The sequence below is a fragment of the Streptomyces sp. NPDC006259 genome (assembly GCF_042870975.1).
Taxonomy (GTDB): domain Bacteria; phylum Actinomycetota; class Actinomycetes; order Streptomycetales; family Streptomycetaceae; genus Streptomyces.
The window spans coordinates 552,973-607,912 of sequence record NZ_JBIAHY010000002.1; the positions used below are offsets into that span (position 1 = coordinate 552,973).

The 54,940-nt window shown below is 73.0% G+C and carries 54 protein-coding genes and 1 pseudogene (2 of these 55 running past the window's edge); 27 read left to right on the forward strand and 28 right to left on the reverse strand.

Going from position 1 to position 54,940, the window contains the following annotated elements; genetic code table 11:
• The 3 genes in view from ACFYO5_RS08450 to ACFYO5_RS08460 are tightly spaced (each overlapping or abutting the next) and all read right to left on the reverse strand, a layout consistent with a single transcriptional unit that may run on beyond the window.
• Positions 1-697, reverse strand: partial view of a carbohydrate ABC transporter permease gene (locus tag ACFYO5_RS08450; protein ID WP_388705729.1) — the 5' portion only. Its footprint begins 209 nt before the window's first position; 697 of the gene's 906 nt are visible here — the first part of the coding sequence; the start codon lies at positions 695-697; its stop codon lies off the left edge, out of view.
• On the reverse strand, positions 694-1,668 hold the full coding sequence (locus tag ACFYO5_RS08455) for a carbohydrate ABC transporter permease (RefSeq protein ID WP_388705732.1): 975 nt from the start codon (positions 1,666-1,668) through the stop codon (positions 694-696). The genes ACFYO5_RS08450 and ACFYO5_RS08455 overlap by 4 nt, the downstream gene beginning before the upstream one ends.
• Entirely contained in the window at positions 1,665-2,993 is a 1,329-nt protein-coding gene (locus ACFYO5_RS08460; protein WP_388705735.1) for an ABC transporter substrate-binding protein, read from the reverse strand. The genes ACFYO5_RS08455 and ACFYO5_RS08460 overlap by 4 nt, the downstream gene beginning before the upstream one ends.
• 228 nt (positions 2,994-3,221) lie before the next feature.
• On the opposite strand from ACFYO5_RS08460, the gene ACFYO5_RS08465 reads away from it, so the two are divergent.
• The 10 genes from ACFYO5_RS08465 (at position 3,222) to ACFYO5_RS08510 (ending at position 13,541) form a co-directional block, all read left to right on the forward strand.
• A complete protein-coding gene (locus ACFYO5_RS08465) occupies positions 3,222-5,243 on the forward strand; it encodes a beta-galactosidase (RefSeq protein WP_388705739.1) in 2,022 nt (673 codons plus the stop codon).
• Positions 5,244-5,347: 104 nt separating this feature from the next.
• Positions 5,348-6,907, forward strand: a complete 1,560-nt coding sequence (locus ACFYO5_RS08470; RefSeq protein WP_388705741.1) for an arabinogalactan endo-beta-1,4-galactanase — start codon at positions 5,348-5,350, stop codon at positions 6,905-6,907.
• 213 nt (positions 6,908-7,120) lie between these two features.
• Positions 7,121-7,408 (forward strand): ArsR family transcriptional regulator, encoded by a 288-nt coding sequence (locus tag ACFYO5_RS08475; protein WP_356563994.1) that lies wholly within the window; start codon positions 7,121-7,123, stop codon positions 7,406-7,408.
• Between the two features lie 131 nt (positions 7,409-7,539).
• On the forward strand, positions 7,540-7,995 hold the full coding sequence (crcB, locus tag ACFYO5_RS08480) for a fluoride efflux transporter CrcB (protein WP_388705745.1): 456 nt from the start codon (positions 7,540-7,542) through the stop codon (positions 7,993-7,995).
• Positions 7,992-8,372: a DUF190 domain-containing protein gene (locus ACFYO5_RS08485; RefSeq protein WP_356563998.1), complete on the forward strand. Its 381-nt coding sequence runs from the start codon at positions 7,992-7,994 to the stop codon at positions 8,370-8,372. Before crcB (ACFYO5_RS08480) ends, ACFYO5_RS08485 begins: the two co-directional genes overlap by 4 nt.
• On the forward strand, positions 8,369-8,743 hold the full coding sequence (gene crcB / locus ACFYO5_RS08490) for a fluoride efflux transporter CrcB (RefSeq protein WP_388705748.1): 375 nt from the start codon (positions 8,369-8,371) through the stop codon (positions 8,741-8,743). Before ACFYO5_RS08485 ends, crcB (ACFYO5_RS08490) begins: the two co-directional genes overlap by 4 nt.
• A 69-nt stretch (positions 8,744-8,812) precedes the next feature.
• The gene (locus ACFYO5_RS08495; protein WP_388705750.1) at positions 8,813-9,649 is read left to right on the forward strand and encodes an undecaprenyl-diphosphate phosphatase; all 837 of its coding nucleotides are present in this window, start codon (positions 8,813-8,815) and stop codon (positions 9,647-9,649) included.
• Positions 9,650-9,920: 271 nt separating this feature from the next.
• Entirely contained in the window at positions 9,921-10,598 is a 678-nt protein-coding gene (locus tag ACFYO5_RS08500; RefSeq protein ID WP_356564003.1) for a FadR/GntR family transcriptional regulator, read from the forward strand.
• 171 nt (positions 10,599-10,769) lie between these two features.
• Positions 10,770-11,783, forward strand: coding sequence for an asparaginase (locus ACFYO5_RS08505; protein ID WP_388707146.1), 1,014 nt, complete (start codon positions 10,770-10,772; stop codon positions 11,781-11,783).
• An 819-nt stretch (positions 11,784-12,602) separates the two neighbouring features.
• Positions 12,603-13,541, forward strand: a complete 939-nt coding sequence (locus ACFYO5_RS08510; RefSeq protein ID WP_356564007.1) for a glutaminase — start codon at positions 12,603-12,605, stop codon at positions 13,539-13,541.
• Between the two features lie 79 nt (positions 13,542-13,620).
• Here the strand turns inward: ACFYO5_RS08510 and ACFYO5_RS08515 are convergent, their stop codons facing one another.
• The gene (locus ACFYO5_RS08515) at positions 13,621-14,853 is read right to left on the reverse strand and encodes a D-alanyl-D-alanine carboxypeptidase family protein (RefSeq protein ID WP_388705753.1); all 1,233 of its coding nucleotides are present in this window, start codon (positions 14,851-14,853) and stop codon (positions 13,621-13,623) included.
• A gap of 253 nt (positions 14,854-15,106) precedes the next feature.
• Positions 15,107-16,249 carry a transcription termination factor Rho gene (rho, locus tag ACFYO5_RS08520; protein ID WP_388705755.1) on the reverse strand — a complete coding sequence of 381 codons (1,143 nt, stop codon included), beginning with the start codon at positions 16,247-16,249 and terminating at the stop codon, positions 15,107-15,109.
• A gap of 447 nt (positions 16,250-16,696) precedes the next feature.
• Between rho and ACFYO5_RS08525 the strand changes: the two genes are divergently transcribed.
• Positions 16,697-17,596 (forward strand): hypothetical protein, encoded by a 900-nt coding sequence (locus tag ACFYO5_RS08525; protein ID WP_388705758.1) that lies wholly within the window; start codon positions 16,697-16,699, stop codon positions 17,594-17,596.
• Positions 17,597-17,659: 63 nt separating this feature from the next.
• Here ACFYO5_RS08525 and ACFYO5_RS08530 read toward each other — a convergent pair whose 3' ends face one another.
• A complete protein-coding gene (locus tag ACFYO5_RS08530; protein WP_356564014.1) occupies positions 17,660-18,058 on the reverse strand; it encodes a nuclear transport factor 2 family protein in 399 nt (132 codons plus the stop codon).
• A gap of 70 nt (positions 18,059-18,128) precedes the next feature.
• Between ACFYO5_RS08530 and ACFYO5_RS08535 the strand changes: the two genes are divergently transcribed.
• Together ACFYO5_RS08535 and ACFYO5_RS08540 are read left to right on the forward strand one after the other, a co-directional pair.
• Entirely contained in the window at positions 18,129-18,692 is a 564-nt protein-coding gene (locus ACFYO5_RS08535) for a PadR family transcriptional regulator (RefSeq protein WP_388705760.1), read from the forward strand.
• 5 nt (positions 18,693-18,697) lie between these two features.
• Positions 18,698-19,423 carry a class I SAM-dependent methyltransferase gene (locus tag ACFYO5_RS08540; RefSeq protein ID WP_388705763.1) on the forward strand — a complete coding sequence of 242 codons (726 nt, stop codon included), beginning with the start codon at positions 18,698-18,700 and terminating at the stop codon, positions 19,421-19,423.
• Between the two features lie 21 nt (positions 19,424-19,444).
• Here ACFYO5_RS08540 and ACFYO5_RS08545 read toward each other — a convergent pair whose 3' ends face one another.
• From ACFYO5_RS08545 to ACFYO5_RS08570, 6 genes are all read right to left on the reverse strand, one after another.
• Complete coding sequence (locus ACFYO5_RS08545) at positions 19,445-20,173, reverse strand: GntR family transcriptional regulator (RefSeq protein WP_356564020.1); 729 nt, start codon at positions 20,171-20,173, stop codon at positions 19,445-19,447.
• Between the two features lie 123 nt (positions 20,174-20,296).
• Positions 20,297-21,463: a serine hydrolase domain-containing protein gene (locus tag ACFYO5_RS08550; RefSeq protein ID WP_388705767.1), complete on the reverse strand. Its 1,167-nt coding sequence runs from the start codon at positions 21,461-21,463 to the stop codon at positions 20,297-20,299.
• Between the two features lie 104 nt (positions 21,464-21,567).
• On the reverse strand, positions 21,568-22,536 hold the full coding sequence (locus tag ACFYO5_RS08555; protein WP_388705770.1) for an acetylxylan esterase: 969 nt from the start codon (positions 22,534-22,536) through the stop codon (positions 21,568-21,570).
• A gap of 111 nt (positions 22,537-22,647) precedes the next feature.
• Positions 22,648-23,232 (reverse strand): hypothetical protein, encoded by a 585-nt coding sequence (locus tag ACFYO5_RS08560; protein ID WP_388705773.1) that lies wholly within the window; start codon positions 23,230-23,232, stop codon positions 22,648-22,650.
• A gap of 161 nt (positions 23,233-23,393) precedes the next feature.
• Positions 23,394-24,149 carry a ferredoxin reductase gene (locus ACFYO5_RS08565; protein WP_388705776.1) on the reverse strand — a complete coding sequence of 252 codons (756 nt, stop codon included), beginning with the start codon at positions 24,147-24,149 and terminating at the stop codon, positions 23,394-23,396.
• Positions 24,142-24,747, reverse strand: a complete 606-nt coding sequence (locus ACFYO5_RS08570) for a sulfite oxidase-like oxidoreductase (protein WP_388705779.1) — start codon at positions 24,745-24,747, stop codon at positions 24,142-24,144. The genes ACFYO5_RS08565 and ACFYO5_RS08570 overlap by 8 nt, the downstream gene beginning before the upstream one ends.
• Positions 24,748-24,950: 203 nt before the next feature.
• On the opposite strand from ACFYO5_RS08570, the gene ACFYO5_RS08575 reads away from it, so the two are divergent.
• Both ACFYO5_RS08575 and ACFYO5_RS08580 read left to right on the forward strand, forming a co-directional pair.
• Positions 24,951-25,883 (forward strand): NADP-dependent oxidoreductase, encoded by a 933-nt coding sequence (locus ACFYO5_RS08575; protein ID WP_388705782.1) that lies wholly within the window; start codon positions 24,951-24,953, stop codon positions 25,881-25,883.
• A complete protein-coding gene (locus ACFYO5_RS08580) occupies positions 25,880-26,593 on the forward strand; it encodes a GNAT family N-acetyltransferase (protein WP_356564034.1) in 714 nt (237 codons plus the stop codon). Before ACFYO5_RS08575 ends, ACFYO5_RS08580 begins: the two co-directional genes overlap by 4 nt.
• Positions 26,594-26,621: 28 nt before the next feature.
• Here the strand turns inward: ACFYO5_RS08580 and ACFYO5_RS08585 are convergent, their stop codons facing one another.
• Positions 26,622-27,071: a MarR family winged helix-turn-helix transcriptional regulator gene (locus ACFYO5_RS08585; RefSeq protein ID WP_356564036.1), complete on the reverse strand. Its 450-nt coding sequence runs from the start codon at positions 27,069-27,071 to the stop codon at positions 26,622-26,624.
• Between the two features lie 264 nt (positions 27,072-27,335).
• Here ACFYO5_RS08585 and ACFYO5_RS08590 point away from each other — a divergent pair, with 264 nt between their 5' ends.
• A complete protein-coding gene (locus ACFYO5_RS08590; protein WP_388705786.1) occupies positions 27,336-28,151 on the forward strand; it encodes a putative protein N(5)-glutamine methyltransferase in 816 nt (271 codons plus the stop codon).
• Positions 28,152-28,600: 449 nt separating this feature from the next.
• Here ACFYO5_RS08590 and ACFYO5_RS08595 read toward each other — a convergent pair whose 3' ends face one another.
• Entirely contained in the window at positions 28,601-30,664 is a 2,064-nt protein-coding gene (locus ACFYO5_RS08595) for a SpoIIE family protein phosphatase (RefSeq protein ID WP_388705788.1), read from the reverse strand.
• Positions 30,665-30,905: 241 nt separating this feature from the next.
• On the opposite strand from ACFYO5_RS08595, the gene ACFYO5_RS08600 reads away from it, so the two are divergent.
• The 4 genes from ACFYO5_RS08600 to ACFYO5_RS08615 all read left to right on the forward strand — a co-directional run bounded on the left by ACFYO5_RS08600 (position 30,906) and on the right by ACFYO5_RS08615 (position 35,043).
• Complete coding sequence (locus tag ACFYO5_RS08600) at positions 30,906-31,787, forward strand: hypothetical protein (protein WP_388705791.1); 882 nt, start codon at positions 30,906-30,908, stop codon at positions 31,785-31,787.
• Positions 31,788-31,907: 120 nt separating this feature from the next.
• Entirely contained in the window at positions 31,908-32,276 is a 369-nt protein-coding gene (locus ACFYO5_RS08605) for a hypothetical protein (RefSeq protein ID WP_388705794.1), read from the forward strand.
• A gap of 171 nt (positions 32,277-32,447) precedes the next feature.
• Positions 32,448-34,463 carry an NADPH-dependent 2,4-dienoyl-CoA reductase gene (locus tag ACFYO5_RS08610; RefSeq protein WP_356564046.1) on the forward strand — a complete coding sequence of 672 codons (2,016 nt, stop codon included), beginning with the start codon at positions 32,448-32,450 and terminating at the stop codon, positions 34,461-34,463.
• Positions 34,464-34,494: 31 nt separating this feature from the next.
• Positions 34,495-35,043 (forward strand): PadR family transcriptional regulator, encoded by a 549-nt coding sequence (locus ACFYO5_RS08615; protein ID WP_388705797.1) that lies wholly within the window; start codon positions 34,495-34,497, stop codon positions 35,041-35,043.
• Positions 35,044-35,069: 26 nt separating this feature from the next.
• Here ACFYO5_RS08615 and ACFYO5_RS08620 read toward each other — a convergent pair whose 3' ends face one another.
• The 4 genes from ACFYO5_RS08620 to ACFYO5_RS08635 all read right to left on the reverse strand — a co-directional run bounded on the left by ACFYO5_RS08620 (position 35,070) and on the right by ACFYO5_RS08635 (position 38,233).
• The gene (locus ACFYO5_RS08620; RefSeq protein WP_388705799.1) at positions 35,070-35,549 is read right to left on the reverse strand and encodes a hypothetical protein; all 480 of its coding nucleotides are present in this window, start codon (positions 35,547-35,549) and stop codon (positions 35,070-35,072) included.
• 107 nt (positions 35,550-35,656) lie between these two features.
• Positions 35,657-36,187 carry an SRPBCC family protein gene (locus ACFYO5_RS08625; protein ID WP_388705801.1) on the reverse strand — a complete coding sequence of 177 codons (531 nt, stop codon included), beginning with the start codon at positions 36,185-36,187 and terminating at the stop codon, positions 35,657-35,659.
• Positions 36,188-36,353: 166 nt separating this feature from the next.
• Positions 36,354-36,893: a hypothetical protein gene (locus tag ACFYO5_RS08630; RefSeq protein ID WP_388705803.1), complete on the reverse strand. Its 540-nt coding sequence runs from the start codon at positions 36,891-36,893 to the stop codon at positions 36,354-36,356.
• A 383-nt stretch (positions 36,894-37,276) separates the two neighbouring features.
• Positions 37,277-38,233 carry a fibronectin type III domain-containing protein gene (locus ACFYO5_RS08635; RefSeq protein ID WP_388705806.1) on the reverse strand — a complete coding sequence of 319 codons (957 nt, stop codon included), beginning with the start codon at positions 38,231-38,233 and terminating at the stop codon, positions 37,277-37,279.
• Between the two features lie 398 nt (positions 38,234-38,631).
• On the opposite strand from ACFYO5_RS08635, the pseudogene ACFYO5_RS08640 reads away from it, so the two are divergent.
• Positions 38,632-39,336: pseudogene (locus tag ACFYO5_RS08640) on the forward strand (glycoside hydrolase family 75 protein); the annotation flags it as partial.
• A gap of 313 nt (positions 39,337-39,649) precedes the next feature.
• Here the strand turns inward: ACFYO5_RS08640 and ACFYO5_RS08645 are convergent.
• The 5 genes from ACFYO5_RS08645 to ACFYO5_RS08665 form a co-directional block, all read right to left on the reverse strand.
• Entirely contained in the window at positions 39,650-40,060 is a 411-nt protein-coding gene (locus ACFYO5_RS08645) for a PTS fructose transporter subunit IIA (protein ID WP_356564059.1), read from the reverse strand.
• 8 nt (positions 40,061-40,068) lie between these two features.
• Positions 40,069-40,668, reverse strand: a complete 600-nt coding sequence (dhaL, locus tag ACFYO5_RS08650; RefSeq protein WP_356564061.1) for a dihydroxyacetone kinase subunit DhaL — start codon at positions 40,666-40,668, stop codon at positions 40,069-40,071.
• A gap of 46 nt (positions 40,669-40,714) precedes the next feature.
• Complete coding sequence (dhaK, locus tag ACFYO5_RS08655; protein ID WP_356564063.1) at positions 40,715-41,707, reverse strand: dihydroxyacetone kinase subunit DhaK; 993 nt, start codon at positions 41,705-41,707, stop codon at positions 40,715-40,717.
• A 360-nt stretch (positions 41,708-42,067) separates the two neighbouring features.
• A complete protein-coding gene (locus ACFYO5_RS08660; protein ID WP_388705810.1) occupies positions 42,068-42,484 on the reverse strand; it encodes a cupin domain-containing protein in 417 nt (138 codons plus the stop codon).
• Between the two features lie 86 nt (positions 42,485-42,570).
• A complete protein-coding gene (locus ACFYO5_RS08665; protein ID WP_388705812.1) occupies positions 42,571-43,458 on the reverse strand; it encodes a helix-turn-helix transcriptional regulator in 888 nt (295 codons plus the stop codon).
• 384 nt (positions 43,459-43,842) lie between these two features.
• Between ACFYO5_RS08665 and ACFYO5_RS08670 the strand changes: the two genes are divergently transcribed.
• The 4 genes from ACFYO5_RS08670 to ACFYO5_RS08685 all read left to right on the forward strand — a co-directional run bounded on the left by ACFYO5_RS08670 (position 43,843) and on the right by ACFYO5_RS08685 (position 47,172).
• A complete protein-coding gene (locus ACFYO5_RS08670; protein ID WP_388705815.1) occupies positions 43,843-44,688 on the forward strand; it encodes an SDR family oxidoreductase in 846 nt (281 codons plus the stop codon).
• 269 nt (positions 44,689-44,957) lie between these two features.
• Positions 44,958-45,383, forward strand: coding sequence for a DUF6003 family protein (locus tag ACFYO5_RS08675; protein WP_356564562.1), 426 nt, complete (start codon positions 44,958-44,960; stop codon positions 45,381-45,383).
• 426 nt (positions 45,384-45,809) lie between these two features.
• A complete protein-coding gene (locus ACFYO5_RS08680; protein WP_356564564.1) occupies positions 45,810-46,229 on the forward strand; it encodes an ATP-binding protein in 420 nt (139 codons plus the stop codon).
• 418 nt (positions 46,230-46,647) lie between these two features.
• The gene (locus tag ACFYO5_RS08685; protein ID WP_388705820.1) at positions 46,648-47,172 is read left to right on the forward strand and encodes a MarR family winged helix-turn-helix transcriptional regulator; all 525 of its coding nucleotides are present in this window, start codon (positions 46,648-46,650) and stop codon (positions 47,170-47,172) included.
• A 6-nt stretch (positions 47,173-47,178) separates the two neighbouring features.
• Here ACFYO5_RS08685 and ACFYO5_RS08690 read toward each other — a convergent pair whose 3' ends face one another.
• The 3 genes from ACFYO5_RS08690 to ACFYO5_RS08700 form a co-directional block, all read right to left on the reverse strand.
• The gene (locus tag ACFYO5_RS08690) at positions 47,179-48,408 is read right to left on the reverse strand and encodes a PP2C family protein-serine/threonine phosphatase (RefSeq protein WP_388705823.1); all 1,230 of its coding nucleotides are present in this window, start codon (positions 48,406-48,408) and stop codon (positions 47,179-47,181) included.
• Positions 48,386-50,272 carry a PP2C family protein-serine/threonine phosphatase gene (locus ACFYO5_RS08695; protein ID WP_388705826.1) on the reverse strand — a complete coding sequence of 629 codons (1,887 nt, stop codon included), beginning with the start codon at positions 50,270-50,272 and terminating at the stop codon, positions 48,386-48,388. Before ACFYO5_RS08695 ends, ACFYO5_RS08690 begins: the two co-directional genes overlap by 23 nt.
• Before the next feature lie 444 nt (positions 50,273-50,716).
• Complete coding sequence (locus tag ACFYO5_RS08700) at positions 50,717-51,883, reverse strand: SpoIIE family protein phosphatase (RefSeq protein WP_356564569.1); 1,167 nt, start codon at positions 51,881-51,883, stop codon at positions 50,717-50,719.
• 200 nt (positions 51,884-52,083) lie between these two features.
• On the opposite strand from ACFYO5_RS08700, the gene ACFYO5_RS08705 reads away from it, so the two are divergent.
• Complete coding sequence (locus tag ACFYO5_RS08705; RefSeq protein WP_356564571.1) at positions 52,084-52,518, forward strand: MarR family transcriptional regulator; 435 nt, start codon at positions 52,084-52,086, stop codon at positions 52,516-52,518.
• A gap of 433 nt (positions 52,519-52,951) precedes the next feature.
• Positions 52,952-53,494, forward strand: coding sequence for an ATP-binding protein (locus ACFYO5_RS08710; protein WP_388705830.1), 543 nt, complete (start codon positions 52,952-52,954; stop codon positions 53,492-53,494).
• Here ACFYO5_RS08710 and ACFYO5_RS08715 read toward each other — a convergent pair.
• Together ACFYO5_RS08715 and ACFYO5_RS08720 are read right to left on the reverse strand one after the other, a co-directional pair.
• A complete protein-coding gene (locus tag ACFYO5_RS08715) occupies positions 53,440-54,126 on the reverse strand; it encodes a response regulator (protein ID WP_388705833.1) in 687 nt (228 codons plus the stop codon). The genes ACFYO5_RS08710 and ACFYO5_RS08715 overlap by 55 nt on opposite strands.
• On the reverse strand, positions 54,098-54,940 hold the 3' portion of the coding sequence (locus ACFYO5_RS08720; RefSeq protein ID WP_388705836.1) for a sensor histidine kinase. Its footprint extends 462 nt past the window's final position; the window shows 843 of its 1,305 coding nt (coding positions 463-1,305); the start codon falls outside the window, past its right edge; the stop codon is at positions 54,098-54,100. Before ACFYO5_RS08720 ends, ACFYO5_RS08715 begins: the two co-directional genes overlap by 29 nt.

Here is a 54,940-nt window from a genome sequence, read left to right on the forward strand (position 1 = left end):
GGAAGTTGTTCCACACGGCGACGAACTGGAAGAGGAACACCGTCACCAGACCGGGGATCATCATCGGCAGCGCGATCCGGGTGAAGATCCGCCACTCGCCGGCCCCGTCCATCCGGCCGGCCTCCACCACGTCACCCGGCACGGCCGCGGCCGCGTAGATGCGCGAGAGGTAGACGCCGTAGGGGGAGAGGACCTGCGGCAGCAGCACGGACCAGTAGGAGTCCGTGAGATCGGCCTTGGCCAGCAGCAGGTACTGCGGGATGGCCAGGATGATCGGCGGCATCAGCACGCCCGCCAGCAGGACGTTGAACATCGTCTCGCGACCGCGGAAGCGGTACGTCGCCAGCGCGTACCCGCTGAACGCGGACACGCACGTCGACAGCAGGGCGCCGACACCGGCGTACAGGGCGGAGTTGCCCATCCACTTCCAGTAGACGCCGTCGCGGTAGGCGTTGAGGTCCTTGACGTTGTCGGTGAAGCCGCTGCCCGGCAGGAACGTGAACGTGGAGAACAGTTCGCTGCCCGACTTGGTGGAGGCGATCACCACCCACGCCACCGGCAGCAGGCAGTACAGCGCGCCCAGCAGCAGCGTGACCGTCGGGACCAGGGCGATGCGGCGGCGCAGCGGCGGACGGCTCCGGTCGGCACCGGTCGCGCCGGCCGCCGACGGGGCCTTGTGGACGGCGAGAGAACTCACTGGGCTGCTCCCTGCTTGTGACGACGGTTCGCGGCCCGCAGGAAGCCGAAGGACAGCAGCAGCGTGGCGATGGCGATGATCACGGCCTGGGCGGCCGCCGAGTAGATGTCACCGGTGCCGAACGCGTCCCGGTACACCTTCATCAGCGGACTCCACGTCGTGGACACGGAGTTGGTGAGCGGTTTGAGGGTCGTCGGCTCGTTGAACACCTGGAGCGTGGCGATGATCGAGAAGAAGAACGTCAGCACCAGCGAGGGCGCCACCATCGGGATCTTGATCCTCAGCGCGATCTGCAGCGGGGTGGCGCCGTCCAGCTTGGCCGCCTCGTACACCTCGACCGGGATGGCCTGGAGCGAGGTGTAGATGACGATCATGTTGAAGCCGGTGCCGCCCCACACCGCGATGTTCGACAGGGCGAGGTAGAGCGGGCCGCCGTCCAGCAGGTCCGGCTGGGGCAGGCCCAGCCGGTCGAGCACGAAGTAGAACGGGCTGACGTCCGGCAGGTACAGGAAGCCCCACAGCAGCGCCGCCACGACGCCGGGGATGGCGTACGGCAGGAAGATCGCCAGGCGGGTGAACGGGGCCAGCCGCACCTTGTCGGAGTCGAGCATCAGCGCGAACACCAGGGCGAGGCCCAGCATGACCGGCACGACGATGCAGCCGTAGCCGAGGACGCGCAGGGCGCCGTCCAGCAACTCACTGTCGGTGAAGGCGTCGGTGTAGTTCTCCAGGCCGGCCCAGACCTCCTTGCGGGCGCCGGAGCCCAGGCCGAGCCCGGACACCTTCACCTTGTGGAAGCTCAGCCAGAACGCGTAGCCGATGGGCAGCGCGAAGAACAGGGCGAAGAGGACCGTGGCGGGGAGGAGGAAGAAGTACGGGGCGCTCCGCACCCGTCTGAGGGGAGTGGCGTGAGACGGGAGGGCGGACGGGGCCCCCTCGGCCCCGTACGACTTCCGGCGTGCGCTTGTCACTCGGAGACCTCGAAGCCCTGCTTCTTCAGGTCGGCGACCGTGTCCGCCTGCATCTTGTCCAGGGCGGCGGAGAAGTCCGACCTGTTCTTCGCGGCGGCGCCGAAGGCGTCCTTGAAGGTCGTGTAGGCGACGTTCACGTTCGGGCCCCAGGCGGAGGGCGCCGTGGTCTTCGCGATCTTGGCGGCGGTGGTGTAGAAGTCCGCCTGGTTCGCGAAGTACTCCGGCGGGTTGATGAAGGCGCCGCTGAGCTGGGCGGAGCTGGAGGCCGGGTAGATGCCGCTCTCCTTGGCCAGCGCGTTGAGCGCGTCGCCGTCGGTGTTCAGCCAGGCGGCGAACTTGGCGGCGGCGTCCTTGTTCCCGGAGTCCGTCGTGACGGCGGTGGAGGAACCGCCCCAGCTGCCGGTGACGTCGTCGGTCTGCGACCACTGGGGGAGCGGGGCCATGGCCCACTTGCCCTTGGTGTCCGGGGCGGCGGTGGTCAGGGTGCCCGGCGCCCACACGGCGCTGACCCAGGCGATCTGCTTGCCGGTGTTGAGCGCCTTGTTCCAGGAGGGGGTGTACATCGGCTGGTTGTCGATGGCGCCCTCCTTGACGAGGCCACCCCAGAAGTCGGCGACCTTCCTGGTGGCCGCGTCGGCGATGCCGACCTGCCACTTGTCGCCGGAGGTGGTCCACCACTTGGCGCCGGCCTGCTGGGCGAGGCCCGCGAAGAGACCGGAGTCGTTGGCCGAGAACGTGGTCAGGTCCGTCTCGGGGGACTTCTTCTTCAGCGCGCGGGCGGTCTCCGCGAACTGCTCCCAGGTGGTCGGGACGGTCAGGCCGTACTTCTTGAACAGGTCCTCGCGGTAGTAGAACATCATCGGGCCGATGTCCTGCGGCACCGCGTAGACCGCGTCCGTGCCCAGCGTCGTCTGCTGCCAGACACCGTCGGCGAACTTCGCCTTGGCGTCGCCCACGTTCTTCGCTATGTCCGCCAGCGCGTCATTGCTGACGAGCGTCGGCAGCGCCTGGTACTCGGCCTGCACCAGGTCGGGGGCCTTGCCCGCCTTGTGCGCGGTGAGGATCTTGGTGACCAGCGTGTCGCCGGACGCCTGCTTCTTCACCGTGACCGTGATCCGGTCCTTCTTGCCCGGCCCCTTGTTCCACAGGTCCACGACCTTGTCCATGCCGGGCGTCCAGGTCCAGTACGTGAGCGAGACCGGTCCCGACTGGGCCTCGCTGTCGTCGTCGGACGAGCCGCATGCGGCGAGCGCCGTGGCGCCGAGCGTGACGGCGACGGCGGAGGCCGCGACCTTGAAGAGCCGCCGACGCTGGATGTTGGGCATGGATTTCTCCCCTGACCTGGGTTCCCGCCTGTTGCGGGAACCTGCCATGCATCACATGAACCGGTGTCCTCGCCCGTCGCGAGGGCCTGCCATGCTTCTGTGAGCGTTCACAGTAGAGAAACATCCCGGACACTTGTCAATGGTTGTTGCTGTGCGGTTATGTTGGCCCCGCACGGCCGAGAACGTGTGTGCACGTTCCCAAATGATCGATTAAACGGGAGACAATCCATGCCGGAGACCACCCCCAAGGGCCTCACCGGGCTCGCCTTCGGTGGGGACTACAACCCCGAGCAGTGGCCGGAAGACGTCTGGCAGGAGGACGTCCGGCTGATGCGCGAGGCCGGCGTCACCATGGTGAGTGTCGGGATCTTCTCCTGGGCGCTCCTGGAGCCGGCCCCGGGGGTCCACGACTTCGGCTGGCTCGACCGGATCATCGGCCTGCTGCACGAGAACGGCATCCGCGTCGACCTGGCCACGCCCACCGCGGCCCCGCCCGTCTGGTTCTACCGCGAGCACCCGGAGGCGCTGCCCGTCACCGCCGACGGCGTCCGCTACGAGTTCGGCTCCCGCGCGGCGATCTGCCACAGCAACGCCGACTACCGCGCGGCCGCCGCCGGCATCGCCACACGGCTCGCCGAGCGCTACGGCGACCACCCGGCGCTCGCGATGTGGCACGTCCACAACGAGTACGGCGTGCCTGTCTCGGCCTGCTACTGCGACTCCTGCGCCGCCCACTTCCGCCGCTGGCTGGAGACCACCTACGGCACGGTCGACGCGGTGAACGAGGCGTGGGGCACCGCCTTCTGGGGCCAGCGCTACGCGGCCTTCGACGACATCAACCCGCCGCGCACCACCCCGACCGTCGGCAACCCCGGCCAGGCGCTCGACTACCGGCGCTTCGCCGACGCCACGATGCGCGAGAACTTCGTCATGGAGCGCGACATCCTGCACCGCCTCGCGCCCGGTGTCCCGGTCACCACGAACTTCATGACCGCGCTCAGCCAGTGCGACTCGGTCGACTACTGGGCGTGGGGCCGCGAGGTCGACATCGTCACCAACGACCACTACCTGATCACGGACGGCCGCCGCACCCACGTCAACCTGGCGATGGCCGCCGACCTCACCCGCTCCGTCGCCGGCGGCGCCCCCTGGATCCTCCTGGAACACTCCACCTCGGGCGTCAACTGGCAGCCCCGCAACCCGGCCAAGGCCCCCGGTCAGATGGCCCGCAACTCCCTCGGGCACGTGGCCCGCGGCTCCGAGGGCGCCATGTTCTTCCAGTGGCGGCAGTCCCGGCGCGGCGCCGAGAAGTTCCACTCCTCGATGGTCCCGCACGGCGGCACCGGCACGCGCGTGTGGCGCGAGGTCGTCGAACTCGGCGCCTCCCTCGACTCCCTGAACCAGGTCCGGGGCACCCGCACCGAGGCCGACGTCGCCGTCCTGTGGGACTGGCACTCCTGGTGGGCGCAGAACCTCGCCTGGCGCCCCAGCGAGGACCACGACCCGCGCGAGCGCGCCGACACCTTCTACGAGGCCCTCTACGACCGCCACCTCACCGTCGACTTCGCCCACCCCGAGGCCGACCTCTCGCCGTACCCGCTGGTCGTGGTGCCCGCCCTGTACCTGATGACGGAGGCGGCCGGGAACAACCTGAAGGCGTACGTCGAGAACGGCGGCACGCTCGTCGTGTCGTACTTCTCCGGCATCGTCGACGCGTCCGACGCCGTCCACGAGGGCGCCTACCCGGGCGCGCTGCGGGACGTCCTCGGCCTCACCGTCGAGGAGTTCTCCCCGCTGCTCCAGGGCGAGCGGGTCCGGATCACCGGACCCGACGGCTCCGAGCTGAGCGGCGACGTGTGGACGGAGTTCGTCGAGCCGCGCGGCGCCGAGACCGTCTGGACGTACGCCGACGGCCTCACCGCCGGCCGCCCGGCCGTCACCCGGCACCGCCTCGGCGAGGGCACCGCCTGGTACGTCTCCACCCGGCTGGGCGCCGAGGGCCTGGACGCCCTGCTGGGCCGGGCCGCCGAGGACGCCCGCGTCGCCCCGCGCGCCGACCTGCCCCGGGACGTCGAGGTCGTGCGCCGCTCCGGCGAGACCGGCAGCTACCTGTTCGCCATCAACCACACCGCCACCGACGCCAAGGTGCCGCTGGACACGTCCGGCACCGAACTGCTGACGGGCGAACGCGCCGCCGGCCGCCTCGCGGTCCCGGCGGGAGCCGTGCGGGTCGTCCGACTCGACGGCTGAGCCGATCTCCCCCTCCGCCCGTGGAGCCGCGAGCCGCGGGCGGAGGGGGTCCCTCATCCCGAGGGAGACCCATCCCCATCACGTCGAAGGGACGACGGACGAAGATGTTCCATCCCAGACGCACTCTCCGAGCCCTGCTGCTCCCGCTCACCGCGGGGCTCGCGCTCACCGCCCTGCCGGCGCAGACCGCCCAGGCGGCCGCCACGCTCACCAACGCCGGCTTCGAGGCCGACGGCGCCGGGGCGGCCGCCCCCAGCGGCTGGTCCGAGTACGGCGACACCGGCGCCTCGTTCGCCGAGTCCGGCGGGCACGGCGGCAGTTACCGCCTCTCCCACTGGGCGTCCGCCGCCTACAAGGTGGAGACGTACCAGTACCTGTCGGGGCTGACCAACGGCAGCTACAAGCTCACCGCCTGGGTGCGCTCCGGTGGCGGCCAGAAGTCGGCCTACATAGCCTTGAAGAACTGCGGGGGCGCCGAGCAGCGCACCAACCTGCCCGTCTCGGCGAGCGGATGGGTCCGTGTCGTCGTCCCGGTCAACGTGACGAACAACCAGTGCACGATCAGCGTCAACAGTGACGCGAACGCGGGCAACTGGATCAATGTCGACGACCTGACCTTCACGTCCGGCACGACCGGACTGTCGATCAAGGGGGCCGACATCTCCTCCCTCGCCAAGAGCGAGGCCAAGGGCGGTGTCTACAAGTCCGCTTCGGGTGCCACCGGCGACCCGGTCACCATCCTGAAGAACGCCGGCATGAACTACGCCCGCCTGAAGGTGTGGGTCGACCCCGCCGACGGCTACAACAACAAGGCGCGCGTGCTGGCCACGGCCAAGCGCGTCAAGGCCGCCGGCCAGAAGCTCCTGGTCGACTTCCACTACTCGGACACCTGGGCCGACCCGGGCGCCCAGAGCAAGCCGAGGGCCTGGGCGGGCCACTCCTACAGCCAGCTCAAGACGGACGTGTACAACCACACGTACGACGTGCTCAACGCCCTCAAGGCGCAGGGCACCACCGCCGACATGGTCCAGGTGGGCAACGAGATCAACGGCGGCATGCTGTGGAACGAGGGTTCCACCGACAACTGGGGCCAGCTCGCCGGTCTGCTCAACTCCGGCTACAGCGCCGTCAAGGCGGTCAACTCGTCCACCCCGGTCGCCCTGCACCTCGCCAAGGGCGGTGACCTGACCGGGACCCGCTGGTGGTTCGACAGCGCGGTCGCCAACGGCGTGAAGTTCGACGTCATCGGCCTGTCCTACTACGGCTACTGGCACGGCACCCTCGCCGACTTCCAGACCACGCTGGACGACGCGGCCGCGCGCTACGGCAAGCCGGTCTTCGTCGCCGAGACGGCCTACCCGTTCCGCCTCGACAGCGACGACTCGTTCGAGAACATCATCGACCTGTCGAGCGAACTGGTCTCCGGTTACCCGGCGACCCCGGCCGGACAGCTGGCCTGGATGAACGCCGTGGCCGACATCGTGGAGGCCGTGCCCAACGGCCGCGGTCTCGGAGTCTTCTACTGGGAGGCGACCTGGACCGCCGTGAACGGCAACGGCTGGGACCCGGCCGACGCCGCCTCCGGCAACGGCTGGGAGAACCAGGCCCTGTTCGGCTACGACGACCGGGCGCTGTCCTCGATGGCGTGGTTCGGCCACCGCTGACCCGCACCCACCCGACCTCGTGACAGCGGGGGCCCGGCCGCGACCTGGCGGCCGGGCCCCCGCGTTCGCGCCCCCCGCGCTTGAACTGCCTTACGCGGTGCGGATGTTCGATCCCGGCCAACGGTCGTGGAGTGCCGGACACGGTGGTCTCCACTGCGGAACAGTGGGAAGACGCGGTACGAGGGCACCGGCCGAGGGACGGAGGGGACGACCATGCTGAGGACTCCCGTGAACGAACGGCGTCTGCACATCCTCGAGTGGCTGAAGGAACCGGCGCGGCACTTCCCGCCGCAGCGGCGTACGGACCTCGTCGAGGACGGCGTCACCGCGGACACGGTGGCGGCGAAACTGGGCGTGCACCGCAGCGTGGCGGACACCCACCTCGCCCTCCTCGCCGACCTGGGTCTGCTGCGCGCCAAGCGGATCAGGCGCCGCACCCACTACCGGCGCGACGAGATGCGCATCGCCGAAGTAGCCCGCATGTTCGAGAAGGGCTGGTGAGGGCGGCGCGCGGACGGCCCGCCGCCGACGCCCCGCACCCGGCGCGCCATGATCCGGCGTTACCCTGTTGACCAGCCCTGATCACCCCGGGAGCCGAGGCGATCAGGGGGCGAGGCAGGAGACGTACGACGATGACAGCCCCGGAGAGCGGCACCCTCCGCGGCGCCGCCCGGCGGCGGTCCGCCGCGCCGGGACAGCTGCCGGCGGTCGCCGCGGTCGCCGTCGGCGGCGGGCTGGGCGCCGCCGCCCGCTACGGGGCCTCCCTGCGGTGGCCCTCGGCGGCCGACGGGTTCCCCTGGACGACCTTCTGCGTCAACGTCGTCGGCTCGGCCGTGATCGGCGTATTCCTGGTGCTGATCACCGAGGCGCTGACCGTGCACCGGCTCGTGCGCCCCTTCTTCGGCACCGGCGTGCTCGGCGGCTTCACCACCTTCTCGACCTACGCCGTCGACCTCCAGCGCCTGTTCGACACGGGACACCCCGGTACGGCGCTGGCCTACCTGGCCGCGACCCCGCTCGCGGCGCTCACGGCGGTGTGGCTCGCGGCGACCGCGACCCGCCGCGTCCTGATCCGGAGGCGACGATGACGAGGCTCACCGGCAGTGCCCTGCGCGTGACCGTCCTCGTCGGCGAGAACGACACCTGGCACCGAAAACCCCTGTACAGCGAGATCGTGCACCGGGCGCGTGCGGCCGGCCTGGCGGGGGCCAGCGTCTTCCGCGGCATCGAGGGCTTCGGCGCCTCCTCGTTGATCCACACCTCGCGCCTGCTGTCGCTGAGCGAGGACCTCCCGGTCGCCGTCGTGATCGTCGACACCGAGGAACGCGTGCGGGCCTTCCTGCCCCAGCTCGACGAGCTGGTCGCCGAGGGGCTCGTCCTCCTCGACCCGTGCGAGGTCATCAGGTACGTCGGTCGTGACGGGAACCAGAAGGAACCGGACCCGAAGGGTAAGAAGTCGTCGTGAACTGGCTGCTGGTCGTCGCCGGAGGCATGGTCGGCGCGCCCCTGCGGTATCTGACCGACCGTGCGGTGCAGGCCCGGCACGACTCCGTCTTCCCCTGGGGCACCTTCGTCGTCAACGCCGTCGGCTGCGCCGTCCTCGGCCTGGTGACCGGAGCCGCCGCCGCCGGGGCCGCCGACCCCCACCTGCGGCTTCTCCTCGGCACCGGCTTCTGCGGTGCCCTGACCACCTACTCCACCTTCTCCTACGAGACCCTGCGGCTGACCGAGACCGGAGCGGGAGCGCACGCCGTGGCCAACGTCGTCGCCGGCGTGGCGGCGGGTGTCGGGGCCGCCTTCGCGGGGGTGTGGATCGCGCAGACGGTGTGGTCATGACCGGCGAGCACACCTGGGGCTGGTAGGACTGGGCACCGCACCGTCGACCCACCCGCAGAACGGGATCCCATGAGCGCCATCTCCGTCGGTCAGGCCGTCGTCCTCGGAGCCGTCGAGGGAGTGACCGAGTTCCTTCCCGTCTCCTCCACCGGACATCTGAAGATCACCGAGGGCCTGATGGGCATCCCGGTCGACGACGACGCGGTCGTCGGGTTCTCCGCGGTGATCCAGGTCGGCGCGATCGCGGCGGTGCTGGTGTACTTCCGCAAGGACATCGCGCGGATCGTCTCCGCCTGGTTCCGCGGTCTCGGCGACAAGGACGAACGCCACCGCCACGACTACAAGTTCGCGTGGTGGGTGATCTACGCGACGATCCCGATCGTCGTCGTCGGCCTGGCGGCCGCACCGCTCATCGAAGGACCCCTGGCCTCGCTCTGGGTGGTCGCGGGCTCGCTCATCGCCGGCAGCGGGGTGATGTGGGTGGCCGACCGGACGGGCCGCCACAAGCGGGGCGAGGACGACACCTCGTTCAAGGACGCCATGCTCGTCGGCAGCTCCCAGATCCTCGCGCTCCTCTTCCCCGGCTTCTCCCGCTCCGGCGCCACCATGTCGACGGCGCTGATGCTGGACCTGGACCGGGTCGCCGCCACCCGCCTCTCCTTCTTCCTCGGCATCCCGGCCCTCACCGGCGCCGGCCTGTACGAGCTGAAGGACGCCCTGGGCACCGGAGCCGGGGCGGCGCCGCTGGTCGTCGGCACGGCCGTGTCCTTCGTGGTCGCCTACGCCTCCATCGCCTGGCTGCTGAAGTACGTCGCCAGGCACTCGTTCAACGCGTTCGTGATCTACCGGATCGTGGTGGGAGTGCTGCTGCTCGCTCTGCTGGCCGGGGGAGTCCTCGACAGCTGACCCCTCCGGAGGGCGGCCGACGTTCCAGCGGCGGGCGAGCGGGGCGGGCGACGGGGCCGGCACCGGAGCGGGAGAAGCCGGGCGGCCGACGGGGCGGGCGACGGGGCGGCCGACACCCGGGCGGCGACCGCAAGCCCACATTCACGACGAGCACCTCGGTGAATGCTTCCTTTCGGCCGCCTTGACAGCGCTCGCGGCCACCCGGAGTATCACTTCCGTGAACCTGTCAGACAGCCAGACAGGTGGTCCGGCACCCCGTCGCGTCAGCGCGATGGAAGCGGTGCTCGCCCACCTCCGCGGCGCCATCGAGCGCGGCCACCACGCCATCGGGGACAAGCTTCCCTCCGAGGCCGAGCTGTGCCGCACCCTCGAGGTCTCCCGGCCCGTCCTGCGGGAGGCGCTGCGCGCCCTCCAGACCATGGGCCTGACGGTCTCCCGCACCGGCAAGGGCACCTTCGTCGTGGCCAACACCGTCGAGGACCCCACCTTCGGCGACTACGCGGCCAGCGATCTGCTCGAGGTGCGCCGCCACATCGAGATCCCGGTCGCCGGGTACGCGGCCGCGCGCCGTACCCCGGAGAACCTGGACCACCTGGCCCACCTCCTCGACCGGATGGAACGGGAGACCGACACCACCGCGTGGGTCGCGATGGACACCCTCTTCCATCTCACCGTCGCCGAGGCCGCCCAGAACCCGGTCTTCCGACGCGTCATCGAGGAGATCCGGGACGCACTGGCGCGTCAGTCGGCGTTCCTCAACGAACTGGGCGGACGGCGGGAGCAGTCCAACCGCGAACACCGGGCCATCGTCGAGGCGCTGATCGACGGCTCCGCCTCCGACGCGGTGGAGGCCATGAGCCACCACCTCGACCGCGTCGAGACGACCCTCACCGACATCGTGCGCCCCCCGCGCACGAACCCCCCGCCCGAAGGCGGACCCGAGCGTTGATCCGACAGCGCCTCCGAGACGGCACGCGCTCACCGGCCGGCACACCGTCCGCGCCGCCGGCACACCGTCCGCGCCGCCGGCCCGCCGTCCGCGCCGCCCCGCGCACCCCGTCCAAGGCCGACGCGTGAACCCGCCGCCGGCCCCCGCCCACTCACCAGTGACCAGGCCATGATGTACAGCAGCCTCCTCGCCGACGCCCCCGCGATCCGCGAACCCCTTCACGCCCCCGTCGCCCACCTCGTCCGGGGCGGGGTGACCGAGGGCGTCCACCACGGCTCCGTCGTCGTCCTCGGCCCCGACGGCGAGGTCGACTTCCAGCTCGGCGACATCGAGGTCGCCTTCTACCCGCGCTCCGCGCTCAAGCCCGTGCAGGCCGTCGCCATGCTGCGCGCCGGGCTCCCCCTCGACGGCGAACTGCTCTCGCTCGCCGCCGCCAGCCACTCCGGCGAGGAGCGACACCTCGCCGGCACCCGGCGCATCCTCGAACTGGCCGGCGTCACCGAGGACGACCTGCGCAACGTCACGGACCTGCCGTACGACCCCGTCGTCCGGGACACCTGGACACGGGACGGCCGCCTGCCCTCCCGCCTCGCCCAGAACTGCTCCGGCAAGCACGCGGCCATGCTGTACACCTGCAAGCTCAACGGCTGGTCCCTCGACGGCTACCTCGACCCCGGGCACCCTCTCCAGCAGGTGATCGCCGAGATCGTCGAGGACCTCACCGGGCAGCGGATCGCTCGGGTCACCGTCGACGGGTGCGGAGCGCCGCTGTTCGCCGTCTCCCTCAACGGGCTGGCGCGTGCCGCCGCCCGCATCACCACCGCCGCGCCCGGCACCCCCGAGGCGCGGGTGGCGGACGCGATGCGCGAGCACGCCGAGATGGCCTCCGGCTCCGGCCGGGACGTCGCCGCCCTGATGCGGACCGTCCCCGGTCTGCTCGCCAAGGACGGCTTCGAGGGCGTCGAGGTCTGCGCGCTCCCCGACGGCCGTGCCGTCGCCGTCAAGATATCCGACGGCGCGAACCGGGCCCGCGTCCCGGTCACCGCGGCCGCCCTCGTCCGCGCCGGCGTGGACCCCGCCCTCCTGAAGCCGTTCGCGGGCGAGATCCTCCTGGGCGGCGGCGAACCCGTCGGCAGCGTCCGCACGGTACGCGCCCTGGACGCGGTCGCCCAGCCCGCCCGGTGATCCCGAGGCCCGTCGACCGGGTCGCCCTCGAGGCGACCGGCGGCGGTGTCACCGTCACCCTGCCCGCAGGACGGCGACCGGCGTGGCCGACGCCCCCGCGAACACGGTGCGAGCCGTCGCCGAGCCGGCTTCGGCGTCCGCGCGGGTGGTCGGATGGCAGGTCCGAGGCGCGGTAGCTCCAGCCCTGACCCGGTCGGGTGGGCCGTCCGCCGGGTGGTCGGAAGGCAGTTCCGAGGCGCGGTAGCTCCAGTCCCGACCTCATGGGGTCGGCCGTCCGCGCGGGTGGTCGGATGGCAGGTCCGAGGCGCGGCAGTTCCAGCCCTGACCCGGTCGGGTGGGCCGTCCGCCGGGTGGTCGGATGGCAGGTCCGAGGCGCGGTAGCTCCAGCCCTCACAGCCCCGACCCCGGCGGGCCGGCCGTCCCGCATCCCTCGTGGGTCGGTCACCCACCCGCACGCGGCCTGCCCGCACCGCCCTCGCCGAGCGCCGCGTGACCGGCAGTTCCGCCCACCGGGAAGTGCTGCGCGCCGGTGCCGAGAACTCGGTCGGCCCGATCACTGCCCTGAGCCCGCACCTGGGTCCACGGCGGCCACGGACATCGGCGATGAGCTGCTCGGCAGCGGTCGCGGCCTCCCCGCACCCGTGCCGGAGCAGGACCTGACGCCCGCCGACCGGCTCGCCGTGACCGCGAGCACGGCGCGGAGCGGTTTCAGCGGCCCGCACCGCACCGGCGCGCCCCGAGGTCGTCGCCGGCGACGGCGAGCCCTCGCCCGTCCCGTCCCCGCTCCGCCCCCAGCGCCGGGAACGGCCCGGAGGCACAATGGCGATCATGACAACCACGTCGTCCCTCACCTTCCAGCCGGTCCTGGAACGCATCGCCGAGGAGATGGCCCGCACCCCCGGCCGCGGCCGGCCCGCCGACTACATCCCCGCGCTCGCCGCCCGTGACGCCCGCAGCTTCGGCATGGCCGTGGCCGAGCTGGACGGCACGGTGTACGGAGTGGGGGACTGGCGTGAGCCGTTCTCGGCACAGTCCATCACCAAGGTCTTCACCCTCGCCCTCGACCTGGCCCGCGAGGGCGACGAACTCTGGGAGCACGTCGGCCGGGAGCCCTCCGGCAACCCCTTCAACTCGCTGGTCCAGCTGGAGTACGAGAACGGCATCCCCCGCAACCCGTTCATCAACGCGGGCGCGCTGGTCGTCACCGACCGCCTCCAGACCCGTACCGGGGACGCGGCGGGCGAACTGCGGGACTTCCTGCGGGCCGAGAGCGGCAGCGAGGCGCTCGACTTCGACCTGGAGATCGCCGCCTCGGAGTCCGCGCACGGCGACCGCAACGCCGCCCTCGCCCACTTCATGGCGTCCTACGGCAACATCGACAACCCGGTACCGGCCCTGCTGGACCAGTACTTCCGCCAGTGCTCCCTCACCGCCTCCTGCGCCGATCTCGCGCTGGCCACCGGCTTCCTCGCCCGGCACGGGGTCCGCGCCGACGGCACCCGCCTGCTCAGCCGGAGCCAGGCCAAGCAGGTCAACGCCGTGATGCTGACCTGCGGCACGTACGACGCGGCCGGTGACTTCGCCTACCGCGTGGGCCTGCCCGGCAAGAGCGGTGTCGGTGGCGGCATCATCGCCGTCGTGCCGGGTCGCTGCACGCTGTGTGTGTGGAGTCCGGGCCTCGACGAGCGCGGCAACTCGGTGGCGGGCGTCGCCGCCCTGGACCGCTTCACGACGCTGACCGGGCTGTCGGTGTTCTGAGCGGCCGCCTCATCGACGGCTGCCTCCACACCCGGATCACCGTCGGTCGGCTGCCGTGGCTGCCACGGCCGCCCGTCGGTCATCTCCCCCGACCTCCGGGACGGCGGCGGCCCACGAGCCGCAGGAGCAGGGCGACGCCGACGCCGCCCAGTACGGCGGCACCCGCGATGGCGGCCGCGTCCGACCAGGGGGACCCGTCGTCGTCCACGGCGAGCGTGGTGGTGGCGACCACGGACGTCCCCTCCGGTCCCGGCCTCGGTCCCGGACTGAGCCCCGGTGCCGGTCCCGGTCGCGGCTTCGGCGGCGTCCGCAGGGCGTCCAGCGAGCCCACGGGGTCGACCCGTCCGGCGGCCCCGAACCCCCAGTCGAGCAGCTCGCGCGCCTCCTCGTAGACGCGCAGGCCGCCGCCGGCCTGGGGGTTGAGCACCGTCACGAGGAGGGTGCGGTCGCCCCGCCGGGCGGCGGCCACGAGGGTGTTGCCGGCGTTGCTGGTGTAGCCGTTCTTGATGCCGATCAGCCCCGGATACGGCGCCACCCCGTTGGTCCCGCTGAGCAGCCGGTTGGTGTTGACGATGCCGTACGTCCCCCCGTCGCGGGCCGGGAACCGGGCCTCGACGGTGGCGCAGTACCGGGCGAAGTCCGGGTTGCGCAGCCCCGCCCGCCCGAACACCGCGAGGTCGTACGCGGAGGACACCTGGCCGGGAGCGTCGTACCCGTCCGGGGAGAGCACATGGGTGTCGAGGGCACCCAGGGAACGGGCTGTGGCCTGCATCCGGGCGGCCGTGGTGCGCCAGCCGCCGTTCAGCGCGGCCAGTACGTGCACCGCGTCGTTGCCCGAGTTCAGGAACACCCCGCGCCACAGGTCGGAGACCTGGTACGACCGTCCCTCGACGACTCCCACGAGGCTGCTGCCGGCTCCGATCCCGGACAGCTCCTCCTCGGTGACCCGGTGCCGGATGTCGCCGGGCAGGACGGGCAGCACCGTGAGGGCGAACAGGGTCTTGAGGGTGCTGGCGGGAGGCAGTCTGCGGTGCGCGTTCGACGCGGCGAGCACCTCGCCGGTGTCCGCGTCGGCGACCAGCCACGACAGCGCGGAGACGTCGGGGACGCCGGGCGCTCCGGGGCGTGGCCGGACCTGCGTACCGGAGCGGTACAGCAGGGCGGGCCGCGGTGCCGTCGCGCGCGCTCCGCCCGCCGGAGCGGGGTCCGCCCCGGCGGGGGCGGCGGGCGCCGCGGGCCCGAGGACCAGGACGCCGGCCGCACAGAGCGCGCAGGCCGACGAGGCGGCCCGGGAAGAGAATCCGATGATCATATGATCAACGTAAGAATGAACCGGGCCTTAGCGGCGCTGCCCGTGCCGCGCATCGGGGCGCGTGCACCCGGATGCCGCACGCCGGGTCTCCGGAAGCGCCTGGACAAGAGGTCACGGGCCGCGGTGAAGGCGGCGGCGCCGGTGAGACCTGTCCCGCCGATCAGTGAGCGGCCCGGCGGCCCGGTGACTCCCGGCGGAGGGCATGGGCGGGGCCGGTGCGACGACAGCGCGTGAGCTGACAGGCGGGCGGGGATCAGCCGGTCGGGAGGGTCGGCTGGACACGGCGGATGAACGTCGCGTTGTCGGGGGTGGCGCGCATCCGCTCCAGGAGCGTTTCCAGGTTCGCCTGGCCGTCGCGCGTCCGGAGGGCGCGGCGAAGGCCGCGGGCGGCGCTCAACTCGCCGGGCGAGAGGAGCAGTTCCTCGCGGCGGGTGCCGGAGGTGTTGATGTCGACGGCCGGGAACACGCGGCGCGAGGCCGGTTCGCGGTCGAGGCGCAGCTCCATGTTGCCGGTGCCCTTCAGCTCCTCGAAGTAGAACTCGTCGGCGCGGGAGCCGGTTTCGACCAGCGCGCTGGCGAGGATGGTGAGCGAGCCGCCCTCCTCGGCGGTCCGCGCGGCGCCGAAGAAGCGCTTGGGGCCGATGAGCGCGGAGGCGTCGACGCCACCGCTGAGGGTGCGCCCTCCTGAGGCGGCCGCGTTGTTGTGGGCCCGGCACAGCCGGGTCAGGGAGTCCAGCAGGATCACCACGTCCTCGCCCGCCTCGACGAGCCGCTTGGCCCGTTCCACGACCAGGTCGGCGAGGGCGATGTGCTGCCTGGGCGCCTGGTCGAAGGTGGAGGCGTAGACCTCGCCGCGCACCGAGCGCCGCATGTCGGTGACCTCCTCGGGGCGTTCGTCGAGCAGGAGAACCATCAGCCGGGCCTCCGGGTGGTTCCCGGCGACGGCGGCGGCGAGCTGCTGGATGAGGACGGTCTTGCCGGTCTTGGGCGGCGCCACGATCAGCCCCCGCTGGCCCTTGCCGACGGGCGCGAGCAGGTCGACGAGCCGTCCGGCGAGCCCGGCCGCGGGGTGTTCGAGGCGGAGCCGCTCGTGCGGGTGCAGGGGCGTCAGGTCTCGGAAGTGGCGCCGGCCGCGCAGGGCGTCGGGCGTGCGTGCGTTGACGCGCGCCACGTCGGTCAGGTTGCGCCGGCCATCACGCGCTCCCTCGACGAAGTCGCCCTTGCGCAGGCCGTGTCGGCGGATCAGCGCGGGGCTGACCTGGACGTCGTCGGGGGCGGGCAGACAGTTCTCGGCGCGCAGGTGCCCCCTCCCGTTGCCGTCGATGTCGAGGACACCGGTGACGAGCTGGGCCGGGGAGTGCTGCCGGACAGGGGGGTGTTCGAGTGTGGTGGTCATGGTGATCGGTCCTTTCGAGGACGGAAGGCATGAGGCATGCGAAGGAAGGGGGAGGATCCGCGAGGGGGAGGGGCGGTGTACGCGCGCCTCCGGCGGTGGGAAGCAGGACCTCGGCCACGGCGGAACCGCTGCTCACGAGGTTCTGCGGAAGGAGCCGGCGCACCGACCGGAACGGGCGGGCGCAACAGCGAACTGGGAGAGGAACCGCACCGGCGCCCCGACCGGGGGCGTACACAGGTGCTGAAGGGAGCGTAACACTCACTTGCCGTCATGGCGAGGAGAGCGCCGTGTCCACCCGCTTCGACGAACGAGCGGCCCCGGCTGTTCCCGGGTGGCTCCCCGGTTGGTCCGCACCGCTGTGTCATCGGTCGGTACCAGATGTCCCCAGACCATAACGATCCGGGAGGATCGGGGACTTGACCTCGTACGCTGCACTATCTTCACGGCATGTCCACGCCGCCCAAGCCTCCGCAGGAGCCCGAGCAGCCGTCCGGGGCGTCGGCTCCTCCGAGCGCGTACCCGTATCCCCATCCGCAGTCGCCGGGCCCGGGAGCGGCGGGCGGTTTCCCGCCGCCCGCGCCCGTGCCGGGCCAGCAGAACTTCTACGCCACTCCGACCCTGGTCGGCCAGCCGAGCCAGCCGGTTCAGCCGGCGGCCGGCTACCCGTACGGTCAGCAGGGCCCGTATCCGGCCGTTCCCCCGCCGCCTTCCGGTGGCGGCGGGGCGGGGCGGGCGGTGCTGTGGGCGGCGCTGGGCGCGGTCGTCGCCTCGGCGGCCTGGGCGGCGGGTGTCCTCCTGCTCGGCGGGGCGAGTGCCGACGCGGACCTGCGCGGCTACACGGCGCCGGCGAACCTGTGCTCCAGCACGGACTACTCCTCCTTCGAGACGGAGTACCCGGACAACGACGGCTCCCCGACGCACAACGCCCTCAAGGACGCCGCCCTCGACGAGAGTTACTGCAGCGTCAACCTGAAGAAGACCGGGTCGAGCTACGCCGACGCCTACCTCTCCACCCAGGTGGACCTGCACAGGAAGTCCGATCCCGGGCCGGAGTTCACGGCCATGTGGAAGAACTACGAGGACCGGTACCCCGGTTACGACGTGGAGACCGTCGAGGGCATTGGCGAGGAGGCCTACCTGGTCAGCGAGGACACCACCAGTGGCTCCACCAGCGGCTCCCTCTACGCCACGCTCGCCGTGCGGGACGGCTGGACGACGTACACGATGAGCTACAGCACCTACCTGTCCTCGTACGACGACGACACCAAGAAGCCGCCGTCGCTCGACGACGTGAAGGACTGGCTGAAGGCGGATTCGAAGACCACGCTGGACCAGCTCAAGGACTGACGCCCGCGCGACACGAGGTGGCCGGCGTGCGGGGTTCACCCGGCGCGCCGGCCACCGGCGCGTTCAGCGGGCGCGCGCCTCGGCCTCCTTCGCGATCTGCTCGAACCGCGCCCCCATCGCCTCGGCCAGCGCCTGCGCGCCCGACATGGGCCGGACCATCACCGTCAGCCGGTCGATGAGCCCGTCCTCGTCGACATGGATGAAGTCGCAGCCGCTCAGCTCCCGCTCGCCGACCCGCGCCGTGAACACGAGCGCGTGGTCGCGGCCGTCGGCCGTCGCGAGTTCCCGCTCGTATTGGAAGTCCTCGAAGACCTGCGCCACCGCCCGCAGGATCGCCGCGGTGATCGCCTTGCCGGGATACGGCTTGAAGACGACCGGGCTGGTGAACACCACATCCTCGGCGAGCAGGGCCTCCACCGCGTCGAGGTCGCCGGCCTCGACCGCCTCTCGGAACGCGCGCACACGATCACCTCGTACTCAAGAAGTTGACTAAGTGCGGATGACAATAATCACCTCCTGTTACCGTGTCCACATGTCGCTCAAGTACGCCGTCCTGGCCGCCCTCCTGGAAGGCGAGGCCTCGGGCTACGAACTGTCCAAGGTCTTCGACGTCTCCCTCGCCAACTTCTGGCCCGCGACCCCGCAGCAGCTCTACCGCGAACTGGAGCGGCTGGCGCGGGACGGCCTGATCCAGGCACGGGTCGTTCGGCAGGAACGCCGGCCCGACAAGCGGATGTTCACCCTCACCGAGGCGGGCCGCGAGGACCTGCGGGCGTTCGCCGCCGCACCCCCGCGCCGGCCCACCGCCATCCGCGACGAACTCCTCATCAAGATCCAGGCGATGGACGGCGTCGACCCCGGTACGACCCGCGCCCAGATCGAGGAGCGGATGAGCTGGGCGCGCGGCAAGCTCGACCGCTACACGAGGGTGCGCGAACGGCTCCTCGCCGGGCGTACCGAGGACGAGTTCCTGCGCGAGGCCGACCGCATCGGCCCCTACCTGACGCTGATGGCCGGCATCGCCTTCGAGGAGGAGAACCTGCGCTGGTGCGAGCGGGTTCTGACGCACCTGCGGCGGCGTTCCGCCGTAGGCTGACGACGATGTTCAGCCCCGAAGGCCCCACGCTGCGCGAACTCGCCGTCCAGGCCCTGTCGTCCGTCGAGCACGGCTACGACCTCCTCGCGCCGAAATTCGACCGGACGCCGTTCCGCACCCCCGCCCCCGTGCTCGACGCGGTGGTGTCGGCCCTGTGCCGGACGGGCCCCTACGACGACGGCCTGGACCTGTGCTGCGGCACGGGCGCCGGCGTCGACGCGCTGGCCGCGCTCTGCCGCTCCAGCGTCACCGGCGTCGATTTCAGCGCCGGGATGCTCGACGTCGCCCGCCGGCGAGCCAGGCCGCCGGAGCCGGGGGTCTCCTGGGTGCGGGCGGACGCGCGCGCCCTGCCGTTCAGGGACGCCTTCGACCTCGTCGTCAGCTTCGGAGCGTTCGGACACTTCCTGCCCAAGGAACTGCCCGGCCTCTTCGCCCAGGTGCACGGGGCGTTGCGGCCCGGCGGCCGGTTCGCGTTCCCGGTGCTCGCGCCGCCCCGGCCCTCGTCGCCCGCGTTCTGGACGCTGCTCGGCTTCGACGCGGTGATGCGGGTCCGCAACGCCGTGTGGCGCCCCCCGTTCGTCATGTACTACCGGGCCTTCCGGCTGGGCGAGGTGCGCCGGGAGCTGGAGCGCGCGGGATTCCGGGTGGAGTCGCGCGCCCTTCCCGAGTTCGGGACGCGGGGCGACGGTGGCCCACGGGCCCGGCTGGTCGAGGCGCGCCGGACCGACTGAGGCGGGCGGACGCGGGCCGGGTCAGTCGGCCGCGGGCAGGGTGAACGTGTACACCAGCGCCTCCTGACGGGTCTCGACCACCAGGTCGGTGATCTCCAGCGGCCGCGCGTACTGGTCGTGCACGTGCCGGGTCACCCGCATCGACGGGGCGTCGTCCGGCCGGGTGATGGCGTCCCGGTGGTGCAGGGTGAGCCCGGCCCGGCGCATCCAGTCGTAGACGCGCCGGAGCTGCGGAGAGCCGGTGTCGTCGCCCCGGTCGCGGTAGCGGGCGAGTTCCTCCACCTCGGCCAGCGCCACCGCCGAGAAGGACGTCACGGCCGTCCGCAGGGCGCGGCCGTCCGTGCCCGTCGACTCGTAGCGGTGGACCAGCGTCGGCCGGTGCGGGGCGAGGTCGAGCGCGGTGGCGTGTTCGGGCGGGGGCGGCTCCCAGCTCAGCGCGGTGCGATCGACCGCGCAGAAGTCGTCCGCGGGCCGGGAGCCGACGGGAAAGGCCAGCCAGGCCGGGTCGGCGACCGGTGCTCCCGGCAGGACGGCGTGGCTGCCGCGCCGGTCGGTGGCGACCAGTCCGTCACGGCGCAGCACCTCCAGCGCCTGCCGGACGGTCACCCGGCTGACCCCGAAGTGCTCCGCCAGCCGCCGCTCGGCGGGCAGGCGTTCGCCGGGTGGGATGGTGCCGTCGAGCAGTTCTCCGAGCAACTCCTTCGCTATGCGCCGGTAGAGGGGCTGATCATGGGGGATGGGGCGGGCCATGCCGCGCGCCTCCTGTGGTGACGTGCCGTGCGGGCTTGTGCACCACCAGATCTAGCATTGGTCTAAACCAGTAGGGAAGGGCGGGCGGTCCGAACGGCCGAAACCGGACCGCCCGCCGCCCCCTCACAGGGCGCTGTACACGGCCTTCACCAGCGCCGTCTTCCGTGGGTCATCCGCGATATGAGGCCCCATGCGGTTCATCACGTACCCCAGGGACACCCCGGCCTCCGGGTCGGCGAGACCGCACGAGCCGCCGAAACCGTCGTGTCCGAAAGCCCGCGGGTTGGGCCCGTAGGAGCCGTTCGCACCGCTCAGCCACAGGCCGAGCCCGATCTCCGTCTCGTGCCGGAAGCCGGCGCCCAGCACCAGGTCCCGGCAGGGGCCCTGGCCCTCGCGGACCCGTTCGGCCGCCTCGGGGGACAGGACGCGCCGGCCGCCGAAGGAGCCGCGGCCCGCGAGCACGCCGTACAGCGCGGCGACCGCCCGCGCGGTGCCGTGGCCGTTGGCGGCCGGGATCTCCGCGGCCCGCCAGGCCGGTGTGTTGGCCTCGTCGGCGCCCGCCGGGGGATTGGTCAGCGCGGCGATCGCCGCGGGCGCCAACCGGCCGAACACTGACGCCTGTTCGCTGTTCGACGGGGCGGGCGGATGCACCAGCTCGGCCGCCCGCCCGGCTTCCTTCTCCGGCAGTCCGATGGTGAAGTCGATCCCCAGCGGCCCTGTCACCTCGCGCTCCAGGAAGGCGCCCGGCAGCAGTCCCGAAACCCGCCGCACGACCTCGCCGACCAGGAAGCCGTAGGTGATCGCGTGATAGCCGGACCGGGTGCCCGGCTCCCACCAGGGCTCCGTCGCCGCCAGGCGGGCGGTGGTCAGCTCCCAGTCGTAGAGCTGCTCCAGCGTGTGCGGCTCGCGCAGCCCCGCCAGCCCGGCGCGGTGCGACAGCAGGTGGCGGACCAGGACGCCCTCCTTGCCCGCCGCGGCGAACTCGGGCCAGTACGCCGCCACCGGGGCGTCGAGGTCCAGCAGCCCCCGGTCGGCCAGGACGTGCGCGCACAGCGCCGTCGGCCCCTTCGACGTCGACCACACGTTGACCAGCGTGTCCCGCTCCCACGCGCGCGTGCGTGCCGCGTCGGCCCAGCCGCCCCACAGGTCCGCCACGGTCACGCCGTCGACCGTGACGGTCACCGCGGCACCCAGTTCACCCCGCTCCCGGAAGTTCTCCTCGAACGCGGTGCGCACCGCCGCGAAACGCTCGTCGCAGTGGCCGTGAACCTGTGACACGTGCTCGGACATGGGCCCTCCGTGATCCGCCGGGATGCTGCCCGGGCCGCGACCCCGCGGCCCGGCATCCCGAACATACCGACTGGTCGGATCAGGGGGAAGGCGTGATCAGGACCTCACGCGTACGACCGCAGCCAGCGCATCTTGGCGGCCTCGTGGTACGGGCCGCCGCCCTCGTGGTCGTTGAAGTCGTACACCTCGATCGTCCGGTCCTCGTGCGCCCAGGCGTTGAAGGCCGCGAACACCGTCGACGGCGGACAGGTCTGGTCCTCCAGGGCCACCGAGAACAGGGCGGGCGCCGAACCGCGGGAGGCGAAGTGCACACCGTCGAAGTAGGACAGGGTGCGCAGCGCGTCCTGCGTGCGGCCGCGGTGCGTCTTGAGGAACAGACCGATCTCCCGGTAGGGGTGCCGGTCCGTCAGCGTCGCCGCGCGCGGGAAGTCGCACAGGAACGGCACGTCCGGAGCGACCGCCACCAGGTCCGGCACCAGGGCACCCACGGCGATCGTGATGCCGCCGCCCTGGCTCGCCCCGAGCGCCACCGTGCGGGCCGTGTCCGTCAGAGGGTGCGAACGGGCCGCCTCGACGGCGCGCACCGCGTCCGTGAACACCCGGCGGTAGTAGTAGTTCTCGGGGGCGTCGATGCCCCGGGTCAGGAAACCGGGGAACGCGGGCCCCGCGCCCACGGGGTCCGCGGTACCGCCACCGCCGCCCCAGGCACTGCCCTGGCCGCGGGTGTCCATGACGAAGTGCGCGCGGCCCGTCGACGCCCACAGCAGGTGCTCGTGCGGCAGCCCGCGGCCCCCGCCGTAGCCGACGAACTCCACGACCAGCGGCACCGGTTCCGTCGCCGCCGCGGGCAGGGTCAGCCAGGCCTTGACCGGATGGCCGCCGTATCCGGCGAACGTCACGTCGAACACACGCACCGTGGCCAGCCCCGTGTCGACCGGCTCGAAGCGGACGTCCAGGTCGTGCTCGCGGGCCTGCTGGAGGGTCTTGGACCAGAACGCGTCGAAATCCGCCGGCTCGGCGGAGTCGGCGCGGTACTCGCGCAGTTCCTCCAGGGACAGGTCGAACAGGGCCATGAGCAACCGCCTTGTGGTGAAGTGGCCGTACGGATGATCACACCGTACGTGGGCGGTGGGAGCGCTTACCAGACCCCGGGACCAGGCTCGACGCCGTCCCGGCCACCGCCGTCAGGCGCTGCGCCGGCTCCACTCGGGCCCGGTGCGCGCCCATTCCCGGTCCCACTCCGCCAGCCGGTGCCGCAGGGCCACCCGACGCAGCACCGCGTGCCCGAGGAGCACCGCTGCCGCCGTGCCGCCGGCCGTGGCCGCGCCGAGCGTCAGTGTGTGCTGCCACACCGCCGTGCCGTCGGGCGGCGGCGGGACGCTCCGGCCCCGCGCGTCGAACCACACGTCGACCAGGTCTCCCCGGTGGGTGCCGACCGGCACGAGCGCGGTGGTCCTGTGCGGGACCCCGCCGGGTTCCGTCCAGCGCACGGCGACCCGGTAGCGGTGTTCCCGGGCGCCTTCCACCGTCGGCAGCGGGTCGGGCGGCCGGCCCACGACCTCGGCTCGCACGCGGTGCCGCTCGGCCCGCTGCTCGGCCGCCACGGTCAGAGCGTCCTGATGGGCCCATCGGCCGGCGAGCGCCCCGGCCAGCGGTGCGCCGACCAGCACGAGCACGGCGACCACCAGCACCGTCCACGCCTCCACGACGTCCGACCGGCGCCGCAGCGGATTGTGCCGCCAGCGCCAGCCGCGCAGCCCGCTTCGCATGTCGACCTCCTCGCCGTCACGCGGACGAGTGCCCACGAGGGAGGGATACCCCGTACGAGGGGAATCGTTTCACCTTTTGGGCGGGCCGGATATGTCGGCGGTGGCCGGAGATGTCCGAACAGCGGGGCCGGGGGACACGCGTCGGCCGCGACGGGCGAGCGTCAGCCGAACCGCTCGATCCGGATCCGGTCCACCGGCTGCCCCGCCTCCACCAGCAGCCGTGAGGCGTGCTCGGCGAACCCGTTCGACCCGCACACGTACGCCTCCCAGCCGCCCTCCGGCCGCTCCGCGAGCGCCGCTGCCAGATGGGCGGCCGTGAGCCGGCCCACGCGCGTGCCCGCGGGCGCGGTCCGCGTGAACACGGGGGTCGTCTCCGCGCCGTACTCGCGCGCGTAGATCAGCTCCTCGGGGCCGCGCGCGGACACCAGCAGGCGCAGCGGGACCGTGAGCCGCCGGGCCCGGTGGTGGCGCACCATCGACATCAGCGGTACGACCCCGGAGCCGGCGCCGACGAGCAGCGCGGGGCGGTCTCCGGGCCAGGCGAAGAAGCCGCTCAGCGGACCGCGCACCTCCACCTCGTCGCCGGGCGCGGCCACGGTGTGGAACCAGCCCGACACCTCGCCGCCGTCGACGTGGTCCAGGGTCAGTTCGATGTGCCCCGAGTCGTCGGGCGCCGACGCGATCGAGTAGTGCCGCTGGGCGAGATAGCCGTCCTGGGCCCGCAGCCGCAGCATCAGGTGCTGCCCCGGCAGATGCCCCTCCCACCGGGGCACGGCCAGCCGGAACGTGGCCGCGTACGGCGTCTCGCGGCGGATCTCGGTGATCGTGGCCGTCTGCCACAGCGACGCCGCCCGGTTGCTGACGGCGATGCGGCCGGGCACCGCGAACCGGGTCGGGGGAGTGAAGGTCTCAGTCACCGGAGTACCTCTGCTCCTCCCACGGGTTGCCCCTCGCGTGGTAGCCGTTCTGTTCCCAGAACCCCGGCTCGTCGTGGTCGAGGAGCCGCAGACCGGCGATCCACTTGGCGCTCTTCCAGAAGTACAGGTGCGGCACCAGCAGCCGCGCCGGGCCGCCGTGCTCGGGGGAGAGCGGCTCGCCGCCGTACGCGAAGGCGATCCACGCCCGCCCGCCGGTGAGGTCGGCGAGGGGCAGGTTGGTGGTGTACCCGGTGTGCGAGTACGCGACGGCGTGGGTCGCGGACGCCCGCGGCCGCACCTCCGCCAGGAACGCGTCGAGCGACACACCCCCGAACCGCACGCCGAACTTCGACCAGCTGGTGACGCAGTGGATGTCGCCCTCGTACCCGGAGGCGGGCAGCGCGTGGGCCTGCTCCCAGGTCCACGTACGGGGCGCGTCCACCAGCCCGCCGATCCGGAAGCTCCAGTCGGCGGGCGCGAGGTCCGGGGTGACCTCGGCGGACAGTACGGGCCAGTCGTCGCCCGCGTCGTACTGGCCCGGGGGCAGGCCCGGGTTGTCGACGCGCGGGCGTCCGGTGAAGCCTCGGGTGACGTTCATGGGGTTCCAGCGTGCGGGAGACGGTTGCTTACGCATTCAACCGTAAGGGCAAGGCGGTCGTGCTCCGGCCCCCGTCCGGCCGTCGATCATTAAGCCCGTATGAACACTCCCGCCCCCGGGGAATAGCCGTCCCGCGATCCCCCTTGCACGTGTCGTTCCGACCCGGATCCCGTGTCCGGCGGCAGCGAAGGAGAGTGGGAGCAATGCCGAAGGCGTACGTCTTCACGCGGTACGGCGGACCGGAGACCGAGGCGCTCGCCGACGTGGACCGGCCCCGTCCGGGGCCCGGCCAGGTGCTCGTCGCGGTGCGTGCGGCGGGCGTCAACCCCGTCGACTGGAAGCAGCGCACGGGCTACCGGCGTCCCGGCGACAGGGGTGAGCGCGCGTTCCCCGCGGTGCTGGGCAACGAGGTCGCCGGTGTCGTCGTGGAGACCGGCGAGGACGTCACCGGCTTCGCGCCCGGCGACGAGGTGTTCGGCACCGCCGTCGCGGGCGGTTACGCCGAGTACGCGCTGCTCGCCACGGGGCTCACCGCGGCCAAGCCGGCCGCCCTGTCCTTCACCGACGCCGCGACCCTGCCGGTCGCCGCCGCGACCGCCTACGACGGCGTGCACCAGCTCGGCCTGCCCGCCGGGGCGACGCTGCTGGTCACCGGCGCGGGCGGCGGTGTCGGCGTGGCGGTCGCGCAGATCGCCCGCGCGCTCGGGGTGCGGGTCGTCGGCGTCGCGAGCGAAGGCAAGAAGGAACTCCTGGAGGCGCTGGGCGCCGTGCACGTAACGTCCGGGCCGGGCTGGTCCGAACGCGCCCGCCTCGCGGCCCCGGACGGCTTCCACGGCGTCTACGACCTCGTGGGCGGCGAGGTCCTGCGCGAGGCGGCCGACCTGCTGACCGACCGCGCGAAGCTGATCACCGCGGGCGCCCCACCCGAGGAGGTGGAGCGGCTCGGCGGCGCCCGCGTGGCGCGAGCCCGCACCGCCGAGGTACTCGCCGCCGTCGCCGACCTCGTGGTCCGGGGCACCCTGGACCCGCACGTCACCCGCACCTACCCGCTGGAGCAGGCGGGCCAGGCACTGCGCGAGGTCGAGGACGGCCACGCCCGCGGCAAGGTCGTGATCGAGATCGGGACCGCGATATGAGCCGTGCCGAGTCCCGGCACGTCCTGGACAACCCCGCTCTCGCCTCCCTCACCGGCCCGCACGCCCACTTCGCCGAACACCGCGGCCGGGTGGTGCGCTACCCCGTCGACGTGTCGCCCTGGCTGGCCCTGCCCGACGACCCGGACGCCGACGACTGGGCGGACCTCGCCGCGCTCGCCGGACCCGGCGGGGAGGTGCCGCTGCCCGGCTTCGGCGGCGAGACGCCCGTCGGCTGGGAGATCACCCAGCGCGTCGAGGGCGTGCAGTTCGTCGACGACGGGCTGGCCGCCGCACCCGACGCGGAGGCGATCCGCCTCGGCCCCGCCGACGTCCCCGACATGCTCGACCTCGTCGCCCGCACCCGGCCCGGCCCCTTCGAACGCCGCACCGTCGAACTGGGCACCTATCTCGGCGTCCGCCGCGGGGGAGTCCTCGTCGCCATGGCGGGCGAGCGCCTGCATCCGCCGGGCTGGACCGAGATCAGCGCGGTCTGCACCGATCCCGCCGTCCGCGGCGAGGGCCTCGCCACCCGGCTGATCCTGGCCGTCGCCCACGGCATCCGCGAACGCGGCGAGACCCCGTTCCTCCACACCAGCGCGGCCAACACCGTCGCCATCCGCCTCTACGAGTCGCTGGGGTTCCGCCTGCGCCGCAGGACGGCGTTCCTGGCGGCACGGGCGCCCGAGCGGGACGTGGTGCCGGCGGCGTGACCGCGCCGGGGGCGGGGCCGGCCGGGGGTCAGCCTCCGTCCGAGGCCCCGCCCCCGGTCCCGCCCCACGCGTTGTACCGCACGAGATACTCCGCGAACCGCTCCAGATCCCGCTCCGGCCACTCGGCGAGCCGCTCGCGGAACGCCGCTCGGCGGCTCTCGGTCACCTGGGCGAGGATGTCGCGGCCCGCGCCGGTGAGGTGCAGGACCTGCACCCGATGGTCGGCGGGATCCTGACGCCGCTCGATCAGCCCCGACCGTTCCAGGGCGGAGACCTGGCGGCTGACGGTGGACTTGTCCAGCGCGTAGTGCGCGGCCAGGTCGGTGGCCCGGCAGCCGCCGCTGTCCTCCAGGTGGCCGAGGAGCGTGTACGACACCAGGGACAGCTCGGGATGCAGCCGGCCTGCCGAGGCACGGGCGCGCCGGGCGAAGGCCGTCATCTCGCGCTGGATCGTCTCCACCGCCTCGCGCGCGTCCACCTGGTCTCCCTCACGTTCAGCCGGCCCATCTCGTTGCAGAGTACAACTTGCGCCGGGGATGCGCAGGGCGGCCGACCGGGGGCCCGGCGTGCGGCAGTTGGGATAGGGTGACCGTCGGCCGAGGACGATCCCGGCCGTCGGCGACCGAGGAGGTGGGACCCATCACCGCAGTGTCAGGTCGGGTGCTCTCCCCCCAGAACCGCGCGGACCGCCGGTAGGCGACCGCGAGAGCGCCCTTCGGCTTCCGAAAGGCTCTCGGCTTCCATGCCTCCGTTTTCCTCACCTTCCGCTCTCTCGTCCTCCTCGCCGTACCTCTCCCGTGACGCCGTCGTCGTGGCGCTGCGCACCGCGGGATGCGTCTTCGCCGAGGACGAGGCGGAGCTGATCCTCACCGCCGCCGGCACACCGGGCGAACTCGCCGCGATGGTGGAGCGCCGCGCGGCCGGTCTGCCCCTCGAAATCGTCCTGGGCTGGGCCGAGTTCCTCGGCCGGCGCGTCGTCGTCGAAGCGGGCGTCTTCGTGCCCCGCCGCCGTACCGAGTTCCTCGTCGGCCAGGCACTGGCCGGGGCGCCGCACGCCTCCGTCGTCGTGGACCTGTGCTGCGGCTCCGGCGCCGTCGGCGCCGCCCTCGCCTCGGCGCTCGGCCGCGTCGAGCTGCACGCCGCCGACATCGACCCGGCCGCCGTACGGTGCGCCCGCCGCAACGTCGCCGCCCTCGGCGGCCACGTCCACGCCGGTGACCTGTTCGACGCACTCCCCGGCGTACTGCGCGGCCGCGTCGACATCCTGGCGGCGAACGTGCCGTACGTCCCCACCCGCGAGGTCGCCCTGCTGCCTCCGGAGGCCCGCGACCACGAGCCGCTCACCGCCCTGGACGGCGGCGTCGACGGACTCGACGTGCTGCGCCGGGTCGCCGCCGAGGCGGCCGGCTGGCTCGCGCCCGGCGGCTGCGTCCTGGTCGAGACGAGCGAACTCCAGGCGGCGGACGCCGTCGAGGCGTTCCGGCGGGGCGGCCTCACGGCCCGCCCGGCCGCCGACGAGGACCTGTACGCCCACGTGGTGATCGGGACGAAGGAGTAGCGGTCAGGTCGCGGCGCCGCTGCCCTGCGGTTCGGGGGAGCGGCAGTCGCGGTCCCAGGGGCCGGCGCGCGGGGGAGGCGTGGCGCCGGTTTCCGGGGTCGCTGCCGCCGGACGCGCTGGACGCGCCGGAGGGGGCGCGGTCGGCGGTTCGCTCGGCACGGGAGCCGACGGCACACCTCGTTCTCCCCTCCTGAGGATGCGGGTGTCGTCGGACGAGCCACTCGCTCTCCTGGACGGTGACCTCGCCGTGCGGGGTCACAGGCAGTCAGGACCGCGACGGCCGTCGCCGCGACCACCGTCCGTCCGAGGCCCGTCCGCCGCTGCCGTCGGGACCCGCCCCCCGAGGTGGGCCCCGGTGGGCACGCCCCGTGGCCGTGGGAGCCGCACGGTGAGGAAGGAGGCGGCGTGAACACCGGCGGATCGGGCCGTACGCGGTCACGGGGCCGCCGTCAGAGTGCTCGGGCGCGTGCCACGAGCAGAGCCACGTCGTCGTGGTTGTCCGGGTGGTGCAGCGCCCGCAGCAGCAGGTCGCACAGCTCCTCCAGCGGACGTGCCGGGTCGTCGAGGAGCGCCAGCAGCGCGTCCAGACGCTCGTCGAGGGAGTGCGTGCGCGTCTCCACCAGCCCGTCGGTGTAGAGCACGAGCTGGTCGCCGGGGGCGAAGTCGACGTCGGTCGAGGAGAAGGCGACCCCGCCGACCCCGAGCGGTGCCCCGGTGGGCAGGTCGAGCAGCTCCGGAGGGTGTCCGGCCCGCACGCGGGCGGGCGGCAGGTGCCCGGCGTTGGCGATCCGGCACCGGCCGAGGCGCGGGTCGTGGACGACGTACACGCAGGTGGCGATGAAGTGGTCCAGGCCCGAGGTGATCCGGTCGAGGTGTTCCAGGAGCACCGCCGGATCGAGGTCGAGGGAGGCCAGGGTGGTCGTGGCGGTGCGCAGCCGGCCCATCGTGGCGGCGGCGTCGATGCCGCTGCCCATGACGTCGCCGACGACGAGGGCGGTCTTGCCGTCCTCCAGCGGGATGACGTCGAACCAGTCGCCGCCCACCTCGGTGGTGGCTCCGGCCGGCTGGTAGCGCGAGGCCACCTCCAGGCCGCCGGTCACCGGCGGGTGGCTCGGCAGCAGGCTGCGCTGGAGCGTCAGCGCGGTGCTGCGGGCGTTCTGGTACCAGCGGGCGTTGTCGATCTGCACGGCCGCGCGGGCGGCCAGCTCCCGGGCGAGGAGGAGATCGTCGCGGCCGAACGGCAGCGGATTGCGGGTCCGTTTCAGGTCCAAGGCGCCCAGCACCTCGCCGCGCGCGATGAGCGGCACCGCCAGATAGGAGTGGACGCCCGCCCGGGCCAGCAGTCCGGCGGCCTCCGGGGAGCGGGCTATCCGCGCCAGATCCTCTTCCTCGACCTGCGCCAGCAGGACCGGCCGGCCGGTGCGCACGCACTCGGTGACCAGCCGGTCGGGTGCGTAGCGGGCGATGCGGCCGGGTGGGTCGGCCGCCCTCAGCGCGTCCGGAGCGTCGGCGGCGCGGACGGCGAGGGCGCGGATCAGGGCGGGTTCCGAAGGGCTCAGGCTGGTGCGCCTGCCCCCCACGACCGCGTCGAGCAGGTCCACGGCGGCGATGTCGGCCAGTTCCGGCACGGCCACGTCGGCCAGCTCGTCGGCGGTGCGTTCCAGGTCGAGGGTGGTGCCGATGCGCGCGGAGGCGTCGGCGATCAGGGCCAGACGGCGGCGCGCGGCCTCCGCCTCGACGCCCGCCCGGTACTGGTCGGTGACGTCGGCGACGGAGAGCGCGACGCCCAGCACGGTGTCGCGAGCGTCCTCCAGCCGGTACATCGAGACGGACCAGACGTGATCGTGGTCCGGGTCCGCCGGCGTACGGCCGGTCGTGGACCTGTCGACCAGGGGCACCCCGGTCCGCAGCACCTCGCGGATCGCCGGCTCCAAGGCTCCGGTGTCCAGCAGCGGGAGCACCTCACGGACCGTCCGGCCCAGGTGTTCCGCCGCGGGGACGCCGTTGATGCGCTCCAGCGCCGGGTTGACCGACACGTACCGCAGCCGGGTGTCGAGAACGGCCAGCCCGATCGGGGACTGGGTGACCATGCGCGTCGACAGGGCCACGTCCCGTTCCACGCGGCGCACCGTGGACTGGTCGGCGGCGAGACCGAGGGCGTAGACGTCTCCCCGGTCGTCGACGAGCCGAGTGTTGCGGAACTCGACCAGGCGGGTGCTGCCGTCCTTGCGCCGGATGGGGAAGGCGCCCTCCCAGGTGCGGCCGGTCGCCATGACGTCGGCGAACAGCTTCACGACCAGCTCGACGTGCTGTTCGTGGACCATCACGTGCGCCGCGTACCGACCCAGCGCCTCCTTGGCCGGGTAACCGAACAGTTCCTCGGCCTGCGGACTCCACAGCACGATGTGGCCCTTGGTGTCCAGCACGACCGAGGCCACCTTGAGCACGTCCAGCAGGCCGCTGGGCCCTGTCGGGCCGCCGGCCTCGGCCGCGGTCGATCCGGCTGCACTCATGCCACGCACCGCCTCCGTACGTCGACGCGGCACGTCGTCCCCCGTGCCGACTCCCCCAGTTCTACCGCGCTCAACCGTTTTATCCCACGTCTGGGGCACCGTTCCCATGCTCCTCCAGTACGGCGGCGCGCGCCGTTCTCCTCATGGTCCACAGCAGTCCACCCGGTTGGTCTGTACATGACCATCGAACGCGGCCACACTGTCCGCCGAGCGCACCCCGCCCCCCCGTCAGAGGAGACCCATGCCCCCGCGCCCCGCCCGCAGACGCCGTCACACCCTGCGCACCGCCCTGATCGCCCTGACCACGGCCACCGCCGCGGTCCTCTGCGCCGCCCCGCCCGCCGCGGCCGCCGACATCTGGACGGAGGTCGGCTCCGACCGCGCCGACCCGCTGACCGAGAGCCAGGGCCTGGCCTCGGTCGAGACCCCCGCGAACAGCGCCAACCGCTACACGGGCATCGGGACGATCCCCTTCGGGCTGAGTCTCCGCGGCTGGAACCACGTCGGCGACCCCGACGCCTCCTACGACGGCTACTACGTCGAGCCCTACCAGCGGGACTCGGGCACCTCGAAGATGTACCGCGTACAGGCGCCGGGCGGCGCGTGGTCGGAGTACGTGCACGCGCTCGGCCCCGGCGAGGCCCTGAACAACTCCTGGGTGGCCATCTCGCCGGGCGGCAGGTGGATGCTCACGGGCGAGTGGGGCACCATGACCAGGCTGCTCGTCCTGCCCACCCCCGGGGCGAATCCGAGCACCTCGCCCTCGGCCGACCTGCCGCTGGCCTCCACCGTCCGGCTCGACCACGCGGTGCGCGACGTCCAGGGCTGCGACTTCACCGGCCCGACGACCCTCCTGTGCTCCTCCGACGACCCCGAGGGCACCCTCTTCGGCATCACCAAGCCGCTGCTCCAGATCGACCTGTCGGCCGAGCCGAACGGCTCCGGGGACGTGAACGGCCATGTCACGGCCCTGCGCCAACTGCCGCTGCGCAGCTCCTGCGCGGGCTCCTTCGAGACGGAGGGCGTCGACTACGACCGCCGCACCGCCACCCTGCGGGTGATCGTCGTGTCCCCCGGCTTCTGTGTGCTGACGGACAGCAGGACGTACCGCTTCACGCGGTGATCCCGGCCTCCCGGGCGGGGTGCCCAGGTGGTGCCCGCCCGGGGAAGTGGTGCTTTTCTTGGGATGTGGCGCGGTTCGCGGGGAACCCGCTCCAGCGTTACCACGAGAGGAGCGATCACGATGGACAGCGAGCGACCCCATCCGGAGTCCGTCACCCTGGAGATCAGCGACTGCAGCAAGGAGGACGCCCGGATCGTGTTCGACACGCTGTGCGCCTGCTTCGCGTCCGACCGCTGCGCCGACGACGTGCCCGAACAGCAGCACGAGACCCGTCCGATGGTGTGGCTCGGCACCTTCGAGGTCGGCGACGTGCGGGACTGCGCCCGCCCGGCCCGGCTGTCGTCCTCCGTCACGGCCGACGTCCAGGGCGGCTACTGGGCGATCGAGCGGTTCCGTACGGCGCTGGACTCCATGTTCCAGGTGAAGGACCTCTCCTCCGCCTCGGGGGACCAGGAGGCGGAGCTGCACCTGCTGCTCGAAAGCCGGTGACGTGGGGAACCGCCGACCCTGACGCGAGAGGGCGCGGATGCGAGAAGTCGCGGACGTGAGAAGTCGCGGACGTGAGAAAGGCGACGTCGGGACCATTGTGCAACTAGTTGCATAACCCGTGTGCGGTCCTCTACAACTACAGGGGCACGACACCGCGCACGGAGGGCCCCGATGAGCCGATACCCGCACCTGCTGAGCCCGCTCGACCTGGGCTTCACCACCCTGCCCAACCGCGTCCTGATGGGCTCGATGCACGTGGGCCTGGAAGAGGCCGAGCACGGCTTCGCGCGCATGGCGGAGTTCTACGCCGCCCGCGCGCGCGGGGGAGTGGGCCTGATCGTCACCGGCGGTATCGCCCCCAACGACGAGGGCCGCCCGTACGAGGGCGGCGCCAGGCTCACCACCGACGCGGAGGCCGAGCAGCACCGCGCGATCACCGGGGCCGTGCACCGCGAGGGCGGCCGCATCGCCCTGCAGATCCTGCACTTCGGCCGCTACGCCTACCACGAGGACCTGGTGGCGCCCAGCGCGGTTCAGGCGCCGATCAGCCCGCACGTGCCCCGCGAACTGACCGACGCCGAGGTCGAGCGGACCATCGACGACTACGCCCGCACCGCCCGCCTCGCCCGGCAGGCGGGCTACGACGGCGTCGAGATCATGGGCTCCGAGGGCTACCTCATCAACGAGTTCATCGCCCTCCAGACCAACCACCGCACCGACCGCTGGGGCGGCTCCTACGAGAACCGGACGCGCTTCCCCGTCGAGATCGTGCGGCGGGTGCGCGAGGCGGTCGGCGAGGACTTCATCGTCATCTACCGGCTGTCGATGCTCGACCTCGTCCCCGGCGGTTCGACGCTGGACGAGGTCGTCACCCTCGCCAAGGCCGTGGAGGCGGCCGGCGCCACCCTCATCAACACCGGCATCGGCTGGCACGAGGCCCGCATCCCCACCATCGCCACCTCCGTGCCGCGCGGCGCCTACACCTGGGTGACCAAGAAGCTCATGGGTGAGGTCTCGGTCCCGCTCGTCACCACCAACCGCATCAACACCCCGGAGCTGGCCGAGCAGTTGCTCGCCGACGGCTGCGCGGACATGGTGTCGATGGCCCGGCCGATGCTCGCCGATCCCGACTTCGTCGGCAAGGCCGCGGCCGGCACACCCGAGGCCATCAACACCTGCATCGGCTGTAACCAGGCCTGCCTCGACCACACCTTCAGCGGCCGGATCACCTCCTGCCTGGTCAACCCGCGCGCCTGCCACGAGACCGAGTTGGTCCTCACCCCGACCCGTCGCCGCAAGCGCGTCGCGGTCGTCGGCGCCGGGCCCGCCGGACTCGCCTGCGCGGTCTCGGCGGCCGAACGCGGCCACACGGTCACCCTGTTCGACGCCGCGGCGGAGATCGGCGGACAGCTCAACGTGGCCCGCAAGGTCCCCGGCAAGCAGGAGTTCGACGAGACGCTGCGCTACTTCCGCCACCAGCTCGACGCCCACGGCGTGGACGTCCGCCTCGACACGTTCGTGGCCGCGGCTGACCTGACGGACCACGACGAGGTCGTCGTGGCCACGGGCGTCAGCCCGCGCGTCCCCGACATCCCCGGCGTCGACCACCCGAGCGTGGTCGGCTACCTCGACGTGCTGCGCGACGGCGCCCCCGTCGGCGACCGCGTCGCGATCCTCGGCGCCGGCGGCATCGGCTTCGACGTCGCCGAGTACCTCACCGACGGCGGCGACAAGGCGAGCGAGGACCCGGCGACGTACTTCCGGCAGTGGGGCGTCGACATGGACTACCAGGCGCCCGGCGGCCTCGCCGCGCCCGAGCGGAGCGCCCCGCCGCGCACCGTCCACCTGCTCCAGCGCAAGACCGGCAAGGTCGGCGCCGGTCTCGGGAAGACCACCGGCTGGATCCACCGCACCGAACTCAAGCACCGCGGCGTGCGCATGGTCCCGGGCGTGCGCTACGACCGCATCGACGACGCCGGGCTGCACGTCACCGTCGGCGGACGGAGCACCGTCCTGGAGGTCGACACCATCGTGCTGTGCACGGGCCAGGACCCACGCCGGGGCCTGTACGAGGAACTGGTCGCCGCGGGCGCGAGCGCGCACCTCATCGGCGGTGCCGACGTGGCCGCCGAACTGGACGCCAAACGTGCCATCAAGCAGGGTACGGAGCTGGCCGCGGCCCTGTAGCGGCGCCCCGGCCGGTCCCTAGGATGAGCCCATGTCACTCCCGCACGCGATCCTCACCGCCCTGCTCGAGAAGCCGTCGTCGGGGCTGGATCTGACCCGCCGGTTCGACAAGTCGATCGGCTACTTCTGGTCGGCGACGCATCAGCAGATCTATCGCGAGCTGGGAAGGCTGGAGGCGGAGGGATTCATCCGCGCCCAGCCCGTCGAGCAGCCGGCCCGCGGGCAGCGCAAGAGCTACGAGGTCCTGCCCGCGGGCCGCGCCGAACTCCGGCGGTGGACGGCCGCGGCGCAGGACCCCAAGCCGCACCGCGACGCGATGCTGCTGCGGCTGCGCGCCGCCGCCGTCGTCGGCACCGCGGGCCTCGAAGCGGACCTGCGCCGCCATCTCGACCTGCACCGACGGCAGTTGGCCGAGTACGAGGAGATCGAGAAGCGGGACTTCCCGCCCGGCGACGACAGCGCGCAGGTACGGCTCCAGCACCTGGTGCTGCGCGCGGGCATCGAGCTGGAGACCTTCTGGACGCAGTGGCTGACGGAGGCGCTGGAGGAACTGCCCGAGCCGGACGAACCGACGCCGTAGTCCTCGGCCGCCCCGCGCCCCGCGCCCTACGGCAGCAGGGCCAGCAACTGCTTGGTGTGTCCCGGCAGTTCAGCCTCCGCGAGGCCGGTGACGAGGTCCCTCAGCGGCATCGGCCGGTCGACCAGGACCTGGCCGTGCGAGAGCAGCAGGGTCGGTACCGGGGTGTCCAGTTCGGCCTCGCTCAGCGGCGCGACGAGCGCGCACAGGGCCTCCCCCTGAAGCCGTACGCGCTCCCGGAGCCCCGCCTCGCCGCCGGCCAGCGCGCCGACCCGCCCGAGAGTCCAGGCATCCTGCGCCACCCGGTTGTCGTACGTCGTGACCGCGCCCGAAGCGGCGGAGACGACGGCGGCGACGGTGGCGGCGTCGATGAGGCTGACGTGCGCCAGGATCTGCCCGGCGTCCCACTCGCCGTCCGACGGGGGCCGGTCGGCGGTCCCGGCTCCGGCCACGGTGGCGGCTGCCTCCAGCAGCGCGTGGTGGGCGTCGCGCAGCGGGGTGGTGTCCATGGATGTTCTTCTCTCTCCCGCGCTACGGCGTCCTCGCGGCGGCACGCGGACCCGGTGGTGGCGCGGGATTCGGCGGTGGCGGTGCGGGCGGCACGACCCGCGGCGGCTCAGCTGTGGGCGCGGTTCATCTCCCAGGGCGCCTGAGGCAGGACCTCGCCGGTCTCCAGCAGTGACTTGAGGTTGGCCAGCACCGCGGGCCAGCCGTGCGAGATGCCGCCCAGCATCTCCCGGTCGGGAAGGTTCTCGTGGGTCACGGTGAGACGGACGATGTCGGCGTGGGGTTCGACGAGGAAGGTGACCACCGACGGCTCGCGCGGCTCCGACGCGTCCGGGGCGTCGTCGAAGGTGATGACCAGGCGGGTGGGCGGCTCCGTCTCGAGCACCCGGCCGACGACGTCGACGACGCCTGATCCGTCGGCGCGACGGTGTTCCCACGCCGAGCCGGGCTCCCAGTCGGAGATGTTGGCGTGTCCCCAGTAGCGCGCGGTGAGGTCGGCGTCCGTCAGTGCCTGCCAGACCTGGTCCGAGGTCGCGCGGATGTAGGTGACGTAGACGTAGTCCGGCACGGGCGTGGTGTCGGTGGGCATGGCGTACTCCTCCGTGCCGGACGCCGGTCGGGAGACCGGATCGAGGTTCATGACTCCATTATGCAGGTAATTACCTGCATAATATCAACGGTGGCCGGCCCCCGCCGGCCCCTGGCGACCTCGGCCGGCCTGATCGGCGCATGACGGCGCGGGCCTGGTGGACAGCGGGTGTCCGCCGTCCACCAGGCCCGCGCCGCATCGCTGTCGCGATCGGGTCCTACAGCCGGTAGGGCTTCGTACGGCGGCGCAGGAACCAGGCGGTCGCGACGACACCCGTGGCGACGAGGGTGCCGCCCGCCACCAGGGTGACGGTGCCGTAGTCGTGGGTCGCGCCGCCCATGCCGCCCATCACGCCGCGGGACGGCGAGGCCGTCGCGGAGATCGTGGGCGTGGTGGCGGGGGACACGATCACCGACTGGGTGCCGGCGGTGCTGCCGCTGGAGCACACCACGACGACCGTGTGGGTGCCCCGGGAGACGTTGGACCAGGCGGCGGACTGGCTGACGCTGGTGCCCGACAGGGCCACCTGGCGTCCCTGGGCGAAGTTCGCCTGGCTGCTGTCGAGCAGGGCCGCCGTGCCCCAGCTGCCGTTGATCTGGGCGCACGCGCTGGTCACCACGGACACCGTGGAGCCGGACGTGCTGACGGAGATGCCCGAGGCCCGCGCGGCAGCGGGTTGGGCGGTCACGGCGAGGGGCAGTGCGGCGGTGGCTGCCAGGGTCAGTCCGCAGCGGGCGAGAAGAGGGGAAGTGCGCATCGGAAGTCCTCCGGCGGCACGGTTGGCGACCTTGCGCCGCCGAGGGTCGGGTACGCCCGTGCTGCCTTCAGAGGCAGCCAATGTCGCCCCGGCCCGGCCCGCACCCCGGCCGCGGCCGGGCAGGTGACAGGTTCGTCCGGACGGCCCAGGGGGACGCCCCGCCCGCTTGCGCCCCTACGGCCGGACCTCTCGTCGACGGGGTGGGTCGTCGAGCGCGCGACGGTCCGGGCACGGCTCGTCCACACGGTCATGGCCGCCTCCCGGCCGCCGCTCGCCGAGGGGCCGGGCGAGCCGTGCGGACCGGGGGCGGTCCGAGCCGTTCGGTCCGAGGGCGGTCCGAGGGCGGTCCGGGGGCGGAAACCGGCTCCGGTCGGCTCCTGTCGTCACGGCGGGCTGCCCGTCGTCACCGCCCGCTCCGTCGTGAACGCCCCCCAGGTCCCGTCCGGCAGCCGGGCCCGCAGCCGTACCCGGTGCTCGGCACCGGCTTCGCGCCCCACGTAGAAGCTGTGGGCCGCCTCGTCGCGCGGCGGGGTCCCGCCCCAGAGCAGCGAGGTGGCCGGCTGTCCGTCGAGCTGGATCTGGTACTCCGTGACGACCCCGTCCACCCGCGGCGGCACCCACACCAGGTCGATGTAGTACGCCCCGTCGGCCCGGTGGGTCGCCGCCCGGAAGGCCGCGGGCGCGGTGTCCCGTCCCTCGTCGGCGCCCGGCGCCGTGCTCAGTCGCACGGCCGCGCTGGCGGGCGAGAGGTTGTCGGCCGCGTCCCGCGCCCGGACGGTGAAGGAGTACCGGGTGGCCGGCCGCAACCCCGTGACGACGGTCGCCGTCTGACCGCCGCCGACGCTGTGGATCTTCGTCCCGCCCTGGAAGACGTCGTACGACACCACCTTCCGGTCGTCCGTGGCCGCCGTCCAGGACAGCTGGACGGCCCGGCTCCCGGCCGCCCGGCCCGTGGCGCCGCCCGGCCGGGACGGGGCCGAACGGTCCGCCGCGACCGCCGCCGGAGTCGTGGCCCGCGCCTCCCGGCTGCGCGGCCCCAGCCGGCCCGCGTCGTCACGGGCCCGGACGGTGAAGACGTACGCGGTGGACGGTGTGAGACGGGTGACGTCGAGCATGTGCGCGGAACCGGGCACGTCCCCGACCTTCGTGGTGCCCCGGTACACCTCGTAGGCGCCGGCCGCCGAGAGCGCGTTCCACATCACGTGCACGCTGGTCGCGCTGCCCGCCTCGGCGGTGACGCCCGTCGGCGCGCCCGGCGCCCGTCCCTCGTCTGCGCCACCCGGTGCCGCGCAGCCGCAGCACAGGACGAGCACCCCTCCGCACAGCACAACGCGTCGCACGCTTCGCCTCCCGACCCGGCACGGCGGCAATGGTCCGGACCAATATGGCTCGTCGGTGCGGGCACATCAAGAGGGTGTGGGGCGCGAGGTTGGCGGGCGGCGCGGGGAGTTACGTATGCTGGAGGCTTCTCGCGGCTGAACTCCCCCTGGACCGCAGGCGGTTCACGCCGGTGACGCGGGCCGCTGTCGTCGCTGATCCCGCGTCGGCGGGGCGGCCGGGCGGCCGATGCCGAGAAGGCGCCGGTCCCCGGCCCCTGTCGCACCGTCAGAACGGCGGCCCGGCGCGCAAATCGCCTAAATCACTGCTCCGTACGGCCCTCTCGGGCTGGACCCCGGACCTGACCGGCCTCACATTGGCCGAGTGTTCGTCCCAGTCCCCGACGAGAGGGCCCCTCAACGTGCGTGTTCAGTCGCTGACGCTGGCCGTGGCCGGTCTCGCGCTGCTGGCTCCGGCCCCACCGCCCGCCGCCGCGTCCCGAGGCTCCGACGTCCCCCGCGGACCGACGGCACGGCAGCAGGAGGGGCCCGTGAGCGCCGCCGAGCTGCTGGCCCGGGTGCGGGACTGCACCCCCGTCTCCCGGGGCCGCTACCGCACCGATGCCGACGCCCCCGCGACGATCCCGGTGTGCGGGACCGACGACGCGGTCTTCTGGACGGCCGACATGGACATCGACTGCGACGGCCGGCCCGGCCCGCGCTGCAACAGCACCACCGACCCCCTGTTCTCGCCCGCCACCGCCTTCCGCCAGTCCGACGGCCGCTACCTGAGCGCGGAGAGCCTGCCGTTCATCGTCGTACCGGGCGTGAGCCCCGTCTGGAACCACCGCGACCACCGAGTGGGCGGCGGGAGCGTCGCGGCCGTCGTCTACCGGGACCAGGTCCACTACGCGGTGGTGGGGGACGTGGGGCCGCGCGAGATCATCGGCGAGGCCTCCTACGCCGCCGCCGAGGCGCTGGGCATCCGCCCCGACCCGCACGGCGGGGGCGTGGCCTCCGGCGTCACCTACATCGTCTTCAAGGACTCGCGGGCGACCCCCATCGAGAGCCACGCGTCGGCGGGCGAGGTGGGGGAGCGGCTGGCGCGGACGTTCGTGGCCGGGCCACCCGCCGGTCCGGCGGCCGAGTCACCCGCCGGGCCACCCGCCGAGCCCCCCGCCGGTCCGGCCGCCGAGCCAACCGCCGGGCCGCAGGCCGAGTCGACCGTCGAGCCACCCGCCGGGCCGCAGGCCGAGTCACCCGCCGAGTCGCCCGCCGGGCCGCAGGCCGGCGGCGAGGCGGGCGCGGACGGGTGAGGGCGCGTGTCGGGCGGCGGGTGCGTCAGGCGGTCGGCGGGGCGCGGCCGGCGGGGCGGAGGGCGGCGGTGGGGGTGGGCGGCGGGAGCGCCCGGTCCCGCCGAGCCCGCCGCCCGGATCGCCGTCAGACCTTCCGGTAGGTGTACGCCTCCGAGGCAGCCGCCTCCACCGCGTCGAGGTCGGCTCCCGTCGACGCCGTGACGACCGCGGCCACCGCGCCCTCCACGAACGGCGCGTCCACGAGGCGGGTGCCGTCGGGGAGTTCGTCGCCTTCCGCGAGCAGCGCCTTCACGGTGAGGACGGCACTGCCGAGGTCGGTGAGGACGGCGATCCCGGCGCCGCGGTCGACCGAGGCGGCAGCGGCGGCGATCAGTTCCGCGCTGGTCCCCAGCCCGCCGGCCTCCGTGCCGCCCGCCGGGGCGACGGGCACGGCGGTGCCGCCGCCCGCGAGACCCCGGGCCAGCTCGGCGACCGAGGCCGCCACCTGCGCGCTGTGCGACACGAGCACGATTCCCACCAGCCTGTCGTCGGCCATGGCCGCGCTCACTCCCCGTTCGCTTCCGCGAGACCCGCTACCAGCAGCGCCGCCGAGGTGGCGCCCGGGTCCTGGTGCCCGATGCTCCGCTCGCCCACATAGCTCGCCCGGCCCTTGCGGGCCTGGAGCGGGGTGGTGGCGAGGGCGCCCTGCTCGGCCGCGGCCCGTGCCGCCCCGAAGCCGTCGCCGAGCGCGTCCACGGCGGGCACCAGCGCGTCGATCATCGTCTTGTCGCCGGGCGCGGCCCCGCCCAGCCGCATGACCGCGTCGACGCCCGCGCGGAACGCCGTCGCGAACTCCTCCTCGCTCACCTCGGCCGCGTCCCCCAGCGCCTTGCCGGTGCCACGCAGCAGGGTGCCGTACAGCGGTCCGGACGCCCCGCCGACGGTCGAGATGAGCCGACGTCCGGCGAGGACGAGAACGGCTCCCGGAGTCGCGGGAGCCTCCTTCTCCAGGACGGCGGTGACGGCGGCGAAACCCCGCTGGAGGTTGCTGCCGTGATCGGCGTCGCCGATCGGCGAGTCGAGGGCGGTGAGCCGTTCCGTCTCGCGGTCGACGGACGCGGCGGTCGCCGTCATCCAGCGGCGGAAGAAGTCGGCGTCGAGCACGGGATCTCCTTGCGTGGTCGGTACGTTGATCGTTTCCTCCGCCTTCTCACACACCCCAGCGCAACGCCGGCGTCCGCACAGGCGCGTCCCACAGCCGCAGCAGCTCCTCGTCGACCTGGCACACCGTCACCGAGGCGCCGGCCATGTCGAGGGAGGTCACGTAGTTGCCGACGAGCGTACGGGCGACGGCGACCCCGCGCTCGCCGAGCACCCGCTGGACCTCGGCGTTGAAGCCGTACAGCTCCAGCAGCGGCGTCGCGCCCATGCCGTTGACCAGGACGAGCACCGGGTTGCGCGGCGCGAGGTCCTCCAGCACGGCGTGCACCGCGAAGTCGGCGATCTCGCCGGAGGTCATCATGGCCCGCCGCTCCCGGCCGGGCTCGCCGTGGATGCCGATGCCCAGCTCCAGCTCGCCCACCGGCAGGTCGAAGGTGGGGCTGCCCTTGGCCGGCGTGGTGACGGCACTGAGCGCCACGCCGAAGCTGCGCGCGTTCTCGTTGACCTGCCGGGCGATCGCCTCGACCTGCTCCAGCGGCCGGCCCTCGTCGGCGGCGGCGCCCGCGATCTTCTCCACGAACAGGGTCGCGCCCGTGCCGCGCCGCCCCGCCGTGTACAGGCTGTCGGTCACCGCGACGTCATCGTCGACCAGCACTTTGGCGACCTGGATGCCCTCGTCCTCGGCGAGTTCGGCGGCCATGTCGAAGTTCAGCACGTCACCCGTGTAGTTCTTGACGATGAACAGCACCCCCGCCCCGCTGTCCACGGCCGCGGCGGCACGCACCATCTGGTCGGGCACGGGAGAGGTGAACACCTCACCGGGACAGGCAGCCGACAGCATTCCCGGCCCGACGAACCCCCCGTGCAGCGGCTCGTGCCCGGACCCGCCCCCGGAGACCAGCCCCACCTTCCCCGCGACCGGAGCGTCCCGCCGCACGATCACCCGGTTCTCGACGTCCACGGTCAGTTCGGGATGCGCGGCGGCCATTCCCCGCAGCGCGTCGGCGACCACGGTCTCCGGGACGTTGATCAGCATCCTCATGGGGTACCTCCTGGAAGAATCGGCAGGTGGATCGTGATCTGTGTTCTTGCCGCCGGCCGGACGAGGGCGCCTCACGCCGGCACGGACGCCGACTCGACGCCGCGTTCGACGACGCTCCGTCAAGTCTCCCGGACGGTGGGGTGCGAATCGGCTCAGGACCTCCTGTCCGAAGTATCGACCTTGCGGGAGCGAAGGTCACCTGAACGGGCGATCCGGCCCGCCCGGAGCGCGGTACCGCCGTCCGCCCGTCCGCCGGCCGTGGTCCACGACATGGCCGGGTACCCGGCGCCGCCGCGGGAGAGGGAGTCGACTCCTCCGGCGGACGACGCGAATCCGGGCCCCCGAGGGGCGGTCGACGGTTCAGACGCGATCCGTGGTGCGCGGCCCGCTGTACTGCTCGTCGGTGACCGGCTCCCGCCACTCGGCCTCCGGGGTGCCGTCGCCGAGCCCCTCCCACAGGGCGATGTGCTCCATGAATCGGTCCGGGACGGCGCCGTGCCAGTGCTCCTCGCCGGGCGGGCAGGTGACGGTCTGGCCGGGGTGGGCCTCGAAGACCGTGCCGTCGCGAGTGCCGATCAGGGCGGTGCCGGAGACGACGTACAGCGCCTGGCCCAGGGCCTGGGAGTGCCAGTGCGTGCGCGCGCCGGGCGAGAAGCGCACCAGGTTGGCGCGCATCCGGGACGGCTCCTGGCCCGCGTGGATCACGTCGAACCACACGTCACCCGTGAACCAGTCGGCCGGAGCCTTGACGGTGGGCTGCCGCTTGGCGAATTCCATGGTGCTTCTCCTGGCGGGGGCGCTGGTAGGTGCTCGGGAGGGGGCGGGGGCCGTTCGGAGGGCCCGTGCGGTGGGTCCCGCCGGCGTCAGCCGGCTGGGCCGGAGGTCTCTTCGGGGGTGTGCCGCCCCGGGGCGGACGTGCTGGTCCAGCTGGCGAGGATGTCGAGAGCCTCGGCGGACGGGGACGCGGGTTCCGGGGTGTACACGACCAGGGTCTGCTCGGGGTCGTCCTCGACCGCGAGAACCACGTAGTCGAGGGTGAGGTCGCCGACGAGCGGGTGGTGCAGGCGTTTGGTGCCACTGGTGTGGGCGACGACGTCGTGGTCGGCCCACATGCGGCGGAAGGCGTCGCTGCGCAGGGACAGCTCCCCGACCAGCTCGGTGAGCTGCGGGTCGTCGGGGTGGCGTCCGGCGTACAGGCGCAGCGCGGCCAGGCAGTCGCCGGCCACCCGTTCCCAGTCGACGTACAGGCTGCGGGCGGCCTCGTCGAGGAAGACGAAGCGGGCGAAGTTGCGCTCGCGGCGGGGCCGGGCCTCGAAGTCCGTGTACAGGGCGTGGGCGAGCCGGTTGGCGGCCAGCACGTCCGTGCGCCGCCCCTGGACCACCGCGGGAACGCCGAGAGAGTCCAATGTCCGGTACAGGACCGGGTGGACCCGCTGCGGGGCCGGGGGCCGCCTGCTGCGGGCCCGGGCGGGCGAGGGCTGGGTGAGGTCGAAGAGGTGCGCGCGTTCGGTGTCGTCCAGCCGCAGGGCGCGGGCGACGGCCTCCAGGACGGCTTCGGAGACGCCCCGGGTGCGGCCCCGCTCCAGGCGGATGTAGTAGTCGACGCTGACCCCGGCCAGCTGGGCGACTTCCTCGCGGCGCAGCCCCGGCACGCGGCGGGCGCCGCCGTACGGGGCGAGACCGGCCTGTTCGGGAGTGATCCGGGCCCGGCGGGTGCGCAGGAACTCACGGATCTCGCTGCTGCGGTCCATGGGACCACCGTACGGCGCCCCCCTCCAGGACGACGCCCTGAAAGGGGGCACTGCCAGACCCCCGTAACAGCGGTGCCCTCCACGGCGGCCCACGGGGCGTCCGCGGGTGGTTGCCTGGACAGCGGGCTCACCACACCGCCCACGGCATCCGCACCCGATGCAGGTATCCGCACCGGGTGCGGAAGGGCGCGGAGGAGAGCGGTCAAGCGCACGGCCCACCCACGAGCCGTACGACCCCGCCACGCCGCCGCCGAGTTGTGGAGCATGCCCGCCGAACAAGGCTCACACCTTCACCCCGAGGTACGAGGCCGCCACAACCTGCCGACCACTCCACTCCCCAACCCGTCGGGCGCCGTGCAAGGGGCCCGAAGCAAGGAATCCCTCATGAGCAAGGTCATCCTCGTCACCGGTGCCGGACGCGGTCTCGGAACGGACATCGTCCGCGAGGCCCTCGCGGCCGGCCACCGGGTCGTCGCCACCGGCCGCCGTCCCGAGGAGGTCGAGAACACCCTGGGCGGGCCGCAGGACGACCTGCTGGTCACCAGGCTGGATGTGACCAGCCCGGCGGACGCGCACGCGGCCGCGCGGGCCGCCGTCGACCGGTTCGGCCGCATCGACGTCCTGATCAACAACGCCGGGAACTTCTTCGCCGGCTACTTCGAGGAGGTCTCCCCGGAGCACATGCGGCAGCAGATCGAGACCAACCTCTTCGGCCCGATGAACGTCGCCCGCGCCGTCCTGCCCGTCATGCGCGGGCAGCGCGACGGCCACGTCATCACGATCTCCTCGCTCGCCGGTCAGGTCGGCACGGAGTTCACCTCCGCCTACGCCGCCTCCAAGTTCGGCGTAGAAGGCTGGATGGAGGCCCTGCACCACGACGTCGAGCCGTACGGCATCCGCACCACCATCGTGGAGCCCGGCTACTTCCGCACCGAACTGCTCGTGGACGCCTCCACCACCTGGCCCGAACCGACCATCGACGACTACGCCGAGCGCACCACCGCCACGGTCGAAGCCTGGAAGAGCATCGACGGGCAGCAGCCCGGCGACCCCGCCAGGCTCGCCCGCGCCCTGCTGACTCTCGCCGGCCAGGACCGGCCGCCGCTGCGCTTCGTCGCCGGCGCGGACGCCATCGAGGGCGTCACGGCCAAGGCCAGGGAACTCCTCGCACAGGTCGAGGCCTCCCGCGAACTGGGCGGGGACCTCGGCCACGAGGACACCGACGCCTGAGCGCGGTGTCCACGCCGGCCCCGGCACGAACCGGCGAAGGAGCGCGGCTCCGGCGGGACGGACGGGCAAGGCCCTCTCCACGCCGGAGCCGCGCCACCATGTGGGGCGGCCGCCACCGCACGGTCCCCGCGCGGTCGGAGGTGTGCGTACACGCGGTCGAGCGGGCCGTCCACCCGGGTGAGTCCGTGCCGGCCCTGGGGTCGGAGTGCCTTGTGAGGGTAGGGGCATCTCACCGTGTACGAGTTCTACCGAGAGGGTGGTGTCACGCCATGGCCGACGACGCCTTGCTGTTCGTCCTTCCCGAGCGCGCTCCGCGTCTGGGTGCGGCACTGGCCGCCGTCGGCGCGTTGGAGTGCGCCGAGACTCCGGCGGTCCAGGGATGGCTGCACGCGCACGGGGTCCCCGCCTCCTCCGAGTGCGTGAGGATCGTGCCGTCCGGAGCCGAGGTGCTCATTCCCGAGGACGCCGAGCGCCTGCCGGTCCCCCTGAGCGAGGAGGAGACGGTGCGGGTGGAGCACGCGTGCGCGCCCCGGTCCGTGACCGACATGGAGTCCGAGCTGCTCGGCTTCCGCGACACCACCCAGGACTGGCGCTCCCTGGTCCACCAGGCGCTCACCTCGGGGATTCCCGCACCGCGCATCGCGCAACTCACCGGCCTGGACCCGCAGGACATCGTCCGGGCCGTCAACGGCTGACTCCCCGGGGCCGGGGCCGGGGGAGTGGGGCGGTGGGGATCACCGCGATGCGGTTCCCCGTCGCCGCCCCGACTCGAAGGGGCATGGGCCGGTCCCTCGGAGAGGGCCGGCCGGCTGTGTGCGTTCCCCTCCGCACCGGCCGGCTGTCGCTGTGCCTCTCCGTGCTGACCGGCTGCCCGCGTTCTTCTCGGCGCCCGCCTCACCGCACCGCGTCGCCGGCGTCCGCGCGCCCCGCCCCCGCTCGGAGCGGCCTCGGTGCGGCAGCGCGCGGGGCCGACAGGCCGGGCCCGACGGGCCCGCGCGGTTGGCGATCACCGGGGCGGGGCATCACGACTGGGCAGGACCAGCCGCGCGAGACATGCCGCGGCCCGGCGAGCGGTCGGACCGCGAGGATGCCGGCTGTCCCAGGAGGGGAAGTGATCCGCCATGCGTGCGCACGGGCGTACCCATCGGCGTTCCGTACGAGCGGAGTATCTGCTGCCGGACGAGGCCGCGTCGGCGGGCAGGGCACGGAGGCTGACCACCGTGTTCCTCACCCGGTCCCGCCACCGGTCGGCGGCAGTGGGTGCCGGGCACATCGACGACGCGACGCTCATCGTGTCCGAACTGGTCACCAATGCCACCCGGCACGGCCGCGGTGCCTGCCGACTGCGCCTTCAGGTTTCCGTCGGGCGGGTGACCGTGGAGGTGTACGACGACAGCCCGAACCGGCCGCGGGTGCGGCCGTTGACGGCGGAGGGTGAGAGCGGGCGGGGCCTGGCCATGGTGCGGTGCCTGGCGGACCGGTTCGACGTCACCCCGGTCAGCGGGGGTGGCAAGAGGGTGCGCGCGGTCCTGGCGCTCTGAGGCCGGCCCCGCGGCGGGTTCGTCGTCCGGTGTCGGGGGAGCGGGCCGTGAGCCGCGCCCGGCGTCCCGTCGGGTCCGGCGCGGCAGGCGGTCGAGGGCCGAGGCACGGTAGGGGACGCCGCGGGTCCTGGACGGGATTGGTGCGGGCCACGGCCAACGGGTGCGCGAAACGCCCGTGCGGCCGCGACCACCCTCCGGGCCGTTCGCCTTCGCGACCGTCCTGGCGGACGGGCGACACGGTGGTCCCGGCTCGCTTCCGACGGCGGCGCGGCACCCGGGGACCGGCCGGGGCAGGTACGGGCGGGCATCGTCGGCGATCGCACACACCGGCGGTCGCTTGCCGTGCGGTTCCTCGGGTACAGCCTCTGAATGAGCATGGCAATCGCAACGCCCCGGGCCTACGGGGAGTGACTCGTTCGTGACGCACCTCGACGGCCCCGGCGACAACCCGGCGCAAGCCCCCCGTGACGGCCCCGAGGCCGTCGCACTGCAGATCGCCGACGCGGTGGAGAGCCTGACGGACCTGTGGACCGTCGCCGCGCAGAACGCGTCGCCGCGGTTGTCCCTGCATCAGCTGAGGGCGTTGCGTGCTCTGGAGTCGACGCCGGGAATGAATCTCACGGCCCTGGCGGACCGGCTGGACATCGGGCCGCCCACGACCAGTCGGCTGTGTGACCGACTGGAGGCGGCCGGCATGCTGGAACGCGCGCCCCATCCGTACAACCGCCGCGAGGTGCAGCTGAGCCTGACCGTGCCCGGTCGGCAGGTGCTCAGGGAGGTGGCCGGGCGTCGGGCACAGGCGCTGGCTCGCGCGTTGAAGGTGATGGAACCGGCCGAGAGGGCGGCGTTGAGCCGTGGGCTGAGAGCGCTTCGCGCCGCGCGGAACGCCCCGGCGCCACGGCGTGAGGGCGCGGGCGAGGACGCGGAGGCGGAGTGCCGGTGACGGAAGTCAGCGCACCGCTGCCGTACGCCGCGTGTGCCGCGCGGGCTCGATGCCGCGGCCTTTCCAGTCCAGGCAGACCACCGCGGCGTCGGCGGCGAGGTCCTTGCTGCCGAAGTGTTCGATCAGACCGGAGACCACGGCACGTGCCGCCTCGTGCGGAGGCTCCAGCCGTGTGGCGCCGAGGGTCTGCCGCAGGGCTCGGTCCCCGAAGGATCCGCCGTCGGGGCCGCGTGCGCCGTGCACGCCGCTGCTGACCACGATCAGCCGGTCGCCCGGTTCGACAGGGAACGTCTGCTCGTCGTAGAGGGTCTCTTCCAGCATGCCCAGCGGGAGCTGCGCCTCGAGTGCGATCTCCTCGATCGTGTCGTCGCGCTGGCGGTACAGCCGGGGTGAACCGGCGTCGACGGCCCGCACGACACCGGAGTCGAGGTCGAACCTCAGCAGCAGGGTCGAGGCGTACCTCTTGCCGCCGTACTGGGCGAAGAGGGCCTGGTCGGCGAGGCAGGCCTGGTCGGCGAGCCCCAGGCCGGCGCGGCGTGCGTTGCGCAGGGCGCCGACGGTGAGGCTGGTGAGCAGGGAAGCGTCCATGCCCTGGCCCATGCCGTCGGTGACCGTGAGGGTGAGGTGGTCGGCGTCGGTCGACCAGTCGAAGTTGTCGCCGCCGATGGCGTAGGCGGGCTCCAGATGGGCGCCGATGACGTACTCCTGGCGGGCGCAGCCCCGGCCGGGCAGGAGCTGCCACTGCATCTCGGCGGCGAGGGTGAGGCGTCGGGTACGGCGGGCCCGCAGGTACAGGTCGGTGTCGCGGCCCGCCGTGGTGACCTCGTGCCCCAGGGCGGTGGCGAAGTCGGCGAGCCGCAGCACCGTGCCGGGGTCGGCCGCGCCGCTGGGCAGGCGGACGGACAGGACGCCCAGCCGGTCACCGCGGACGGTGATCGGCAGGTGAACGAGGTGGGCGGGCGTCGAGCCGTTGGTGATCTCGACGACCGGGGACTGGCTGACGAAGGCGTGGCCGGCGGGCCCGTCGTGGGCGGGGACCGGGTCGCCGGTGTGCGGCAGGTCGGTGACCGGTCGCAGGACGCTCAGCGCGTAGTCGGCGAGGAACAAGGTCACTTCCTCGGCCCCGACGCGGTCGGTGAGCAGGCGGCGGGCGGTGCCGACCAGTTCGTGGGGCGCGGCGGCGCGAAGGTGGGCTTCCGCGGACAGGCCCGGCTCAGATGTGTTCACGGCGTCCACCCTCTCCCCTCGTCGCCTCCACGTCATCGCCGTGGGCGCCGGTTTTGGGACGCGGGGAATGTACGACGGACCGATTCGCCCGTCGCGCCTGAGGGGAGGCGGGGGTGTACGGCACGTCGGCCTCCACGTTCCGTGACGGGCCGGTCGGTGGCGCGGGGGTGGTGCGGCACAGCAGCAGGCAGACGTCGTCGTCTCGCTCGGAGTCGTACAGCAGGGGCTTGAGCAGCGACTCGGCCGCCACGTCCAGGTCCTGTTCCAGCTCGCGCGCGCCGAGCGAGGACAGCGCCCGGGCGAGGCGACCGATCCCGAGGTCTATCCCCAGGGCGCGGCGCTCGACCAGGCCGTCGGTGTACAGGGCGAGTGTCGAGCCGGGTGCCAGCTCGGTGCAGTGGTCCTCGTAGGTGTACGGCAGCGGAACGCCCAGCATGATCCCCGGTTTGGCGTCCAGCACGCGGACCGTCGCGTCGGGTGCCCGCACCAGGGGCGGCGGATGCCCGGCGGCTGCCCAGACGACGGTGGGATCTCCGGGCCTGAAGCGGGCGATGACCGCGGTCGCGTACAGCTCCGGCTGCTGGTGGCGCAGCAGCCGGTGCAGACGGGTGAGGAGCTGCGCGGGGCTGTCGCCCTCGACGGCGTAGGCGCGCAGCGCGGTACGCAGTTGCCCCATCATGATGGCCGCGCGCAGCCCGTGCCCGGTGACGTCTCCTATGACGGCCAGCAGGCTTCCGTCGGGCTGCGGAAAGGCGTCGTACCAGTCGCCGCCGATGTTGAGTCCGCGGGTGGCGGGGAGGTAGCGGGCGGCCAGGAGCAGGCCCTCGGTGGTGGGCAGGTCGGTGAGCTGGGCGCGCTGCAGGGCTTCGGCGGTGTCCCGGTGCTGCTCGTAACGGCGGGCGTTGTCCAGGGCGATGCCGACGCGCCGGGCCAGTTCGACCAGCATGACGGACGTGTCCGGGTCGAATCGGGGGCCGGGAGCCGTGAGCGTGAGCACCCCCAGGGTGTGGCGCACCGTGAGCGGGATGCACAGCAGCGGCTGCGCGGCGGCCAGGGTGGAGGGCGGCAGGTCGTCGACGCCGGACAGGCCGCCGGGATGGCCGGCGGCGTGCTGCGGGCGGCCGGTGCGGGCGGCGGCGACCGCCGCGGCGGGACGGTGGCCGCCTCGCGGGACCTCCTCGTCGTCGAGGATCCAGACGTCGACGTGACCGGCGTACTCGGGGACCAGCAGGCCGGGCAGTCGGCGCAGGATGTCCTCGTGGTTGAGGGACGCGGTCACGTCGGCGCTGGCGTCGGCCAGGAAGGTCAGCAGGCGCCGTGCCTTCTCCGCCTCGCCGCGGGCGGCCCGCTCGGCGTCGAGCAGTTCGCGCTGGACGAGCGCGGAGGCTTCCAGTTCGGCGTGGAGCGCCAGCACACCCTGGTTGGTCTGGTGCAGCTCCTCACGGTGGAAGCGGACCACGTCCTCCTGCTCGTCCAGCCTGCCCAGGATCGCCGCGGTGTCCTGGTCGGCGGCCAGGAAGGCCTCGGCCAGTGCCGCCCGGTCCGTGTCGGGCGTGCCGGGCGGTGCGGCGTCGGCGCGGGCGAGTGTGAGCTGCCAGGCCGGCGAGTCGTGGGAAGGGCCTCCGGCCGGGCGCACGGTGGCCTTCAGGTGTCCGTGCCCGTCGGATGCGGTGGGTCGGCCTGTGCTGACGTGCAGTTCCCAGACGCCGCCGTGGGCAAGGCACTGGCGCAGGTGCGCGGTGAGGGTGGTCAGGAAGCGGGTGCGCTCGATCGGTGGTACGTCGGCGGTCGTCGTGAGACGGGTCACGAGGACACGGGCGCGGGCCGCGTCGGCGGGTGAGCCGATCTGCCAGGTCTCGGAGGCGACGGTCATGGGCTCGGATCCGGTCGTCGGGGGCCGTTACGGCCACGCTTCCCAGCCGCTCGACGCCACCGAACGGCGCTCATCTCCTCACCCGCGACCCGGCGGTGGCGGCCGCGGTCGTCCCCCGGGAAGCCGGCGGCGACGCCCGGCCCCGGAGCGACGGCACCACCGTCTCGCAGCGCCGCCGTGACCTCGGTGACGCCCGGAACGGGGTCGGGGCGGAGGACCCGAACCGATGGCCGGTGGGCGTCGGAGGTGCCGGCGTGGACGCGCCTGCCGGCCGCGTCGCCGATCCGGAGGCCGCTTCCCGTGTCGACACCTGCTCCTCTCCCTCGTGCACACCGTGTGACCACGGAGCGGCAGGCGATCAGTCAATCATTGTCGCATGACAAACATTAGCGCTGTGCTGTGGCGCGAACAACTCGTGATCGGGCGGTGTCCGTATGACGGCCGTCACGGTCGCCGTCCGCGCCAGTCCAGACAGACCACCAGGGCGTCGTCGCGGGGGGCGGTGCGGCCCCGGTGCCCCGTCAGCTCCCGCAGGATGGCCCGAGGGACCTCTGCGGCGGGAAGCAGGCGGGTGGACATGATCGCCCGGGTCAGGGCGGCGTCCCCGTACGCCTCCCCGCTCGGCGAGGCGACCGCGTAGACCCCGTCACTGACGAAGACGAGGCGGTCCCCCGGTTCGACCTGGAACTCCTGCGTGACGTAGTCGGTCTCCTCGAACATGCCCAGCGGGAGCTGGGCCTCCAGGGCGACGCGCTCCAAGGTGCCGTCGCGCAGGCGCAGCATCTGCGGGGAGCCGGCGTCCACCACCTGGACCCGGCCGCTGGTGAGGTCGAAGTCGAACATCAGGACGGACAGGTGGCAGCGGCCCCGGTAGTGGGCGTAGACCGCCTGGTCGGCGAGAGCCGCCTGGTCGGCGAGCGGAATGCCGGCCCGCCGCGCGTTGCGCAGGGCGTTGACGGCGAGGTTCGTCAGCAGGGAGGCCTCTATGCCCTCGCCCATGCCGTTGGAGACGTACAGCATCAGCCGGTCGGCGGTCGCCGACCAGTCGAAGTTGTCGCCGAAGATGGCGTACGCGGGCTCCAGCTGCGCCCCCAGCTCGTACTCCGGGCGCGCGCAGGAACGGCCGGGAAGCAGCTGCCACTGCATCTCGGCGGCCAGGGTCAGCCGGTCCTTGCGTCGCGCCTGCAGATACAGGTCGGTGTCCCGTTCGGCGACGACCACCTCGTGCGCGAGCACCTCGGCGATCTCCGCCAGTTCCGTCAGGCAGCCGCGTGCGTGCTCACCGCCCGGGAGGGTCACCGACAGGACGCCGAGCCGGTCCCCCCGCACGGTGACGGGCAGGTGCACGCGCACCAGGCCTTCGGGACAGCCCTCGATGAACGGCTCCTGCGCGCCGAAGGCGCGACCGGCGGGGCTGTTGTGCACGGAGACCGGTTCCAGGGTGTGCGGCAGCGCGGACACCGGCTGCAGCACGGTCATGCCGTAGTCGGCCATGAACAGCTCGACGGAGTCCGCCGCGTACTGCTCGGCGAGCACCCGACGGGCGGCGTCGAGCAACTGGTGGGGCGCCGCCGTACGCAGAGCACGCTCGGCGGTCACGAATTTGTTCACGATGGTGAATACGCCTATCTGTTGTCGGAGGAGGTCAGTGCGCCCCAGGCGGGCGGCGAGGTCGTCGTGACGGCAGCGGAGCGGTCCGGCCGGCCACGGCCCGACCGCTCGCCTAGTACGCTGACGGTCATCCCGGTGCCTGCGAGAGTGTGACTGTGACTTCCTTCCGCCCCCGCCCAGAGCCAGACGAGGTCGCGCGCGTGACCTCCACGGCCGCGGAGTTGCTGGAAGTCCTGTGGGGCCGCGCCTCGACGGCACCTGTGTCGGCGTCCCAGTTGCGCGTGCTGCTCATCCTCGAGTACCACGACGGCATCAATCTGCGCACCCTCGCGGACGGTCTCGCGTCCACTCCGCCGTCGACCAGTCGGCTGTGCGACCGGCTGCAGGCCGCCGGCCTCGTCGAGCGCGTGGTCAGCGCCGCCGACAGGCGTGAGCTGCGCCTGCACCTCAGCGGCCGGGGCCGGGCGTTCCTCGCCGATCTGCGCGCACGCAGGGAGCAGGCGCTGCGGTCCGTGCTCGACCGGATGCCCCTCGCCCAGCGGGCCGCGCTGCTGCAGGGGCTCGAGGCGTTCTGTGACGCGGCGGCGGCGCGGATAGACGACGACGCCCGGGGATCCGGCAGCAGGAGCGCCTGAGCGGCCCGCCGTGACGCCGGACCCGCCCCCACCGTTCGGCGCCCGCGATCGGCGAACGGAGCGGCCTCCGCCCACCGGAACATTCCAGATCCTTCCCCCTGCACGTCCCGCCTCCACCTTCTTGCCTCACGGCTAAAGTTGTCAAATGGCAACTGTCCGCTGAGTCAACCCCTTCACGAACCCGATTACCCCCTGACGCGCCGAGCTGCGCCACTGTGGGCAACATCTCCCATGGGCGGGGCGGGGAGCCGAGGCGGCCCCGGCGGCGCGACGGCGGTTCGTCGACGACACGTGACGAGCGCCTCCGGGATCACGCCCCGCTCATCCGACGTGCCGCCTTCCGGCCGATCCTCACCCTTGGTGACCGCTTGAGTCGAAAGAAATCGGGCAACCGGAGACATCAGGGCGCCGAAGAGTACGGGAGGTAGCCACTGTGCACGCCACCGAGGCGGAACACACCCTGCTCGGAGACAACCCGACGACCGCGGAACGGGCACGGCAGATCACCCGCGAGTTCCTGCGCGGCATCGGCCCCCAGGACTCCGCCGAGGTGGACGCCGTGATGATCGTCGTGTCGGAACTGGTGACCAACGCCATCCAGCACGCCGACGGGGTCACCGGGTTCCGGTTGGGGGCCGCCGCGGACACGCTGACGATCTGTGTCGACGACGCCAGTCGCGAACAGCCGCACACGCGCCACTCCCACCCCTGGGAGCCCGGCGGCTTCGGATGGCCGCTTGTCCAGCGGCTGTCGGAAACCGTACGTGTGGACACGCGCCCGGACGGCAAGACGGTGCGCGTGATGCTCCTGCTGGCCCACTCACCCGGCCCGGCGCCACCGCACGGCCGCACCCGACACGGACCAGGGCAGACGGGAAGCCCCCGCGGGGCGGACCCGTGCCGGGGGCGCGCCGGCCCCGCTCAGGACGGGTCGGAGCGGTGGGCCGTGCGAGGGCTCACCAGCCCCGAGTCGTAGGCGAGGATCACCGCCTGCACGCGGTCGCGCAGCCGGAACTTCTCGAGGATGTGCGCGACGTGCGACTTCACCGTCGTCTCCCCGATCCCCAGCTCGACGGCGATCTCCGCGTTGGACAGTCCACGCGCGAGAGTCCGCAGGACGTCCAGTTCCCGCGCCGTCAGAACGTCCAGGCGCGGCGGGACGGGAGGCACGGCGTCCGAGGGCATGCCGGCGAAGCGCTCCAGCAGACGTCGCGTGACGCGCGGCGCGAGCACGGCCTCACCGGAGGCGACCGTACGGATGGCCGCCACCAGGGAGTCGGCCGGACCGTCCTTGACGAGGAAGCTGCTCGCTCCGGCCCGCAGCGCGTCGACCACGTGCTCGTCGAGGTCGAACGTGGTCAGGATGATGACCCGGCTGCGCAGCCCGCCCTCCGAGATCAGACGGGTCGCCTCGACACCGTCCATCCGCGGCATCCGGATGTCCATGAGGACGACGTCCGGTGACAGCCGGCGAGTCTCCTCGACGGCCTCCTGGCCGTCGGCGGCCTCGCCCACGACCGCGATGTCCGGTTCCGCCTCCAGGATGTACCGGAAGCCGGTCCGGAGCATCGGTTGATCGTCAGCCAGCAGGACGCTGATGGTTCCCATGGTGCGCGGTTCCTCCGTGGTTCGCGATGCCGTCGTGTGCGGGCAGCTTCAGTACGGCGTGGACGCAGTACCCGCCGCCCGGCCGTGGGCCGGTGTGCAGGGTGCCGCCCGTGGCGGCGATCCGCTCCCGCATCCCCAGCAGACCATGACCGGAACCGTCGCCGGCGACGGGAGGGACCGACGGGGCCCCACCGGCGCCGCCCGGCCCGTCGTCGCAGATGCGGACGTGCAGTCGATCCGGTTCCTCGTCCCACATCAGACGGACCCGGGTGCGCGTCGCACCCGCGTGCTTGACCGTGTTGGTCAGCGCCTCCTGCACCACGCGGTAGACCGTCAGATGGTGCCCGGCCGACAGCGCGACCGGCCGGCCCGACACCTCGTGATCGACGTCCAGACCCGTGGCCCGCACCGCCTCGACGAGCGACGGCAGCGCGTCGACGGTCGGCTGGGGAGGCTCCTTCGACGGCGTCGTCTCCGCCGCCTCGTCGGTGCGCAGCACATCCAGCAGCCCGCGCAGCTCGGCGACGGTGTCCCGGCCCGTCTGCTCGACGGCGGCGTGCAACTCATGCGCCTTGTCGGGGGAACGGTCCTGGATCCGGTCGGCCGCGATGGTCTGCACGATCATGAGGCTCACGTTGTGCGCCACGATGTCGTGCAGTTCACGGGCGATCCGCGCCCGCTCCCGCATCACCGCCGCCCGCGCGTTGGCGGCCTGTTCACGCTCCAGTGCGGCGGCGCGCTGCACCGCCCCGTCCCGCACGGCGGCCCGCGCCCGGGACAGCCGGCCCAGGGCCCAGGCGGCCAGCAGCAGGAC

What these genes read in the sequence shown, in the direction of transcription:
- ACFYO5_RS08460 (WP_388705735.1), bottom strand. Translation starts at nt 2,993, where the DNA reads ATGCCCAACATCCAGCGTCGGCGGCTCTTCAAGGTCGCGGCCTCCGCC.
- ACFYO5_RS08465 (WP_388705739.1), top strand. Translation starts at nt 3,222, where the DNA reads ATGCCGGAGACCACCCCCAAGGGCCTCACCGGGCTCGCCTTCGGTGGG.
- ACFYO5_RS08470 (WP_388705741.1), top strand. Translation starts at nt 5,348, where the DNA reads ATGTTCCATCCCAGACGCACTCTCCGAGCCCTGCTGCTCCCGCTCACC.
- ACFYO5_RS08475 (WP_356563994.1), top strand. Translation starts at nt 7,121, where the DNA reads ATGCTGAGGACTCCCGTGAACGAACGGCGTCTGCACATCCTCGAGTGG.
- crcB (WP_388705745.1), top strand. Translation starts at nt 7,540, where the DNA reads ATGACAGCCCCGGAGAGCGGCACCCTCCGCGGCGCCGCCCGGCGGCGG.
- ACFYO5_RS08485 (WP_356563998.1), top strand. Translation starts at nt 7,992, where the DNA reads ATGACGAGGCTCACCGGCAGTGCCCTGCGCGTGACCGTCCTCGTCGGC.
- ACFYO5_RS08495 (WP_388705750.1), top strand. Translation starts at nt 8,813, where the DNA reads ATGAGCGCCATCTCCGTCGGTCAGGCCGTCGTCCTCGGAGCCGTCGAG.
- ACFYO5_RS08500 (WP_356564003.1), top strand. Translation starts at nt 9,921, where the DNA reads ATGGAAGCGGTGCTCGCCCACCTCCGCGGCGCCATCGAGCGCGGCCAC.
- ACFYO5_RS08505 (WP_388707146.1), top strand. Translation starts at nt 10,770, where the DNA reads ATGTACAGCAGCCTCCTCGCCGACGCCCCCGCGATCCGCGAACCCCTT.
- ACFYO5_RS08510 (WP_356564007.1), top strand. Translation starts at nt 12,603, where the DNA reads ATGGCGATCATGACAACCACGTCGTCCCTCACCTTCCAGCCGGTCCTG.
- ACFYO5_RS08515 (WP_388705753.1), bottom strand. Translation starts at nt 14,853, where the DNA reads ATGATCATCGGATTCTCTTCCCGGGCCGCCTCGTCGGCCTGCGCGCTC.
- rho (WP_388705755.1), bottom strand. Translation starts at nt 16,249, where the DNA reads ATGACCACCACACTCGAACACCCCCCTGTCCGGCAGCACTCCCCGGCC.
- ACFYO5_RS08525 (WP_388705758.1), top strand. Translation starts at nt 16,697, where the DNA reads ATGTCCACGCCGCCCAAGCCTCCGCAGGAGCCCGAGCAGCCGTCCGGG.
- ACFYO5_RS08535 (WP_388705760.1), top strand. Translation starts at nt 18,129, where the DNA reads ATGTCGCTCAAGTACGCCGTCCTGGCCGCCCTCCTGGAAGGCGAGGCC.
- ACFYO5_RS08540 (WP_388705763.1), top strand. Translation starts at nt 18,698, where the DNA reads ATGTTCAGCCCCGAAGGCCCCACGCTGCGCGAACTCGCCGTCCAGGCC.
- ACFYO5_RS08545 (WP_356564020.1), bottom strand. Translation starts at nt 20,173, where the DNA reads ATGGCCCGCCCCATCCCCCATGATCAGCCCCTCTACCGGCGCATAGCG.
- ACFYO5_RS08550 (WP_388705767.1), bottom strand. Translation starts at nt 21,463, where the DNA reads ATGTCCGAGCACGTGTCACAGGTTCACGGCCACTGCGACGAGCGTTTC.
- ACFYO5_RS08555 (WP_388705770.1), bottom strand. Translation starts at nt 22,536, where the DNA reads ATGGCCCTGTTCGACCTGTCCCTGGAGGAACTGCGCGAGTACCGCGCC.
- ACFYO5_RS08560 (WP_388705773.1), bottom strand. Translation starts at nt 23,232, where the DNA reads ATGCGAAGCGGGCTGCGCGGCTGGCGCTGGCGGCACAATCCGCTGCGG.
- ACFYO5_RS08570 (WP_388705779.1), bottom strand. Translation starts at nt 24,747, where the DNA reads ATGAACGTCACCCGAGGCTTCACCGGACGCCCGCGCGTCGACAACCCG.
- ACFYO5_RS08575 (WP_388705782.1), top strand. Translation starts at nt 24,951, where the DNA reads ATGCCGAAGGCGTACGTCTTCACGCGGTACGGCGGACCGGAGACCGAG.
- ACFYO5_RS08580 (WP_356564034.1), top strand. Translation starts at nt 25,880, where the DNA reads ATGAGCCGTGCCGAGTCCCGGCACGTCCTGGACAACCCCGCTCTCGCC.
- ACFYO5_RS08590 (WP_388705786.1), top strand. Translation starts at nt 27,336, where the DNA reads ATGCCTCCGTTTTCCTCACCTTCCGCTCTCTCGTCCTCCTCGCCGTAC.
- ACFYO5_RS08595 (WP_388705788.1), bottom strand. Translation starts at nt 30,664, where the DNA reads ATGAGTGCAGCCGGATCGACCGCGGCCGAGGCCGGCGGCCCGACAGGG.
- ACFYO5_RS08600 (WP_388705791.1), top strand. Translation starts at nt 30,906, where the DNA reads ATGCCCCCGCGCCCCGCCCGCAGACGCCGTCACACCCTGCGCACCGCC.
- ACFYO5_RS08605 (WP_388705794.1), top strand. Translation starts at nt 31,908, where the DNA reads ATGGACAGCGAGCGACCCCATCCGGAGTCCGTCACCCTGGAGATCAGC.
- ACFYO5_RS08610 (WP_356564046.1), top strand. Translation starts at nt 32,448, where the DNA reads ATGAGCCGATACCCGCACCTGCTGAGCCCGCTCGACCTGGGCTTCACC.
- ACFYO5_RS08615 (WP_388705797.1), top strand. Translation starts at nt 34,495, where the DNA reads ATGTCACTCCCGCACGCGATCCTCACCGCCCTGCTCGAGAAGCCGTCG.
- ACFYO5_RS08620 (WP_388705799.1), bottom strand. Translation starts at nt 35,549, where the DNA reads ATGGACACCACCCCGCTGCGCGACGCCCACCACGCGCTGCTGGAGGCA.
- ACFYO5_RS08625 (WP_388705801.1), bottom strand. Translation starts at nt 36,187, where the DNA reads ATGAACCTCGATCCGGTCTCCCGACCGGCGTCCGGCACGGAGGAGTAC.
- ACFYO5_RS08630 (WP_388705803.1), bottom strand. Translation starts at nt 36,893, where the DNA reads ATGCGCACTTCCCCTCTTCTCGCCCGCTGCGGACTGACCCTGGCAGCC.
- ACFYO5_RS08645 (WP_356564059.1), bottom strand. Translation starts at nt 40,060, where the DNA reads ATGGCCGACGACAGGCTGGTGGGAATCGTGCTCGTGTCGCACAGCGCG.
- dhaK (WP_356564063.1), bottom strand. Translation starts at nt 41,707, where the DNA reads ATGAGGATGCTGATCAACGTCCCGGAGACCGTGGTCGCCGACGCGCTG.
- ACFYO5_RS08660 (WP_388705810.1), bottom strand. Translation starts at nt 42,484, where the DNA reads ATGGAATTCGCCAAGCGGCAGCCCACCGTCAAGGCTCCGGCCGACTGG.
- ACFYO5_RS08665 (WP_388705812.1), bottom strand. Translation starts at nt 43,458, where the DNA reads ATGGACCGCAGCAGCGAGATCCGTGAGTTCCTGCGCACCCGCCGGGCC.
- ACFYO5_RS08670 (WP_388705815.1), top strand. Translation starts at nt 43,843, where the DNA reads ATGAGCAAGGTCATCCTCGTCACCGGTGCCGGACGCGGTCTCGGAACG.
- ACFYO5_RS08675 (WP_356564562.1), top strand. Translation starts at nt 44,958, where the DNA reads ATGGCCGACGACGCCTTGCTGTTCGTCCTTCCCGAGCGCGCTCCGCGT.
- ACFYO5_RS08680 (WP_356564564.1), top strand. Translation starts at nt 45,810, where the DNA reads ATGCGTGCGCACGGGCGTACCCATCGGCGTTCCGTACGAGCGGAGTAT.
- ACFYO5_RS08695 (WP_388705826.1), bottom strand. Translation starts at nt 50,272, where the DNA reads ATGACCGTCGCCTCCGAGACCTGGCAGATCGGCTCACCCGCCGACGCG.
- ACFYO5_RS08715 (WP_388705833.1), bottom strand. Translation starts at nt 54,126, where the DNA reads ATGGGAACCATCAGCGTCCTGCTGGCTGACGATCAACCGATGCTCCGG.